The 55,386-nt window shown below is 62.4% G+C and carries 54 protein-coding genes, 2 tRNA genes and 1 pseudogene; 31 read left to right on the plus strand and 26 right to left on the minus strand.

What is annotated here, in order from left to right:
• From BMW49_RS18920 to argF, 3 genes and pseudogenes are all read right to left on the minus strand, one after another.
• A pseudogene (locus tag BMW49_RS18920) lies at positions 1–206 on the minus strand (IS110 family transposase); the annotation flags it as partial.
• A gap of 182 nt (positions 207–388) precedes the next feature.
• Positions 389–1,498, minus strand: a complete 1,110-nt coding sequence (locus BMW49_RS18925) for an ABC transporter ATP-binding protein (RefSeq protein ID WP_069518649.1) — start codon at positions 1,496–1,498, stop codon at positions 389–391.
• On the minus strand, positions 1,495–2,415 hold the full coding sequence (gene argF, locus BMW49_RS18930) for an ornithine carbamoyltransferase (protein ID WP_069518647.1): 921 nt from the start codon (positions 2,413–2,415) through the stop codon (positions 1,495–1,497). The genes BMW49_RS18925 and argF overlap by 4 nt, the downstream gene beginning before the upstream one ends.
• Before the next feature lie 231 nt (positions 2,416–2,646).
• Between argF and BMW49_RS18935 the strand changes: the two genes are divergently transcribed.
• The 3 genes from BMW49_RS18935 to BMW49_RS18945 all read left to right on the plus strand — a co-directional run bounded on the left by BMW49_RS18935 (position 2,647) and on the right by BMW49_RS18945 (position 5,673).
• Positions 2,647–3,357, plus strand: a complete 711-nt coding sequence (locus BMW49_RS18935; RefSeq protein WP_069518645.1) for an AzlC family ABC transporter permease — start codon at positions 2,647–2,649, stop codon at positions 3,355–3,357.
• A complete protein-coding gene (locus BMW49_RS18940; RefSeq protein ID WP_069518642.1) occupies positions 3,357–3,686 on the plus strand; it encodes an AzlD domain-containing protein in 330 nt (109 codons plus the stop codon). The genes BMW49_RS18935 and BMW49_RS18940 overlap by 1 nt, the downstream gene beginning before the upstream one ends.
• A 112-nt stretch (positions 3,687–3,798) precedes the next feature.
• The gene (locus BMW49_RS18945; RefSeq protein WP_069518640.1) at positions 3,799–5,673 is read left to right on the plus strand and encodes an MFS transporter; all 1,875 of its coding nucleotides are present in this window, start codon (positions 3,799–3,801) and stop codon (positions 5,671–5,673) included.
• Between the two features lie 47 nt (positions 5,674–5,720).
• On the opposite strand, the gene BMW49_RS18950 is transcribed toward BMW49_RS18945, so the two are convergent.
• Positions 5,721–6,677, minus strand: a complete 957-nt coding sequence (locus BMW49_RS18950) for a bile acid:sodium symporter family protein (protein ID WP_069518639.1) — start codon at positions 6,675–6,677, stop codon at positions 5,721–5,723.
• Positions 6,678–6,734: 57 nt separating this feature from the next.
• Entirely contained in the window at positions 6,735–7,655 is a 921-nt protein-coding gene (gene rdgC, locus BMW49_RS18955) for a recombination-associated protein RdgC (RefSeq protein ID WP_069518637.1), read from the minus strand.
• A 285-nt stretch (positions 7,656–7,940) separates the two neighbouring features.
• On the opposite strand from rdgC, the gene BMW49_RS18960 reads away from it, so the two are divergent.
• The 7 genes from BMW49_RS18960 to BMW49_RS18990 all read left to right on the plus strand — a co-directional run bounded on the left by BMW49_RS18960 (position 7,941) and on the right by BMW49_RS18990 (position 11,093).
• Positions 7,941–8,016, plus strand: a tRNA-Val gene (locus tag BMW49_RS18960).
• Positions 8,017–8,037: 21 nt separating this feature from the next.
• Positions 8,038–8,114 (plus strand) — tRNA-Asp (locus BMW49_RS18965).
• Between the two features lie 197 nt (positions 8,115–8,311).
• Entirely contained in the window at positions 8,312–9,028 is a 717-nt protein-coding gene (gene bamJ, locus BMW49_RS18970) for a BamJ family beta-barrel-assembly machinery protein (RefSeq protein WP_069518635.1), read from the plus strand.
• Positions 9,029–9,397: 369 nt separating this feature from the next.
• Entirely contained in the window at positions 9,398–9,841 is a 444-nt protein-coding gene (locus BMW49_RS18975) for a YkvA family protein (protein WP_069518633.1), read from the plus strand.
• Between the two features lie 101 nt (positions 9,842–9,942).
• Entirely contained in the window at positions 9,943–10,266 is a 324-nt protein-coding gene (locus tag BMW49_RS18980) for a helix-turn-helix domain-containing protein (RefSeq protein ID WP_069518631.1), read from the plus strand.
• Positions 10,263–10,628, plus strand: coding sequence for a hypothetical protein (locus tag BMW49_RS18985; protein WP_069518629.1), 366 nt, complete (start codon positions 10,263–10,265; stop codon positions 10,626–10,628). The genes BMW49_RS18980 and BMW49_RS18985 overlap by 4 nt, the downstream gene beginning before the upstream one ends.
• Positions 10,629–11,093 carry an SEL1-like repeat protein gene (locus BMW49_RS18990; protein ID WP_069518627.1) on the plus strand — a complete coding sequence of 155 codons (465 nt, stop codon included), beginning with the start codon at positions 10,629–10,631 and terminating at the stop codon, positions 11,091–11,093.
• A gap of 22 nt (positions 11,094–11,115) precedes the next feature.
• Here BMW49_RS18990 and BMW49_RS18995 read toward each other — a convergent pair whose 3' ends face one another.
• Positions 11,116–12,876 carry a bifunctional diguanylate cyclase/phosphodiesterase gene (locus BMW49_RS18995; protein ID WP_069518625.1) on the minus strand — a complete coding sequence of 587 codons (1,761 nt, stop codon included), beginning with the start codon at positions 12,874–12,876 and terminating at the stop codon, positions 11,116–11,118.
• A 96-nt stretch (positions 12,877–12,972) separates the two neighbouring features.
• Positions 12,973–15,057 (minus strand): carboxy terminal-processing peptidase, encoded by a 2,085-nt coding sequence (locus tag BMW49_RS19000; RefSeq protein ID WP_069518623.1) that lies wholly within the window; start codon positions 15,055–15,057, stop codon positions 12,973–12,975.
• Between the two features lie 126 nt (positions 15,058–15,183).
• On the opposite strand from BMW49_RS19000, the gene BMW49_RS19005 reads away from it, so the two are divergent.
• From BMW49_RS19005 to ahpF, 3 genes are all read left to right on the plus strand, one after another.
• Complete coding sequence (locus tag BMW49_RS19005; RefSeq protein WP_069518621.1) at positions 15,184–16,146, plus strand: NAD(P)H-quinone oxidoreductase; 963 nt, start codon at positions 15,184–15,186, stop codon at positions 16,144–16,146.
• 136 nt (positions 16,147–16,282) lie between these two features.
• Positions 16,283–16,846, plus strand: coding sequence for an alkyl hydroperoxide reductase subunit C (gene ahpC / locus BMW49_RS19010; RefSeq protein WP_069518618.1), 564 nt, complete (start codon positions 16,283–16,285; stop codon positions 16,844–16,846).
• 126 nt (positions 16,847–16,972) lie between these two features.
• Positions 16,973–18,529, plus strand: coding sequence for an alkyl hydroperoxide reductase subunit F (gene ahpF, locus BMW49_RS19015; protein WP_069518617.1), 1,557 nt, complete (start codon positions 16,973–16,975; stop codon positions 18,527–18,529).
• Positions 18,530–18,805: 276 nt separating this feature from the next.
• On the opposite strand, the gene BMW49_RS19020 is transcribed toward ahpF, so the two are convergent.
• Both BMW49_RS19020 and BMW49_RS19025 read right to left on the minus strand, forming a co-directional pair.
• Positions 18,806–19,387, minus strand: coding sequence for a TetR/AcrR family transcriptional regulator (locus BMW49_RS19020; RefSeq protein ID WP_069518615.1), 582 nt, complete (start codon positions 19,385–19,387; stop codon positions 18,806–18,808).
• 39 nt (positions 19,388–19,426) lie between these two features.
• Positions 19,427–19,999, minus strand: a complete 573-nt coding sequence (locus BMW49_RS19025) for a PaaI family thioesterase (protein ID WP_069518613.1) — start codon at positions 19,997–19,999, stop codon at positions 19,427–19,429.
• A gap of 117 nt (positions 20,000–20,116) precedes the next feature.
• Here BMW49_RS19025 and BMW49_RS19030 point away from each other — a divergent pair, with 117 nt between their 5' ends.
• The 5 genes from BMW49_RS19030 (at position 20,117) to BMW49_RS19050 (ending at position 25,818) form a co-directional block, all read left to right on the plus strand.
• Positions 20,117–21,349, plus strand: coding sequence for an MFS transporter (locus BMW49_RS19030; RefSeq protein ID WP_069518611.1), 1,233 nt, complete (start codon positions 20,117–20,119; stop codon positions 21,347–21,349).
• The gene (gene lpdA / locus BMW49_RS19035; RefSeq protein WP_069518609.1) at positions 21,336–22,736 is read left to right on the plus strand and encodes a dihydrolipoyl dehydrogenase; all 1,401 of its coding nucleotides are present in this window, start codon (positions 21,336–21,338) and stop codon (positions 22,734–22,736) included. Before BMW49_RS19030 ends, lpdA begins: the two co-directional genes overlap by 14 nt.
• Before the next feature lie 257 nt (positions 22,737–22,993).
• A complete protein-coding gene (betT, locus tag BMW49_RS19040; RefSeq protein ID WP_069518607.1) occupies positions 22,994–25,063 on the plus strand; it encodes a choline BCCT transporter BetT in 2,070 nt (689 codons plus the stop codon).
• A 138-nt stretch (positions 25,064–25,201) separates the two neighbouring features.
• Complete coding sequence (locus BMW49_RS19045) at positions 25,202–25,423, plus strand: zinc-ribbon domain-containing protein (RefSeq protein WP_069518604.1); 222 nt, start codon at positions 25,202–25,204, stop codon at positions 25,421–25,423.
• A 206-nt stretch (positions 25,424–25,629) separates the two neighbouring features.
• Positions 25,630–25,818, plus strand: a complete 189-nt coding sequence (locus BMW49_RS19050; RefSeq protein ID WP_069518602.1) for a YgaP family membrane protein — start codon at positions 25,630–25,632, stop codon at positions 25,816–25,818.
• A gap of 98 nt (positions 25,819–25,916) precedes the next feature.
• On the opposite strand, the gene BMW49_RS19055 is transcribed toward BMW49_RS19050, so the two are convergent.
• The 9 genes from BMW49_RS19055 to BMW49_RS19095 all read right to left on the minus strand — a co-directional run bounded on the left by BMW49_RS19055 (position 25,917) and on the right by BMW49_RS19095 (position 32,993).
• Entirely contained in the window at positions 25,917–26,192 is a 276-nt protein-coding gene (locus tag BMW49_RS19055; protein WP_069518600.1) for a metal-sensing transcriptional repressor, read from the minus strand.
• 94 nt (positions 26,193–26,286) lie between these two features.
• Positions 26,287–26,580 (minus strand): cyd operon YbgE family protein, encoded by a 294-nt coding sequence (locus tag BMW49_RS19060; protein ID WP_371850867.1) that lies wholly within the window; start codon positions 26,578–26,580, stop codon positions 26,287–26,289.
• The gene (gene cydX, locus BMW49_RS19065; protein ID WP_069518660.1) at positions 26,573–26,689 is read right to left on the minus strand and encodes a cytochrome bd-I oxidase subunit CydX; all 117 of its coding nucleotides are present in this window, start codon (positions 26,687–26,689) and stop codon (positions 26,573–26,575) included. The genes BMW49_RS19060 and cydX overlap by 8 nt, the downstream gene beginning before the upstream one ends.
• A gap of 63 nt (positions 26,690–26,752) precedes the next feature.
• Positions 26,753–27,892, minus strand: a complete 1,140-nt coding sequence (gene cydB / locus BMW49_RS19070; protein WP_069518595.1) for a cytochrome d ubiquinol oxidase subunit II — start codon at positions 27,890–27,892, stop codon at positions 26,753–26,755.
• The gene (locus BMW49_RS19075) at positions 27,885–29,474 is read right to left on the minus strand and encodes a cytochrome ubiquinol oxidase subunit I (RefSeq protein ID WP_069518594.1); all 1,590 of its coding nucleotides are present in this window, start codon (positions 29,472–29,474) and stop codon (positions 27,885–27,887) included. Before BMW49_RS19075 ends, cydB begins: the two co-directional genes overlap by 8 nt.
• Entirely contained in the window at positions 29,471–29,686 is a 216-nt protein-coding gene (cydP, locus tag BMW49_RS19080) for a cytochrome oxidase putative small subunit CydP (protein ID WP_069518592.1), read from the minus strand. The genes BMW49_RS19075 and cydP overlap by 4 nt, the downstream gene beginning before the upstream one ends.
• Positions 29,687–29,984: 298 nt before the next feature.
• On the minus strand, positions 29,985–30,365 hold the full coding sequence (locus tag BMW49_RS19085) for a rhodanese-like domain-containing protein (RefSeq protein ID WP_069518590.1): 381 nt from the start codon (positions 30,363–30,365) through the stop codon (positions 29,985–29,987).
• On the minus strand, positions 30,365–32,119 hold the full coding sequence (locus tag BMW49_RS19090; protein WP_069518587.1) for a SulP family inorganic anion transporter: 1,755 nt from the start codon (positions 32,117–32,119) through the stop codon (positions 30,365–30,367). The genes BMW49_RS19085 and BMW49_RS19090 overlap by 1 nt, the downstream gene beginning before the upstream one ends.
• Positions 32,120–32,129: 10 nt before the next feature.
• Positions 32,130–32,993 (minus strand): MBL fold metallo-hydrolase, encoded by an 864-nt coding sequence (locus BMW49_RS19095; protein ID WP_069518585.1) that lies wholly within the window; start codon positions 32,991–32,993, stop codon positions 32,130–32,132.
• Between the two features lie 338 nt (positions 32,994–33,331).
• On the opposite strand from BMW49_RS19095, the gene dinB reads away from it, so the two are divergent.
• Positions 33,332–34,393 carry a DNA polymerase IV gene (gene dinB / locus BMW49_RS19100; protein ID WP_069518583.1) on the plus strand — a complete coding sequence of 354 codons (1,062 nt, stop codon included), beginning with the start codon at positions 33,332–33,334 and terminating at the stop codon, positions 34,391–34,393.
• Positions 34,394–34,511: 118 nt separating this feature from the next.
• Here dinB and BMW49_RS19105 read toward each other — a convergent pair whose 3' ends face one another.
• From BMW49_RS19105 to BMW49_RS19115, 3 genes are read right to left on the minus strand one after another with little or no spacing between them, the layout of a single operon-like run.
• Entirely contained in the window at positions 34,512–34,910 is a 399-nt protein-coding gene (locus BMW49_RS19105) for an META domain-containing protein (RefSeq protein ID WP_069518581.1), read from the minus strand.
• A 3-nt stretch (positions 34,911–34,913) separates the two neighbouring features.
• Entirely contained in the window at positions 34,914–35,348 is a 435-nt protein-coding gene (locus BMW49_RS19110; protein ID WP_069518579.1) for a hypothetical protein, read from the minus strand.
• A gap of 57 nt (positions 35,349–35,405) precedes the next feature.
• Positions 35,406–38,123 carry a response regulator gene (locus tag BMW49_RS19115; protein WP_371850868.1) on the minus strand — a complete coding sequence of 906 codons (2,718 nt, stop codon included), beginning with the start codon at positions 38,121–38,123 and terminating at the stop codon, positions 35,406–35,408.
• A gap of 157 nt (positions 38,124–38,280) precedes the next feature.
• Between BMW49_RS19115 and BMW49_RS19120 the strand changes: the two genes are divergently transcribed.
• The 7 genes from BMW49_RS19120 (at position 38,281) to BMW49_RS19150 (ending at position 46,555) form a co-directional block, all read left to right on the plus strand.
• Positions 38,281–38,985, plus strand: a complete 705-nt coding sequence (locus BMW49_RS19120; protein ID WP_069518575.1) for a response regulator transcription factor — start codon at positions 38,281–38,283, stop codon at positions 38,983–38,985.
• Positions 38,986–38,987: 2 nt separating this feature from the next.
• On the plus strand, positions 38,988–40,379 hold the full coding sequence (locus BMW49_RS19125) for a HAMP domain-containing sensor histidine kinase (protein ID WP_083251725.1): 1,392 nt from the start codon (positions 38,988–38,990) through the stop codon (positions 40,377–40,379).
• A 35-nt stretch (positions 40,380–40,414) separates the two neighbouring features.
• On the plus strand, positions 40,415–41,320 hold the full coding sequence (gene cysM / locus BMW49_RS19130) for a cysteine synthase CysM (protein WP_069518573.1): 906 nt from the start codon (positions 40,415–40,417) through the stop codon (positions 41,318–41,320).
• Positions 41,320–42,672 (plus strand): 23S rRNA (uracil(1939)-C(5))-methyltransferase RlmD, encoded by a 1,353-nt coding sequence (rlmD, locus tag BMW49_RS19135; RefSeq protein ID WP_069518571.1) that lies wholly within the window; start codon positions 41,320–41,322, stop codon positions 42,670–42,672. The genes cysM and rlmD overlap by 1 nt, the downstream gene beginning before the upstream one ends.
• A 139-nt stretch (positions 42,673–42,811) precedes the next feature.
• Positions 42,812–45,055, plus strand: a complete 2,244-nt coding sequence (relA, locus tag BMW49_RS19140; protein ID WP_069518569.1) for a GTP diphosphokinase — start codon at positions 42,812–42,814, stop codon at positions 45,053–45,055.
• 51 nt (positions 45,056–45,106) lie between these two features.
• Entirely contained in the window at positions 45,107–45,934 is an 828-nt protein-coding gene (gene mazG / locus BMW49_RS19145) for a nucleoside triphosphate pyrophosphohydrolase (RefSeq protein ID WP_069518567.1), read from the plus strand.
• Positions 45,935–46,015: 81 nt separating this feature from the next.
• Entirely contained in the window at positions 46,016–46,555 is a 540-nt protein-coding gene (locus BMW49_RS19150; RefSeq protein ID WP_069518565.1) for a DUF2058 domain-containing protein, read from the plus strand.
• 345 nt (positions 46,556–46,900) lie between these two features.
• Here the strand turns inward: BMW49_RS19150 and BMW49_RS19155 are convergent, their stop codons facing one another.
• The 4 genes from BMW49_RS19155 to purM form a co-directional block, all read right to left on the minus strand.
• Positions 46,901–47,170 carry a Rho-binding antiterminator gene (locus tag BMW49_RS19155; RefSeq protein WP_069518563.1) on the minus strand — a complete coding sequence of 90 codons (270 nt, stop codon included), beginning with the start codon at positions 47,168–47,170 and terminating at the stop codon, positions 46,901–46,903.
• 70 nt (positions 47,171–47,240) lie between these two features.
• On the minus strand, positions 47,241–47,957 hold the full coding sequence (locus tag BMW49_RS19160; protein ID WP_069518561.1) for a DUF3108 domain-containing protein: 717 nt from the start codon (positions 47,955–47,957) through the stop codon (positions 47,241–47,243).
• 8 nt (positions 47,958–47,965) lie between these two features.
• A complete protein-coding gene (purN, locus tag BMW49_RS19165) occupies positions 47,966–48,613 on the minus strand; it encodes a phosphoribosylglycinamide formyltransferase (protein WP_069518559.1) in 648 nt (215 codons plus the stop codon).
• Positions 48,613–49,671 carry a phosphoribosylformylglycinamidine cyclo-ligase gene (purM, locus tag BMW49_RS19170; RefSeq protein ID WP_069518557.1) on the minus strand — a complete coding sequence of 353 codons (1,059 nt, stop codon included), beginning with the start codon at positions 49,669–49,671 and terminating at the stop codon, positions 48,613–48,615. The genes purN and purM overlap by 1 nt, the downstream gene beginning before the upstream one ends.
• A 180-nt stretch (positions 49,672–49,851) precedes the next feature.
• Here purM and BMW49_RS19175 point away from each other — a divergent pair, with 180 nt between their 5' ends.
• The 3 genes from BMW49_RS19175 (at position 49,852) to hda (ending at position 52,777) form a co-directional block, all read left to right on the plus strand.
• Complete coding sequence (locus BMW49_RS19175; RefSeq protein WP_069518555.1) at positions 49,852–50,913, plus strand: DUF2066 domain-containing protein; 1,062 nt, start codon at positions 49,852–49,854, stop codon at positions 50,911–50,913.
• A 74-nt stretch (positions 50,914–50,987) separates the two neighbouring features.
• Positions 50,988–52,079: an AI-2E family transporter gene (locus BMW49_RS19180; protein WP_069518553.1), complete on the plus strand. Its 1,092-nt coding sequence runs from the start codon at positions 50,988–50,990 to the stop codon at positions 52,077–52,079.
• Positions 52,076–52,777 (plus strand): DnaA regulatory inactivator Hda, encoded by a 702-nt coding sequence (hda, locus tag BMW49_RS19185; RefSeq protein WP_069518551.1) that lies wholly within the window; start codon positions 52,076–52,078, stop codon positions 52,775–52,777. The genes BMW49_RS19180 and hda overlap by 4 nt, the downstream gene beginning before the upstream one ends.
• A gap of 6 nt (positions 52,778–52,783) precedes the next feature.
• On the opposite strand, the gene BMW49_RS19190 is transcribed toward hda, so the two are convergent.
• The gene (locus BMW49_RS19190; RefSeq protein WP_069518549.1) at positions 52,784–53,698 is read right to left on the minus strand and encodes a LysR family transcriptional regulator; all 915 of its coding nucleotides are present in this window, start codon (positions 53,696–53,698) and stop codon (positions 52,784–52,786) included.
• A gap of 123 nt (positions 53,699–53,821) precedes the next feature.
• On the opposite strand from BMW49_RS19190, the gene BMW49_RS19195 reads away from it, so the two are divergent.
• Positions 53,822–54,520, plus strand: coding sequence for a CoA transferase subunit A (locus BMW49_RS19195; RefSeq protein ID WP_069518547.1), 699 nt, complete (start codon positions 53,822–53,824; stop codon positions 54,518–54,520).
• A 29-nt stretch (positions 54,521–54,549) separates the two neighbouring features.
• Positions 54,550–55,206: a CoA transferase subunit B gene (locus tag BMW49_RS19200; RefSeq protein WP_069518545.1), complete on the plus strand. Its 657-nt coding sequence runs from the start codon at positions 54,550–54,552 to the stop codon at positions 55,204–55,206.
• Positions 55,207–55,386 lie beyond the last annotated feature (180 nt).

Here is a 55,386-nt window from a genome sequence, read left to right on the forward strand (position 1 = left end):
CCGTAGCCGCAGGGGCCGGCCTCGTAGCAGAAACTCAACGCCTCGCCCGACTGGCTCAACTGCTTGAGCAGCTTACGCAGCGCGGCGGCACTGTTCTCAATAGTACCGTGATAGTACGGATCACCACGCCCCGTCCGGGCCACTGCCACGGCAATTGTCGCTTTGTGTACGTCCAAACCCACATAGACTTGGTTAAACTCATTCATGACCTGTCCCCCTCGATGCGGCTCTGTGTTGAAGGTGTTTCCCACCCCGAAAACATAACCCGCGTTCTCGAGGTGGGGCAGGTCAATCCATGATGTCTACGAAAAGCAATCGGTGCTGTGCAATACAGCACTGGGACATCGCCTTGCGTCCCGGCCGCTTCGGAGCGTCAACAGATCCTAAGCTAGCTGGCGCTGCTGTAGCGGCGTACGCCGGACTCACCCAGGTTGACCTGGGCGGCGATGCTGCCCGGCGCAGCGAACACCACCAGATGGTCGGCGGCGACGCGGATGCCGACATTCTGACCGGGCTGGTGGTCGGCGTGGCTGGGGAAAATCGCCTCTAGCTGGCTGCCGGTGGCGAGCTGCAAACGGTACAGGGTCGCTGCACCGAGGAAGGTCTTGCCAACGATCAGAGCCTGCAAATCACTGTCGGGGGCGTAGACGATATCATCGGGGCGCAGCAGCACATCCACGGCGCTGCCGGTGGGCCAGGTGTAGGCACGGTTACCGCGGATCAGACCGAGTTCGGTCTGCACAGCATCCGGGCTGAGCAACTGGCCGCGGATAAAGTAGCCCTGGCCGATAAAGCTTGCGACAAAGGGCGTCAGCGGCTCGTGGTAGAGGTTGAATGGGGTGTCCCATTGTTCCAGGCGACCGCGGTTGAACACCCCGACATGGTCGCTGACGGCAAAGGCTTCTTCCTGATCATGGGTGACCAGAATCGCGCTGGTACCGCGCGCTTTAAGAATGTCGCGCACCTCATGGCTCAGGCGTCGGCGCAGCTCGCCGTCGAGGTTGGAAAACGGCTCGTCGAGTAGTAACAACTGTGGTGCCGGGGCCAGCGCCCTGGCCAGGGCCACGCGCTGTTGCTGACCGCCTGACAGTTCATGGGGGTAACGTTTACCCAGGGCATCGAGTTTGACCAAGGCCAGCAGCTCGGCGGTGACCTGGCTGCAGTCGGCCTGCTTGCGAATGCCGAACGCGACGTTCTCGGCCACCGTCAGGTGCGGGAACAGGGCGTAATCCTGGAACACCATACCGATGCGCCGCTTCTCCGGGGCCAGGGTGTAGCCGGCGCGGGAAATCACCGTATCGGCCAACTGAATCTCGCCTTCGAGCACCGGCTCGAAGCCGGCAATGGCGCGCAAAGTAGTGGTCTTGCCGCAACCGGAGGGGCCGAGCAGGCAGCCGATATCGCCGGCATTGAGGTGCAGATTGAGATTCTGCACCACCGTATGGGCGTGATACCCGCAGCTCAGGTCACGCAGGTTCAGCAGCAGGGGTTGGCTCATGCGTGGTGGTACGCCGGCTCAACGAGAAATTCGAGCAATGCCTTTTGTGCGTGCAAGCGGTTTTCAGCCTGATCCCAGGCGGCCGAGCGTGGGTCGTCGAGCAGGTCCATGCTGATTTCCTCGCCGCGATGCGCCGGCAAACAGTGCAGGAACAACACCTCGGGCGCAGCGCTGTCGAGCAGTGCACGGGTCACCTGGTAGGGCGCGAAGAGGCTCTTGCGCTCGGCAATCTCGTCTTCCTGGCCCATGGAGGCCCAGACATCGGTGCTGACCAGGTGGGCGCCCTCGACCGCTTCGCGCGGGTCGCGCAGCACCCGTACCCGGTCACCGGCTTCGGCCAGCAGGGCCGCGTTGGGCTCATAACCCTCGGGGCAGGCGACGCGCAGCTGGAAGTCGAACTGCAGCGCCGCCTCTATATAGGAGTTGCACATGTTATTGCCGTCGCCGATCCACACTACGGTCTTGCCTTTGATGCTGCCGCGATGTTCCTGGAAGGTCTGCATGTCGGCCAGCAACTGGCAGGGGTGCAGGTCATCGGACAGGCCGTTGATCACCGGTACCCGCGAATTGGCGGCGAACTCGGTGAGCGTGCTGTGGGCAAAGGTGCGGATCATCACGGCATCGAGCATGCGTGACATGACGATGGCGGCATCGCCGATCGGTTCGCCACGGCCGAGCTGGGTGTCGCGCGGCGAAAGAAAGATGGCCTGGCCGCCGAGCTGGATCATGCCGGCTTCAAACGACAGGCGCGTGCGGGTCGAGGCTTTCTCGAAGATCATGCCCAGCACGCGATTTTTCAGCGGCTCGAAGAGTACGCCGCGGTCGCGCAAGTCCTTCAGCTCCATACCGCGGCGGATCAGGCTCACCAGTTCGGCCGGTGTGCAGTCCTTCAGCGAGAGAAAGTGTCTTGCGCTCATCCTTAACTACCTTTTGACAACAGAGCGCAGGTTCAAGGGCCAGGTGTAACGGACAAAAACGGCAGAACCTGCGGCTGGAAGCCGCACAGGGCGACGAAACGGGGAAGCCGCGATCTTATAAGCAAATGACGCACGCTTACAACTCGCCACCATGGGCAGTTGTGTCGCGCAAGATCGTACAAGACGTGCCGGCGCGCGCCGGGTAGGGTGGCGCGCTCTGGAGAGTGCATCATGACCCGTCAACACGAGTTCACCCAAGGCGCCCGCGACATGCTGCCCATGCTGCTCGGCGCCATCCCCTTCGGCATCATCTATGGCAGCCTGGCCGGCGCTGCCGGACTCAGCACCTGGCAGGCGCTGGGTATGTCGCTGCTGGTATTCGCCGGCTCCGCGCAGTTTATCGCCCTGAGCCTGCTGGGCGCGGGCGTTGGTCTGGCAGTGCTGCTGCTCACCACTTTTGTGGTCAACCTGCGCCATGCGTTGTACAGCGCCAGCCTGCAACCCCATGTACGGCAGCTGCCCAAGCGCTGGCGCATGCCCCTGGCCTTCTGGCTCACCGATGAGGCTTACGCGGTGGTGGTGCATCGTTATGCAGCGTCCGATGCCTCGCCGAACAAGCACTGGTACTTTCTTGGCGCAGCCCTGGCGATGTACCTGAACTGGCAGCTGTGTACCCTGGTGGGCGTTTTGTTCGGCCAGCAGGTGCCCAACCTGGAAGCCTGGGGGCTGGACTTCGCCATGCTCGCGACCTTTATCGGGATTGTCGTGCCGATGCTGCGCAACCGTCCACAGGTGGCTGCCGCCCTGGTTGCCGCTGGCGTGGCCCTGGTCTGCCATGGGCTGCCCTACAAACTCGGTCTGCTAGCGGCGGCGTTTAGCGGGATTGTGCTGGGGGTGCTGCTCGAGCGCCGCGCCCAGAGCCGTGTTTTGGAGGTGTGCTGATGGAAAACTGGCTACTTATCGCCGGCATGCTGGCGATCACCTTTGCCACCCGTTACAGCCTGTTCGCGTTTCCTGATCTGCGTTTCCCGACGCTGGTGCGTCAGGGCCTGCACTACGTACCGACGGCGGTGCTCACGGCCATCGTGGTACCGGGGATGCTGTTGCCCGATGGCCAGCACTGGCAGTTGGGCCTGGATAATGCGTACCTCTGGGCCGGGCTGGCGGCGATTGCGATTGCCGCGTTCACCCGGCATCTGCTGGCTACTATCGGTGGTGGTTTTCTGCTGTTCTTTCTGCTGCGCTGGGCGATGGGACAGCTGCCGCTGTAACGGCTGCGGTTTGTTGGTAGGCTGATGCAAAAATGGCCCGGCTCGTGGGTTTTCACGCAGCCGGCCATTGCTTGCCAGCCCACACCAGTCGGCCATTACAGGGATACGGACGATGACCCCCCATTCGCAATTCGCTCTGCTGCGCAGTCGGCGTTTTCTGCCGTTCTTCGTGACCCAACTGCTTGGCGCGTTCAATGACAATATTTTCAAGCAGTCGCTGATTCTCGTCATCCTGTTCAAGCTGACGGTCAATGCCGACCGTGATTTCTTGATCAACCTCTGCGCCTTGCTGTTCATCCTGCCGTTTTTTCTGTTTTCTGCGCTCGGTGGCCAGTTTGGCGAAAAGTTCGCCAAGGATCGGCTGATCCGCGCCATCAAGTTCGCCGAGATTGTGATCATGCTGGCGGGTGCGGCGGGCGTGCTGTTCAACAACCTGCCGCTGATGTTGGCGGTGCTGTTCGCCATGGGTACGCAGTCGGCGCTGTTCGGCCCGGTGAAGTATTCGATCCTGCCGCAGCACCTTGAAGAGCATGAGTTGGTTGGCGGTAATGCGTTGGTGGAGATGGGCACCTTTCTGGCTATTCTCGCCGGGACCATCTGCGCCGGCATCATGATGGCCGGCAGTGCCTACGCCAATTGGGTCGCCAGCGCCGTGGTAGTGGTGGCTGTGCTGGGCTTTATCGCCAGTTGCAAGATCCCCCGTGCTGCTGCGGCGCTGCCCGAGCTGCCGCTCGACTGGAACATCTTTCGCCAGTCCTGGCGCACCCTGAAGATGGGCCTGGGGCAACGCCCTGCGGTATCACGCTCGATGGTCGGCAACTCCTGGTTCTGGTTTCTCGGCGCGGTGTACCTGACGCAGATACCGGCCTATTCCAAGGAGTGGCTGCACGGCGATGAAAGCGTGGTCACCCTGATTCTCACGGTGTTCTCGATTGGCATTGCCCTGGGCTCGATGCTCTGTGAGCGCATGAGTGGGCACAAGGTCGAGATCGGTCTGGTGCCCTTTGGCTCCATCGGCCTGACCCTGTTCGGTCTGTTGCTGTGGTGGCACTCCGGCGGCTTCCCTCAGGATGTGCAGCCGCACGATTGGCTGGGCGTGCTGAGTTACGGGCAGGCCTGGTGGATTCTCGGTTCGGTGATGGGCATTGGCCTGTTCGGCGGGTTCTATATCGTGCCGCTGTACGCGCTGATTCAGTCGCGCACCGCGGCCCACGAGCGCTCGCGGGTGATCGCCGCCAACAATATTCTCAACGCGCTGTTCATGGTGGTCTCGGCCATCGTCTCGATCCTCTTTCTGAGCGTGGCCGAGCTGTCGATTCCGCAGTTGTTCCTGGTGATCTCGCTGATGAACATCGCGGTCAGCAGCTACATCTTCAAGGTCGTGCCCGAGTTCAGCATGCGCTTTTTGATCTGGCTGCTCGGCCATTCGCTGTACCGGGTCGAACACAAGGGGCTGGATGCCATTCCGGAGGAGGGTGCTGCGGTGCTGGTGTGTAACCACGTTTCCTTCGTCGATGCCCTGCTGATTGGTGGCGCTGTGCGCCGGCCGATTCGCTTTGTCATGTACTACAAGATCTACCGGCTGCCGGTGCTCAATTTCATCTTCCGCACGGCCGGTACGGTGCCGATTGCTGGGCGCAACGAAGACCCGCTGGTGTATGACGCTGCGTTCAAGAAGATCGCCGAGTACCTGCGCGATGGTGAGCTGGTGTGCATCTTCCCTGAAGGCAAGCTGACGGCCGATGGCGAGATCGACACCTTCCGCGCCGGAGTCGAGCGCATCCTTGCGGAGAATCCGGTGCCGGTGGTGCCGATGGCGCTGCAGGGGCTGTGGGGCAGTTTCTTCAGCCGGGCACCGGGCAAGCGGTTGTTCCGCCGAATCTGGTCACGGGTCGGGCTGGTTGCAGGTGCGCCTGTGGCACCAGAGATGGCGCGTTGCGAACTGTTGCAAGTGCAGGTCACCGCGCTGCGCGGCGAGCGTCGCTAAGCCTATAGCGCCCCGCTCGAATAGCAGGCGGGGCGCCGGCAGGTGCCTTAGGCTTTCTGTTCGGGCGCCTGTTTGGAGGCATCGTCGAGGCGCCGGTAGAGCGTCGCAACCAGCGGGCCGGAGAGGTTGTGCCAGACGCTGAACAGCGCGCTGGGCACCGCCGCCAGCGGCGAGAAGTGGGCACTGGCCAAGGCGGCGCCGAGACCGGAGTTCTGCATGCCGACCTCAATCGACAGGGTCTTGCTCTGCGCCAGCGGCAGGCCGAATACACGCCCCGCAAGAAAGCCCAGGCCCAGGCCGATGCCGTTGTGTAGCACCACCACCGCCATGATCAGCAGACCGGATTCGGCGATCCGCGCCTGGCTGGCGGCCACCACCGCAGCGACGATGGCCACAATGCTCAGCACCGAGATAAGCGGTAGCACTTCCACGGCCAGCTGTACCCGGTTGCCCAGCAAACGCCGCACGATGAGCCCCAATACGATGGGCAGCAGGACCATTTTCAGAATCGAGATAAACATCGCCGAGAACGACACAGGCAACCACTCGGATGCCAGTGCCCAGATCAGCGAGGGCGTCACCAGGGGCGCGAGCAGGGTGGTCACGGCGGTGATCGATACCGACAGGGCAACATCGCCGCGGGCGAACCAGGTCATGACGTTGGAGGCCGTGCCGCCAGGGCAGCAGCCGACCAGAATTACCCCCACTGCGATTTCTGCTGGCAGCGCCAGCGCCTTGCACAGCAACCAGGCAAGGCCCGGCATGATGATGAATTGTGCGAGTACGCCGAGGGCGACCCACAGTGGGCGGCGGGCGACCTCGCGGAAATCCTCGGCCTTGAGCGTCAGGCCCATGCCGAACATGATCAAACCGAGCAGCGGCACGATCCAGGCAGTCAGCGGCAAGAATGCTGCGGGTAGCAGGAACGCCAGCACGGCGAACAGCAGCACCCAGAGGGCAAAGGTATTGCCGACAAAGCGGCTGAGAGCGATCAGGGCGCGCATGGGCGGTTTCCTTCAAGGCATAGAAAAAGGGCCGCCAAGTGGCAGCCCTGAGTGGGATCAGAGACCCTGGGGCGTATCTTCGCCGCCGAGGGCTTCGAACAGTGCTGGGAGGAAGTCAACGAAGGTCAGCATCATCAGAGTGAAGCTGGCATCGAGCTGGCCCAGGTTGTCGTCACCGCCATCCTGTTCGGCCTGATCTTGCAGCAGGTCTTCGAAACGCAGGCGCTTGACCACCATTTTGTCGTCGAGCATGAACGACAGCTTGTCCTGCCAGCCCAGGGCCAGTTGCGTGACCTGCTTGCCGGAGCTCATGTGCAGCTGGATTTCATCGCCGGTCAGGTCCTGGCGCTTGCAGCGCACCACGCCGCCGTCTTCATGGGTGTCGCGCAGTTCGCACTCGTCCAGTACATGGAAGTCGGGCGCGGCCTGCTGGTTCTTGACCCAGTCGGTCAGGGTGGCGCTGGGGGCGATCTTCACGGTGAGCGGACGCACCGGCAGCGAGCCCATGGCTTCACGCAGGGTCGAGAGCAGGTCTTCGGCGCGTTTGGCACTGGCCGAGTCGACCAGAATCAGGCCCTGCTTGGGCGCGATGGCGGCGAAGGTCGCGGATTTGCGGATAAAGGCGCGCGGCAGGAAGGCCTGGACGATTTCGTCCTTGAGCTGTTCACGCTCTTTTTTGTAGACCTTGCGCATTTGCTCGGCTTCGATCTCGTCGACCTTTTCCTTGAGCGCGTCACGCACCACGCTACCCGGCAGGATGCGCTCTTCCTTGCGTGCCGCGACCAGCAGGAAGTCGCCGCTGACATGCACCAGCGGGGCGTCGCCGCCTTTGCCGAATGGCGCGATAAAGCCGTAGGTGGTTAGCTCCTGGCTGGCGCAGGGGCGTGCCGGCTTGGCCGCCAGGGCCGCTTCCAGAGCGTCGGCGTCGAAGGGCACGTCTTGGGTGAGGCGGTAGACCAGCAGGTTGCGAAACCACATAAGAGGAACATCTCCTTTAGAACGTATTGAAAGCCGCATGGCGAGGCCATTCGACGAGGTCTCCGGTTAGGAGAGCGGCTTACTATGACCGGTGGGCGCGATTATTGTGCCCGACTACTTCTTACAGGCAGGGCAGGGCATCCGCGTGAGTCGCGCATTATTGTCCCCGCAGGTGCTCCAGGCCAAGCCTGAGCTAACTCCTTGCGGCATCAATAAAAAATTTTTAAAACAGGGCTTGCCAAGGTGCGGAACGCTCTCTAGAATGCGCCCCACTTCGAGAGTGAAGGGTGATTAGCTCAGCTGGGAGAGCATCTGCCTTACAAGCAGAGGGTCGGCGGTTCGATCCCGTCATCACCCACCAAACTCGCTTTAGAGGTTACGCGCAGCGGTAGTTCAGTCGGTTAGAATACCGGCCTGTCACGCCGGGGGTCGCGGGTTCGAGTCCCGTCCGCTGCGCCATTTTTTACTCTGCTTCATCCCGCCCCAGCTTCTCGTGACATCTCTCGCCGCATTCGCCGGCATCTGCAAAAAATCCTTTGAAGACTTGAACTTATCGGGCTTTCTCGGCTCCGATCCGGGTAGCCAGTGATCGTGGCGGCCTGCTAAGCTCGCGCTTTCACTCGATTGCCTACGGGCGCACCGAACAAGGAATAAGCATGAAACAGCATCGTTTAGCAGCGGCAGTCGCTCTGGTGGGCCTGGTCCTGGCCGGTTGCGACTCGCAAACCAGTGATATCAAGCTGGAAAGCCCTGCACAAAAAGCCTCCTACGGCATCGGCCTGAACATGGGCAAGAGCCTGGCTCAGGAAGGCATGGACGATCTGGACTCCAAAGCCGTCGCACTCGGTATCGAAGATGCCATCGGCAAGAAAGAGCAGCGTCTGAAAGATGAAGAGCTGGTCGAAGCATTCGGCTTCCTGCAGAAGCGTGCCGAAGAGCGCATGACCGCGATGAACGAAGAAGCGGCCAAGGCCGGCAAGAAGTTCCTCGAAGAAAACGGCAAGCGCGAAGGCGTGGTGACCACCGAGTCCGGCCTGCAGTACGAAGTGCTGAAGAAAGCCGACGGCGCCCAGCCCAAGCCGACCGATGTGGTCACTGTCCATTACGAAGGCAAGCTGACTGATGGCAGCGTTTTCGACAGCTCGGTTGAGCGCGGCAGCCCCATCGATCTGCCGGTCAGCGGTGTGATCCCAGGTTGGGTCGAAGGCCTGCAACTGATGCACGTTGGCGAGAAGTACAAATTCTACATCCCGAGCGAGCTGGCCTATGGCGAGCAGAGCCCGAGCCCGGCCATTCCGGCCAACTCGGTGCTGGTGTTCGATCTTGAGCTGATCAGCATCAAAGGTGAAGAGCAAGCCGCTCCCGCCCAGTAATTGCTGCTGCTTTGCCATGACGCCCCGTTTCGACGGGGCGTTGTCGTTTATGGGAGCTTAAAGTCGAACCTGGTACCCGTTAAAACTGTCTAAAAAACCACTGGACGACTCGTGGGTGTTACGGTTATGCACATGTTGTCAGACGTTCTCATTAGCCGTTGATGGGGTGCTGGTAAAAACCTTTTGCATTTTTTAACTTGTTGATTTTAAAGGTTTTTTAGTGCTGGGCAAAAAACACGCGATCTGTGCCAAAGCCGCATGAGACGGGCGTTTGCCGCAGTCATCCAGAATCTGTTCACAAGGTTATCCACAGCTTCTGTGGGTAACCACAGGCAGCCCAGTAAGTACGGGGGCTGGCAAGGAGTGATGATGAGTGCACCGTGGAATTTCGTTCGTTACCTGGCGTTGGCGCGCCCATTGTTGCGCGGTGGACGACTGCCGGCACTGCTGCTGGCCGTCTCGCGCAAAGCGGGTCCGCCGGGGGGGCGTTTCAAGGGCGTAATGGCCGACTTGAAGTTATTGCAGGGCTTATGCACAGCGTGGTGGCGGGGTGAATATCGTGCTGTGAGTCGTCAGGCGTTACTCGCGGTAGTAGCGGCGTTACTGTATTTCGTTACCCCACTCGATGCGATCCCCGACTGGCTGCCGGGCATTGGTATGCTCGATGACTTGGCGGTGCTCGCCTGGGTCATGCGTACCTGGCAGGGCGAGCTGGCGGCCTTTCGTGCCTGGCGAGACGCTCAGCCAGTGCAGGCGCAAACCGCACTGGAGCGCTTGCCTGTGGCCGAGCGAGTCGACCCTCCCGCTTTCTGACGTTCGCCTTGGTCGTCCGCACCCATGCAGGCTGCTGTTAAGATGGCAGCCTGTCTGCAGGTGCGAGGGTGTCGGCCTGGATGGCCATGGGGAGACGATAAATGAAAGTGCAAGTGATCAGGCGTGATGGCGAACCGGAATATGCCGTCCTGCCGTGGGGCGAATATCAGGCGCTGCTCGCCGCCGTAGCAGCGCAAGCGCAGCCGGAGAGTGTGACAACGGACACCGCGTCAGCCCCTTCATTGCAGCAATTGACGCAACTGCGTGAGGCCAAGGGCCTGACGGTCGAAGCGCTGGCGCGTGCTGTGGGTATCAGCCCGCATTATCTCGGCATGATCGAATCCGGAGAGCGCCAGCCGGATGCGGCCATCCAGCGCGCGTTGGCCTGGAACCTGGGTATCGAGGCCTGGGAGGCCCTCTCTTGAGCGTGCGCATCAGCCGGCAGCATTGGGATGCTTTGCTCGGTGAGTTGGGCGATGCGCAGCGCCAGCGTCATCTGGTGACCTACCGTGCCCTTATCGAGCGTCTGGCCCTGCCCAGTCCGGCCATGCAAACCCTGGCGGCTGCCCTGGAGCATTTGGCAGCATTGGACGCCCGTGGTGATCGCCCGCTGCGCAGTGCCTTGGTCATCAGCCAGGGGGCGAGCCGTTTGCCGCGTACGGGCTTCTTCGACTGCGCGACACGCCTGGGGCGCTTTCCCGGACCTTCAGATGGCATTGCGGCTGCCTCCTGGCATGCGGCTGAAGTCGCCCGGGTGTTCGAATTCGACTATCCAGAGGCGCTATAGATGCTGCATGCCCTGCGCGCACGATTGAGCTACTGGTTGGCCCGGCGGCTGTTTCACTGGTCCTGGTGGGTAAAACAGCCGCGCGGCTGGCGTTGGCTCGAGGGCCAGTTCGCACGGATGGCGGCGCTGGGTGATCGCGATGCCCAAAGCTTCTACGGGCATATTCTACTGTTTCGCGGACAGGGCTTGGGCGCCCGTCAGGAGGGCCTGCGCTTGTTGCGTCTGGCTGGGGAAGCCGGTGATGGCAAAGCGGCCTACCAGCTTGGCGTGCAATGTTTGCAAGGCGATGTACTGGGCGCCGCCGATGGTCAGCAGGCTGCGCATTGGTGGCAGCTGGCGCTGCGTGCCGGGCATCCCCTGGCGGCGCAGCGCCTGGCGAGCCTTTATCAGGACGGTGCGCCCGGTGTTGAGCCTGATGCGGGAAAAAGCGCCGCGTTTGCCGCCCAGGCCGCCACCTCTAGCTGAGCACGCGCAGTGCTGACATGCCTCATTCGCTAAGGCTGTGGCTATCGATCACATGCAGGCTATAGCCGGGCACGGCCTTGGCCTGACGCTTGGCCTGGGAGGCCAGGTCTGCCAACTGACCGGCATCGAGCTGTGCACAGTGGGCCGGGTGCACATGCACCACGCCGAGTGACAGCGACAGCAGGGCGAACTCCTGGCGCTGGCCCTGGCGGCTGTGGCTGATAAAGCAGCCGGCCTGCAGGTGTTCCTCACGGTAAAAGCGTCGGCACTCGCTTTGAAAGGCATCGAACAACTGGTGCAGGCGGCTGCGCCAGTCTGGCGAGCCAAGAACCAGCAAAAAGTCATCGCCGCCGATATGGCCGACGAAGTCCCGCGCCGGATCGACCCGTTGACCCAGGCAGTGAGCCAGGCACAGCAGCACTTCGTCGCCCTTGGCGTAGCCGTAGAGGTCATTGAATGGTTTGAAGTTGTCGATGTCGACGTAGCAGACCGCAGCCTCACGGCCCTGCTGCAGCAGGCGCGTCAGGCACTGCTGGATAGGCACATTGCCTGGCAGCAGGGTTAGCGGGTTGGCATAGCGTGCTTGCTGGATCTTCATTTCGGTAATCAGTTTGAGCACGTCGATCACTCGGCCCAATCCCCGGTATTGGCCTTCCGAGGTGATGATGAAGTCTTCTTCGATACGTTGTCGGGCACGGCTGGTGAGCAGGCGGCTGACCTTCTGCAGCGACTGGCCAATGTCCACGGCGAGAAAATCCCGGCTCATCAGGCGGCTGATCGGTTTGCGGGCGAACAGGTCGGCCGCGAAGGGCTTGAGTAGGGCCTCGGACAGCGAGTGGCGATGGACGATGCCCACGGGGCAGTGTTCGGCATCGAGCACCGCCATTGAGTTGAGGTTGGCCTGGGCGCTGAATGCAGCCAGGACGTTGGCAATCACCGTGTTCTGCTCGACAGCGCCCTGTTCCAGCAACAGGCGCGACAGGTCACTGGTTTCTTCGCTGATACTCGGTGGCGTGGGCTCTATGCGGCGCAGCAGGGCGCGGGCATCGGTCGGCGGAACATCCTGAGGACGGCACAGCAGATAGCCCTGCAGCAGGTCGACGCCCATGTCGGCCAGCACTGCCAGCTCTTCGTCCAGTTCGATGCCTTCGGCAATCACCAGGGCGCGGGAGGCCTTGGCCATTTGCAGAATGGAGCCGACGAATTCGCGCTTAACCGCATCCTGGTGGATACCATCGATAAAGTGCCGGTCGATTTTTACGTAGTCAGGACGCAGCTCCGACCACAGGCGCAGGCTTGAGTAACCGGCGCCCAGGTCGTCCAGGGCGATGGAGAAACCCATGGCGCGGTAGTGGTGCAGGGCGGTATCGAGCAGGCTGAAGTCGTGGGTCGGCGACTGCTCGGTGAGTTCGATAACCACGTCAGCGGGCGCGATGCCGTAGGTTTGCAGCAGTTGCAGAGTGCGTCCTGGCTGGTGGTTGGCTTCCAGCAGAGACTCCGGGGAGACGTTCAGAAACAGCTTGCCAGGGAGTTTGAGCTCACTGAAGCGTTTGCAGGCGCTCTTGCGGCAGGCCAGTTCCAGCTCGCTTAGTCGGCCAGCCTGGCGAGCCACGGCGAACAGGTTGATCGGTGAGTGCAGAGGACTATTGGACGGCCCACGGGTGAGCGCTTCATAGCCAAGGATGCGTTGCTCCGAGAGTGAAACGATGGGCTGGAACAGGCTGGATAACTCGGCGTGGGCGAGAATGTGCCCCAGCGCGCTCAACTGCTCGGTAACGGTCATGAGGCCTCTGTCCACAAATGCGAAGGGGCTGATCGTCTACACGATCAGCCCCTGCATTTCACGACACTTTCGTGACGGTTTGATGACGCCTGAGCGTTACTGCTTGGCCAGGTGCGTGTTGAGGTTGAGGTAGTCGAGCAGGATGTGCCCGCTTTCAGCCAGGAAGGCATCGTCCTGAGGCTTGGTCTTGTCTTCAAGCTCAGCAGCGGCGACGTCTTCGTCCTCTTCCTTGAGTTCGGTCAGGATGGTTTCACCCTTGGCTTCGCGGCGGTTGTTTTCGATCGCCAGTTGCTGGGCTTCGATGTCGGCCTGCTGCTTGCGCCGGGTCTGCTCGTTGAGGCTGACGGTTTTCTCATCCATCAGGCGCGTCGCCAGGGCCAGGCGTTCGCGGGCGAAGGCAAAGTCCGGATTGCTCGCAGTGCGGGTTTCGAAACGGCTCTGCAGTTCGGCCAGGAAAGGCTTGATCGGGTCCAGTTCGGGCTTGATCGCCGGGCGGATACTGTCCCATGGCATGGCCTCGGGCAGGGCGCTCTCGCCGATTTCCTTGGTGTTCATCACGTCCGGGTACTGGATGTCAGGGATCACCCCCTGGTGTTGAGTGCTCTGCCCGGAAACCCGGTAGAACTTCGCCAGGGTCAGCTTCAGCTCGCCGTGGTTGAGCGGCTGAATGGTCTGCACCGTGCCTTTACCGAAGGTCTGGCCACCGAGAATCAGGGCGCGGTGGTAGTCCTGCATGGCGCCGGCGAAAATCTCCGAGGCCGAGGCCGACAGGCGATTGACCAGGACCGCGAGCGGGCCTTTGTAGAAGGTGCCGGGGTTCTCGTCAGCCAGCACATCGACGCGGCCGTCACTGTTGCGTACCAGCACGGTTGGGCCTTGTTCGATAAACAGGCCAGTCAGCTCGGTGGCTTCCTGCAGCGAGCCGCCACCGTTGTTGCGCAGATCGATGACCACACCGTCGACCTTCTCGGCCTGCAATTCGGTCAGCAGGCGTTTGACGTCACGCGTGGTGCTCTTGTACTCGGGGTCGCCAGCACGGAATGCCTTGAAATCCAGGTAGAACGCCGGAATTTCGATCACGCCCAGCTTGTAGTCGCGGCCTTCATGTTGCAGTTCGATCACCGACTTCTTCGCGGCCTGCTCTTCCAGCTTGACCGCCTCACGGGTGATGCTGACAACCTTGCTGGTCTGGTCATTCGGCGCGTTGCTGGCCGGGATTACTTCCAGGCGAACGTTGGAACCCTTGGGGCCGCGGATCAGCTTGACCACTTCATCCAGGCGCCAGCCGATCACGTCGACCATTTCCTTGTCGCCCTGGGCCACGCCGATGATCTTGTCGGCCGGGGCAATCTGCTTGCTCTTTTCCGCGGGGCCTGCCGGCACCAGGCGCACGATCTTGACGTGCTCGTTGTCACTTTGCAGCACCGCACCGATGCCTTCGAGCGACAGACTCATATTGATGTCGAAGTTTTCTGCGTTGTCCGGCGACAGGTAAGTGGTGTGCGGGTCGTAAGACATCGCGAAGGCGTTGATGTAGGTCTGGAAAATGTCTTCGCCACGGGTCTGCTGCAGGCGTGCCTGCTGCGCCTTGTAGCGTTTGACCAGCAGCTCCTGGATATCCTTGGGTTCCTTGCCGGCGATCTTCAGGCGCAGCACTTCGTCTTTCACGCGCTTGCGCCAGAGGTCGTCGAGGGCGGCGATATCCTTGGCCCAGGGCGCATTCTCGCGGTCGATAAGCAGGGTTTCGTCAACGCTGAAATCGATGTTGTCCACGCCTTTTTTCAGCATGTTCAGCGCGAAATTCAGGCGGCCTTGCAGACGCTCGAGGTGACGTTTGTAGATGGCGAAGCCGGGTTCCAGATTGCCGTTTTTCAGCAGATCGTCGAACTGGGTGCTCCAGCGATCGAATTCGGCGATATCGCCCGCGGTGAAATAGCTGCGCGAGGGGTCGAGCATCTTCAGGTAGCCCTGATAGATTTTTACCGAGCGCTCGTCGTCCAGCGGCGGCTTGTTGTAATGATGGCGGTTGAGCAGCTCCACCACATTGAGGCTGGCGATGACCTGTTCGCGGTCCGGCTGCAGATACTCCCATGGGTCTGCTGCGCTGGTCTTTGCCGCCACGGGCAGGGCGCTCCACCCAAGGAGGAGGGCGAGGGTTACGCTGAACACTGAACGCTTCATGCTGATTCGACTTTGGGGCAATTGATAACGCATATTAGGCCATCTATCCGGGCGCCAGGTTCCATCGGCGCAATGCAAAAGCCCGGCGCTAGCGCCGGGCCCGTTTAAATGCACTATGGAGGCAGCGTGAAGGCATTGCAAGGCGTGGAAGGACGGCTGGAGTGGCTGCAGCAGCCTACTCTGGCGTGTGACGTGGGCGAGATTCGTATCAAGGTAGCCGCCGCAGGCTTGAATCGCGCGGACTTACTGCAGCGCGCAGGCTTGTATCCACCGCCACCCGGCGCCAGTGAGACGCTGGGCCTGGAGTGTGCGGGTGTGGTCAGCGAAGTGGGTGCCGGTTGCGACTGGCAGGTAGGCGACCGGGTCTGCGCCCTGCTGGCGGGCGGTGGTATGGCTGACGAAGTGGTGGTTGATGGCCGCCATGCGCTGCCGGTGCCCGACGGCATGTCGTTGCAGGAGGCTGCTGCGCTGCCGGAGGTGTATGCCACGGCCTGGTTGAACCTGTTCCAGCTGGCAGCGCTCAAACCCGGTGAGAAAGTCTTGCTGCATGCCGGCGCCAGCGGTGTGGGCTCGGCTGCCATTCAGTTGTGCAAGGCGTTCGGTAACCCCTGCTGGGTGAGTGTGGGCTCGGCTGAGCGTTTGGCGCATTGCGAGGCCCTTGGTGCTCAGGGCGGGGTTTTGCGTAGCGAGGATTTGCAGGCGCTGCGTGATTTCGGCCCGTTCGATGTCATTCTCGATCCGGTGGGCGGGCAGTACGTCGGGTTGAACCTGGAGCTGCTGGCACGCGATGGACGCTGGGTGAATATCGGCCTGATGGGCGGTCGCACGGCGGAGCTTGATCTGGCGTTGGTGCTGGGCAAGCGTATACAACTCATAGGCTCGACCCTGCGCAACCGCGACGAGCTGTTCAAGGCTGAGCTGCTGCAGGCGCTGCGCCAGCATGTCTGGCCGCTGTTTACTGAAGGGCGGCTGAGCGCGCAGTTGCAAGGCAGCTTCGCCGCCAAGGATGCCGAGCAGGCTTTTGAAGTGCTGGCGAGCAACCAGGTCAATGGCAAGCTGGTGCTGGTGATTGACCCAAGCCTGGTGTGAATTGGTTGGCAGCAACCGCTCTAGGTCGGCTATCGATTGGCTGAGTCAATCGATACCATGGCGCTAATCAATAAGCTTTTTTCCGCTGAGCGGCTAGAATGGCCACTCAAATTTTCCACCCTCGAAGGAGTTAGAGATGTCTCTCATCAATACCGAAGTTCAGCCGTTCAAGGTCAACGCATTCCACAACGGCAAGTTCATCGAGGTTACCGAGCAGTCCCTGAAGGGCAAATGGTCGGTTCTGATTTTCATGCCAGCTGCCTTCACCTTCAACTGCCCGACTGAAATCGAAGACGCGGCGAACAACTACGCCGAGTTCCAGAAAGCCGGTACCGAAGTCTACATCGTCACCACCGACACTCATTTCTCGCACAAGGTATGGCACGAAACTTCGCCTGCCGTTGGCAAGGCTCAGTTCCCGCTGATCGGTGACCCGACTCACCAGCTGACTAACGCTTTCGGTGTGCACATTGCCGAAGAAGGCCTGGCGCTGCGCGGCACTTTCCTGATCAACCCGGAAGGCGTGATCAAGACCGTCGAGATCCACTCCAACGAGATCGCCCGTGACGTCACCGAAACCCTGCGCAAGCTGAAAGCTGCTCAGTACACCGCTGCCCACCCAGGCGAAGTGTGCCCGGCCAAGTGGAAAGAAGGTGAGAAGACCCTGGCTCCGTCCCTGGACCTGGTTGGCAAGATCTAAATACGGCCGGGAAGTTCGCTTCCCAAAGGTCAACCCTGCGGATGTAATCCATCTGCAGGGCTCAGCGCCCGGGCGTAACCCGTCCGGGCGTTTTATTGCCCGAATTTCGTCATTGAGGACACGTATATGTTGGACGACACTCTTAAAACCCAGTTGAAGGCCTACCTCGAGAAGGTTACCCAGCCGTTCGAGATCGTCGCGTCCCTCGATGACAGCGACAAATCTCAGGAGCTCAAAGGCCTGCTCGACGATATCGTCAGCCTGACCGACAAGATCACTCTGAGCACCGATGGCAACGATGCCCGCACGCCATCCTTCGCCCTCAATCGCCCTGGCGCGAATATCAGCCTGCGTTTTGCCGGCCTGCCCATGGGCCACGAGTTCACCTCGCTGGTGCTGGCGCTGCTGCAGGTTGGCGGCCATCCGTCGAAAACTGCCGTTGAGGTGATCGAGCAGGTCAAGGGTATCGAAGGTGAGTTCAACTTTGAGACTTACTTCTCCCTGAGCTGCCAGAACTGCCCGGACGTGGTCCAGGCGCTGAACCTGATGGCTGTGCTCAACCCGAACATCCGCCACGTCGCCATCGACGGTGCGCTGTTCCAGGATGAAGTCGAGTCGCGCCAGATCATGTCGGTGCCGAGCATTTACCTGAACGGCGAACTGTTCGGTCAGGGCCGTATGGATGTCGAGCAGATCCTCGCCAAGATCGACACCGGCGCGTCGGCGCGTGATGCCGAGAAACTCAGTGCCAAAGCCGCGTTTGATGTACTGGTCATCGGTGGTGGCCCGGCGGGCGCTTCGGCGGCCATTTACGCTGCACGTAAAGGCATTCGCACCGGCGTTGCCGCCGAGCGTTTTGGCGGCCAGGTGCTCGACACCATGGCCATCGAGAACTTCATTTCCATTCAGGAAACCGAAGGGCCGAAGCTGGCACGCGAACTGGAAGAGCACGTGCGTCAGTACGATGTCGACATCATGAACCTGCAGCGTGCCAGCGCCCTGGTGCCTGCCAAGGAAGCCGGCGGCCTGCATGAAGTGAAGTTCGAGAATGGCGCCTCGCTCAAGGCCAAGACGCTGATCCTCTCCACCGGTGCCCGCTGGCGCGAAATGAACGTGCCGGGTGAGCAGCAATACCGCGGCAAAGGCGTGGCCTACTGCCCGCACTGCGATGGCCCGCTGTTCAAGGGCAAGCGTGTGGCGGTGATCGGCGGTGGCAACTCCGGCGTGGAAGCGGCTATCGACCTGGCGGGTGTGGTCGCCCATGTCACCCTGCTGGAATACGACAGCCAACTGCGCGCCGATGCCGTGCTGCAGAAGAAGCTCTACAGCTTGCCCAATGTCGATGTGATCACCAGTGCCCTGACCAGCGAAGTGACCGGGGACGGTCAGAAGGTTAACGGCCTGGTCTACAAAGACCGCAACTCGAGCGAGTTCAACACCATCGCGCTGGAAGGCATCTTCGTACAGATTGGCCTGCTGCCCAACAGCGACTGGCTCAAGGGTACGGTGGAGCTGAGCTCGCGCGGCGAGATCATCGTCGATGCCCGTGGCGAAACCTCGCTGCCGGGGATCTTCGCCGCTGGTGACGTGACCACGGTGCCGTACAAGCAGATCGTGATTGCGGTCGGCGAGGGCGCCAAGGCCTCGCTCAGCGCCTTCGATCACCTGATCCGCCACAACTGACGGGCAGGCCCGTCTGGGCCTTGCTGCTACTGAATAAGGCGGTCTCTGCAAAGAGACCGCCTTTTTTATTGGCTATGTCCTGGTTTTGTGTTGCGTTCAGGTTCTGGGACCTAAAGGTAGAACCGTAGGGTGCGCCGTGTGCGCAGCGGCGCAGGCTGCAGTCTCCTGGTGCGCGCGGCCTGGGCGGTCCCGCGCACCCTACTCTGCGACTCGTGCCGCTCGTCCCCATGCAGTATTCAACCGAGACATAGCCTTTATTCCTCTGGGCCGAGGTCGCTAGCCCAGGTGCGTTGGCAACTCTTCAGCGTGCTGCTTTATCAGCAGGCGCCGGGTCGTTTTCAGCAGACGGTCGGACAGTTCTGGGTCGCTGACACTGCGCGAGAGCAGCAGGGCGCCAACCATGGCGCTGAGCACCAGCACGCTCTGTTCGTCTGCGTGGTCACCGTTCAGGCCTGCCTCTATGGCGGCCAGACGGTTGCGTACCATCTCATCGGTGATCGGGCTGGGCTCGCCACGCTGGCCAAGTTCGGCGGACATGGTCGGCAGTGGGCAGCCTTCACCGGGGTTGGCCCTGTGGGCCGAAGACAGGTAACGGCTAATCAGGGTGGCGAGGGGCTTTTCTCCTTCGGCCGCTTCCTGGGGCGGCGCACTGAGTTGTTCGACGCTATGGCGTAAGGCGGTTTCCACCAGTTCATCTTTCGACTTGAAATGGGCGTAGAAGCCGCCATGGGTCAGCCCCAGGGTCTTCATCAGCGGCTGCAGACCGGTGGCGCCGACGCCATCGCGACGGAACAGCCGTGCGGCTTCTTCGATGATGCGTTGGTGAGTCTGGGCTTTGTGGTCTTCTGAATAGCGCATGGAGTACCTGGCCACTGGTTTTAAATGTTGGCTGTCATCTTACTCGCTTCGCCCTGCTGTTTCAGTGCCGGATAGCCCTGGCATGGCGAGGATCAGGCAGGTGGTGGAGCCCACGGCATACAAGCGGTCATCCACGTCATAGATGCGTCCCTCAGCCAGGGCAGTGGAGCGCCCGATATGGACGATGCGGCCCTCGGCACGAACCGGTCCGACCTTGCTGGTCAAGGCGCGTACATAGCTGATGCGCAGGTCAGACGTGGTGTAGCCCTGGCCCCGCTGCAACTGGGTGTGAATAGCGCAGCCCATGCAGGAGTCGAGCAGAGTAGCCGCATAGCCGCCGTGCACACTACCCAACGGGTTGTAGTGGCGTGCATCGGGCGTGCCCTGGAAGATGAAGCGGCCGGATGACCATTCCAGAGGAATGAAATCCAGCAGATGGCCAAAGGGAGGCGAGGGCAGTTCACCGCGGCCGATGCCGTCAAAGAACTCCTGCGGCAACAGTTCGCTGACCTGCGCCAGGCTCATGCTGCCGGGCTGACCAAGGCTGGCGCGCATGCTGTGTTCGGCGGCGAGCCAGGTGGCAATTTTTTCTTCGCGTGATGGGTTGCTCATGGATCAGGCCTCGTTGGTGGTTTCTTTAAATTATAGGCATAATTTAATTTTTATATTATGGTTGAAATATTATCGCTTGGCGAGCCATGCCAACCCGTGATCACAGGACTCACGCCCATGCATCCCTATCCCTTGCCGTCGCGCAGTCTGCTGCTGATTCTGGTGGCCCTGACCGCCCTTGGAGAGATTTCCACGCAACTGATCATCCCCAGCCTGGGGGCTATCGAGCTGATCATGACGGCCCGCCCTGGCAGCAGCCTGTTGGCGCTATCAGCCTTTGTTGCTGCTTTTGGTCTGGGGCAGTTGTTGCTCGGCCCGCTGTCGGATCGCATCGGTCGTCGCCCTGTATTGATCGCCGGGTTGCTGGTCTATCTGCTCGCTACCTTGTGGATGCTACTGGCCAGCAGCATGGGCGAGTTTATTGCCGCCCGCGTACTGCAGGGGGTTGGGGCGTGCGCCGCGCTGGTGCTGGCCCGGGCGATCGTGCGCGATGTGTGGCAGGCGCAGGCCGGGCCAGCCTTGGCACTGACGGTGATCGGCATGCTCTGCGCCATCGCGCTGTCACCGATTCTGGGCGGTGTGCTGACCCTGTATGGCGGCTGGCGTGCACCGATTGCCCTGGCATTGGTGATCGGTATTGCCTGTGTGTGTGCGGTGCTGGGGCTGTACCGGGAAAGCAATCGGCAGCTCGACCCGCAAGCCGGACAGCTCAGCCACTTGGCCAGTAATTATGCCGATCTGCTGCGCGCGGCCTCATTCCGTGCTTTGGCCCTCGCGCTGGCGTGCACTTACGGCGCGATGTTTGCGGTGATTGCCGGCTCGTCAGCTGTGTATATCGGCTTGCTCGGGCTGAGCCCGGCGCAATACGGCATCACCTTCGCGGCGATTGTTTCGGCGTTGATCGCCGGTGCGCTGTTTACCCAGCGGCGCATTCTGCAGCTGGGCCCCGAGAAAATCGTCGGGATCGGTGCTGTATTGGTGGCCACTGGCGCCCTGGCCACGCTGGTGATCTACCTGCTGTTCGGCTTGTCACTGCTCGGCTTGTCAGTGCCACAAGTGCTGGTGACCTTGGGCGGCGGCATGCTGCTGCCGGCAGCGGTCGCTGGCGCGGTGATGCCCAACGCCCACCGCGCGGGCCTGGCAGCAGGTTTTATGGGCTTCGCACAAATGGCCGGCGCCACCTGCAGCGGCGTCCTGTTGAGCCTGCTGGCGGATGGTTCGGCCTGGCCTATGGTGGTGTTGAACAGCTTGTTTGCCGTCGCCGCGTACGGCGCCTTCCAACTGCTACGCCCACGGTCTCGCTTGGTTAAACCGCTGCAGCAGGGGAGTCACTCACATGAGCAACTATGACGTACTGATCATCGGCGGCGGGCCCGGCGGCTACAACGCGGCCATCCGTGCCGGGCAACTGGGCCTGAAAGTCGCCTGCATCGAAGGCAGCGATACCCTGGGCGGTACCTGCCTGAATGTCGGCTGCATGCCGTCCAAGGCGTTGCTGCATGCCTCGGAACTCTACGAGGCGGCCACGGGCGGTGAGTTCGTCACCTTGGGCATCGAGGTCAAGCCGACGCTCAACCTGGCGCAGATGATGAAGCAGAAGGATGAGAGCGTAACGGCCCTGACCAAGGGCATCGAGTTTCTGTTTCGCAAGAACAAGGTCGAGTGGATCAAGGGCTGGGGCCGTTTGAATGGGCCGGGCAAGGTGTCGGTGAGCCTCGCTGATGGCAGTGTGCGTGAGTTGCAGGCCAAGGACATCGTGATCGCCACGGGTTCGCAGCCGACGCCCTTGCCAGGGGTCACGATCGATAATCAACGCATCCTTGACTCCACCGGCGCGCTTTCACTACCCGAGGTGCCCAAGCATCTGGTGGTGATTGGTGCCGGGGTAATAGGCCTGGAGCTGGGCTCGGTGTGGCGGCGCCTGGGCAGCAACGTCACGGTGGTGGAATACCTCGACCGTATCTGCCCAGGGCTGGATGACGAAACCGCAAAAACCCTGCAGCGCACCCTGAGCAAGCAGGGCATGGGCTTCAAGTTGGCGACCAAGGTCAGCGCTGCCAACGTGGCGGACGCGGGGGTAACGCTCGACGTGCAGCCCGCTGCTGGCGGCGCTGTCGAGCAGTTGGAGGCGGACTATGTGCTGGTCGCCATTGGTCGCAGGCCCTATACCGCCGGCTTGGGGCTGGAAAGCGTCGGCCTGGTCACCGACAAGCGCGGCATGCTGGACAATCAGCAACTGCGCAGCAGTGTGCCGGGCATCTGGATTATCGGCGACGTCACCTCCGGGCCGATGCTCGCGCACAAGGCCGAAGAAGAAGCCATCGTGTGTATCGAGCGGATTGCCGGGCATGCGGCCGAGGTCAACTACGGCACTATTCCGGGCGTCATCTACACCAAGCCGGAAGTCGCCACCGTCGGCAAGACCGAAGAACAACTGAAAGCCGAAGGGCGCGCCTACAAGGTTGGCAAGTTTCCCTTTAGTGCCAATAGCCGAGCGAAGATCAACCACGAGGGCGAAGGCTTCGTCAAAGTGCTGGCTGACGAGCGCACCGATCAGATTCTCGGCGTACACATCATTGGCCCCAGCGCTGGCGAGCTGATTGGCGAGTACTGCGTCGCCATGGAGTTCAGCGCATCGTCTGAGGACATCGCGCTGATCTGCCATCCCCATCCGACCCGCTCGGAAGCGCTGCGTCAGGCGGCGATGAGCGTTCAGGGGCGGGCGATGCAGGCGTGATTGCAGCGGTGCCCACCTATTTATTGAGCGGTAATTTTCTATCAGGAGAAGGCTTTCGATAGTTTATTTGTGACCTGAGCAGAGGGCGCTGCGTCGCTGATGTCTTACAGGGTGTTCAATAAAATGAACCTTTGTGGCCTTTGGCCACTCAGACCCTGCTGGCAGTTCCCGGGAGGGGCGCTGCCGGATTTCAGGGGCTCGCCCGGCCTGTAGCGGGTGCGAGCCTGCCGTGAAGATACGCTCAGGAGAACTTGCTTATGAATGAGGCCGCGCACTTGAACAGTGATGCAGAGCCTTCCACGGATCGGATCAATCCGGTCGTTTTCTACAGCTCCGCGATTGGTATTGTCGCGTTTGCTGTGTGGACCATGTTCTTTACCGCGTCAGCGCAGAACGTCATTAATGTGGCCCTGGGCTGGATTTCCGATACGTTCGGCTGGTTCTACTTTCTCGCTGTACTGCTGTACCTGGTCTTTGTAGTGGTCATTGCCACCAGCCGCTACGGCAAGATCCGCCTAGGGCCTGATCACTCCAAACCCGAATTCCATGTGCTGACCTGGGCGGCGATGCTGTTTTCTGCCGGCATCGGTATCGACTTGCTGTTCTTCTGCATTGCCGAGCCCTTGACCCAGTATCTGGCGCCCCCGGTGGGCGAGGGCAGCACGCCGCAGGCCGCGCGCCATGCGATGGAGCTGACGTTCCTGCACTGGGGCCTGTCCGGCTGGGGTGTGTATACCCTGGTGGGCATGTCGCTGGCGTACTTCAGCTTTCGCCAGGGCTTGCCGCTGACGATCCGCTCCTCGCTCTATCCGATCTTCGGCAAGCGCATCAACGGACCGATTGGCCACACCGTCGACACCGCCGCAGTGCTGGGCACGGTGTTCGGTATCGCCACCAGCCTGGGCATCGGCATCATCCAGCTGAACTACGGGCTCAACCATATTTTTGGCGTGCCCGAGGGTGTGCTGACGCAGTCCATTCTGGTGGTGGCGATTGTCGCGTTCTCGGCCATTTCCGCGGCCACGGGCGTGGAGCGCGGCATTCGCCGGCTGTCCGAGTTCAACATGCTGTTGGCCGTCGTGCTGCTGCTGTTCGTGCTATTCGCCGGCAAGACCACTTTCCTGCTTAATGCGTTGGTGATGAACATTGGCGACTACCTGGCGAACTTCATCAGCCTGTCGCTGAACACCTACGCCCACGAGCAACCGACCGAGTGGCTGAACGCCTGGACCCTGTTCTTCTGGGCATGGTGGATTGCCTGGGGGCCGTTCGTGGGGCTGTTCCTGGCGCGGATTTCCCGTGGCCGGACCATCCGTGAATTTGTTCTGGGTACGCTGCTGCTGCCGCTGGCGTTCATGATGGCTTGGATGTCGATCATGGGTAACAGCGCGCTGGACATGGTCATGCAGGGCGCGACCGAGTTCGGCCAGCAGGCCGTGGATAATCCAGGCTCGTCGATCTACCTGTTCCTCGAGGCTTTCCCGCTGTCCTGGCTGACCACCGCTGTCGTCACGGTCTTGGCGATTGTGTTCTTTGTTACCTCGGGCGACTCCGGTTCGCTGGTGCTGTCCAACTTCACCTCCAAGCTGCGTGATGTGAACAGCGATGCGCCGATCTGGATGCGCATTCTGTGGGCGGCGATCATCGGTGTATTGACCCTGGCCCTGCTGATTGCCGGTGGCCTGAGTGCCCTGCAAGGCACGGTGGTGATCATGGGGTTGCCGTTCTCCATCGTGCTGCTGTTTATGATGGCGGGTCTGTACAAGGCCCTCAGCCTGGAAGGCATGATGGCCGACAGTTACCAGAAGAGCCTGTCCGGTCATTTGTCCGGGCGCGCCACCCTGGAGCAGACTTCGATGAATTGGCGCCAGCGCCTGACGCGGGCCATGAGCTTCCCCAGCCATAGCCAGGCGCGTCGCTACCTGACTGATATCGGCAAGCCGGCCATGGAGGAGATCCAGCAGGCGCTCACTGCCCGAGGTGTCGTGGTGGAGATTGTCGAGGGTGAGGGCGAGCAGGAGCACCTGGCGCTGAACGTCCAGCTGGGTAGCGAGCAGGACTTCACTTACCAGATCTGGCCGGTGCGCAGCTCCATGCCGTCGTTTGCGGTGCGCACGCAGCGCAATAGCGCGCACTACTACCGGCTTGAGGTGCACCTGCGCCAGGGCAGCCTGGGCTATGACCTGATGGGGTATAGCAAGCGCCAGTTGATCGAAGACATTCTCGATCATTACGAGCACCACATGCACTTCCTGCATATCCAGCGTGAGCAGGCAGTAATTGCCGGTGACCCTGGCGAGACGGGTGGTGCGGCTAACCCTGTATAGGGTTTAGCGTCGCCACGAGCGCCGCCTGCCGTTCCCCCGGCAGGCGGCGTTTTTGTATCTGCGCATCGCGCCGGGCAGCCTGGATGCGGCGCTACAGGTAAGATAGGCGCCTGCAACAATTCCTTATCTGGAGACACCATGAAACCTCAATGCAAGGTCTGCGGCGCTGCCGTGCCCGCCGACGCCACCCAATGCCCGGCCTGCGGTGCCGAGCAGCCGAAGAAGACCAAACTCCTGCCGCTGGCGGCCTTTATGCTGATTGTCATTCTGGTGCTGCAGGCCTATATGAAAGATGACGCACAAGAGGCCAGCGAGCCTGCTCCAACTGCGCCCAGTAGCGAGCAACAGAGCGGGAGTTGAGTGAGGCCTGTGTGTTCAGGTGATTGCCTATACGGCCCTGCAGCCTCGGCTTATGGACACGGGACCGGGTTTGCACGATTGCTTGTAAGGGGCTTTTTGCCAATAAAATACATTTAAATATAATGTTTTTTATTTAGTTGATCCTGGTCAGTACACGCGTTTTCGATATGCAAGATCCTCAGTGCTCAACCCTTGAGGACATCAGCATGAAAGCGAATATCGGTACCCTTGATCGCACGCTGCGCATTGCCGTGGGCCTGTGCCTGATTGTATTGAGCCTGTTGGGCGTGATCGGCATGTGGGGCTGGGTCGGACTGGTGCCTTTGGCCACCGGTGCCTTGCGCTTTTGCCCGGTTTACCCGCTGCTGGGCATCAACACCTGTAAACGTTCTTAACGGAACCATCAGACCGGCTGGGTAATCGGGCGCAGCCTCGTGTGTCCGATACCCGACCCGCAGGATCAAGCACGCGACCTCAGTCTGGCCGGCTGCGTTCAGGTGTACTTGGTAAAGATGGCCCGCACTTGTGCCAGCTTGTTTTCGTTGCTTTGCTCAGGGTCGAGCACGGCCTCTTCGACAAGGCAGATCAGCATGGCCTGATAGGCTTTATCCAGCGCCTTGCGCGCTGCGCTGAACTGCTGGGCGATGGGCTCGCACTCATCGCCTCGCCTGATCATGGCTTGAATCCCGCGCACCTGGCCTTCTATCCGCGCCAGGCGTTTGAGCAGTGCATCGCGTTGTTGTGCCCGTGCTTGATCCGTGATTTCCATGTCTGAGCGTCCCGTATTGTCAGGTCAGTTGAGGGCCTCCGTTCGCGCAGCCTATCTTATCCAGGGGGACGCCGCGCGTTGCTAGCAGCCGGTATTACAGCGTTTGCGCGCGCCAGAGAATGGCGTAGCCCAGGCCCATCAGCAGCCACCCTGAAACAGGATGGAAGAGGATTTTCCATACCTTGCTGATGGGATCGAAGCCCACGCCGTGAATAAAGCCACTGGAGATCCCCAGCATGGTCAACATGATCAGGCGATGGTTGTAGTGGCCGTCGGCGGTCAGCATGGCCGCCGGGTGGATCAGGAAAATCAGCGTCAGCGGTGTTGCCAGCAGCAGTGAGACAGCGCGGCTGTAACCGCGCTGCAGCCATCCCCGTGATTCAGTCACCACCGTCCACCTTCTCGTCCAGGTTCTGCGTTGTTTCCAGCCAGAGCGCGTTGATGATGCCGAAACTGCAGGCCAGCAATACGCCCAGAATCCAGGTGAAGTACCACATGTCGTGCTCCTTGTTTGTCAGGGGAGGGCGGCGCGGCTTGTCGAGGGGCCGCGCCGCTGCAGTTCAATACAGCCCGTGCGGGTTGGCTTCGATGCTTTGGTCAGTCAGGCGGCCCCACATGCGGGTGTAGCACCACAGGGTGTAGGCCAGGATCAGCGGTACGAAGATGCCGACCACGACAAGCATGATGCCCAGGGTCTTGTGGCTGGAGGCCGCGTCCCACAGGGTCAGGCTGGAGGCCGGGTCGATGCTCGATGGGAAGACGAACGGGAAGAGCGCAAAGCCTGCCGTGCAAATGGTCCCGACAATCGCCAGGCTGCTGCCGATAAAGGCCAGCGCGCCACGATTGAGCTGCGCGCCGAGCAGGGCGATAAGCCCGCCCGCCAGGCCGAGCAGCGGCGCGATGCGCATCAGCGGGTAGGTGGCATAGTTGCCCATCCAGCCCGCATTGGTGGCGCTGACCTGCTTGGCCAATGGGTTGATCGCGCCGCCCAGCTCAATGCCGCCGACCAGGGTCATGCCGGTAATGCCAGTGGCCAGCCACAGGCCTGCTGCGGCGAAAGCCGCCAGATAAACCAGGCTGCACAGGCGCGTGGCGATACGTGCACGGGCATGCAGTGCGGCGTCGGTGCGCAGCATCAACCAGGCGCCACCGTGGGCCGAGAGCATGCTCAGGCTGACCACGCCGGCAAGCAGGGCGAAGGGGTGCAGCAAGCCGAAGAACGAGCCTTCATAGGTCGAGCGCAGCAGTTCATCGAGGCGAAACGGCAGGCCGAGGAACAGGTTGCCGAAGGCCACGCCAAACAGCAGGGCTGGCGCTGCACCGCCGACAAACAAGGCCCAGTCCCAGGCGCTGCGCCATTGCTGGTTTTCCAGTTTGCTGCGGTAGTCGAAGCCGACCGGGCGACAGAACAGCGCGAACAGCACCGCCAGCATCGCCCAGTACAGGCCGGAAAAGGCCACGGCATAGACCATCGGCCAGGCAGCGAAGAGGGCGCCGCCGGCGGTGATAAACCACACTTGGTTGCCATCCCAGTGCGGGGCGATGGTGTTAATCGCCACCCGGCGTTCGTTGTCGGTTTTACCCACAAAGGGCATCAGCGCCATCGCGCCCATGTCGAAGCCATCGGTCAGGGCGAAGCCAATCAGCAGCACGCCAATCAGCACCCACCAGATCAGTTTCAGGGTTTCGTAATCAAACATGCTGTGCTCCCGAGACAGTGAGGGCCTGGGCGCTGTCACGCTCAAAGTGATAGCGGCCGGTGTGCAGGCTGGAAGGGCCGAGGCGTGAGAACTTGATCATCAGGTACATCTCGATCACCAGCAGCACGCTGTAGAAGGTGATCAGCGCGGCCAGGGAGCCCCACACATCGCCTGGCGTCAGCGATGAGGCGGACAAATGCACCGGCAGCACTTCGGCAATCGACCAGGGTTGGCGGCCGTGCTCGGCGACGATCCAGCCGGTTTGGGCGGCAATCCACGGCAGCGGCAGGCTGTACAGGGCGAACCGGAGTAACCAGGGTTTGTTTTCCGCATTGCGTTTGATCGAGGCCCAGGCAGCAAGGCTGAACAGCAACAGCATCAGAAAGCCCGATGCAACCATGGCGCGGAAGGTCCAGAACATGGTCGCCACATGGGGGATAGTATCCAGCGATGCCTGGCGGATCTGCTCGTCGCTGGCATCGACCACTGCCGGGGTGTATTTCTTCAGCAGCAGGCCGTAGCCCAGGTCCTGCTTGACTACGTTGAAGGCGGCGATGGTGGCAGCGTCTTTAGTGCCGCTGCGCAATTGTTCCAGCAAGCCATAGGCAAGCATGCCGTTGCGGATGCGCACTTCGTGCTGGGCGATCAGGTCCTTGATGCCGGTGACCTCCTTGTCCAGCGAACGGGTGGCGATGATGCCCATGACATAGGGGATCTTCACCGCATAGTCGGTGCGCTGCTCCTGTTGATTGGGCAGGCCGAACAGGGTGAAGGCGGCTGGCGCCGGTTCGGTTTCCCACTCGGCTTCGATGGCCGCGAGTTTGGTTTTCTGCACGTCGCCGATTTCATAGCCGGATTCATCGCCGAGCAGGATCACCGAAATGGTCGAGGCCAGGCCGAACACCGCGGCGATGGCGAAGGAGCGGCGGGCGAAGGCCATGTCGCGCTTTTTCAGCAGGTAGTAGCTGGAGATGGCCAGGACGAAGATCGCCCCGGTGACATAACCGGCCGACACGGTATGCACGAACTTGACCTGGGCCACCGGGTTGAACAGCAGCGCGCCGAAGTCGGTCAGCTCCATGCGCATGGTCTCGAAGTTGAATTCCGCGCCCACCGGGTTCTGCATCCAGCCGTTGGCGATCAGGATCCACAGCGCCGACATGTTCGAGCCGATCGCCACCAACCAGGTCACGGCCAGGTGTTGCACCTTGCTCAGGCGGTCCCAGCCGAAGAAGAACAGGCCGATAAAGGTCGATTCGAGGAAGAACGCCATCAGCCCTTCGATGGCCAACGGTGCGCCGAAGATGTCGCCGACGTAATGGCTGTAGTAGGCCCAGTTGGTGCCGAACTGGAACTCCATGGTCAGGCCGGTGGTAACGCCCAGGGCGAAGTTGATGCCGAACAGCTTGCCCCAGAACTTGACCATATCCTTGTAGACCTGTTTGCCGGTCATCACATAGACCGACTCCATGATCGCCAGCAGAAAGGCCAAGCCCAGGGTCAGGGGCACGAAGAGGAAGTGGTACATCGCGGTGATTGCAAATTGCAGGCGCGAGAGATCGACGACAGATTCCGAGATCATCTCGGTGTCTCCTCAGTAGGGGGAATAGGCGTGGGCATAGCGGGCTGGAACAGGTGTGCATCGAGGCGTTGGGTGCCGTCAGTGGGCACCGTGGGCTCGGTGAACCAGATGGCCTTGATGCTTAGCAGGATCACCAGTTTGATCAGCAGGATGGCGGCGATCTCGCGCACCAGCGGGATCTGCCAGGGTGATTGAGGTGTTGGGGTGGTCATGCCGGCGCTCCACTGCATTAGGGCATAGCAGGGTTGTTACTGGTTGTTGCATGGTACCCATGGGGGTATGAGTGCTGAGTTGATGCAGATCAGTAGATTGGCGAGTGCCAGAGGGATGACTGCCTGAAAGATGCCGGCGATAGAGCGGGGCGATGCGTTGTGGTACATGCCCTTGGGGAGAGGAGCGCGAGAGCGCCGAGGATGGGGGCACCGGCACCGGCACCGGTGGCCTGGTGCCTTGGCGCTTGGTGCGCGCGGCGCACCCTACGATTGCGAGCGCTGTGGTTTGCTCGGACCCTTAATCGAAGGCGGGCAGCTCAGGCGTTTCGACTGCCTTGCCTGCGGCGCTCCAGGCCTCGAAGCCGCCGGCAATCGACAGCACCTTGAGGTAGCCCATCTCCTGCAGGGTGCAGGCGGCGAGGGCCGAGCGGCCGCTGTTTTTGCAATAGAGCACCAGATTGATGTCGCGCGCGCTCAGGGCGGGGTCGTTGCTGAGCTTGAACTCCAGCAGGCCGCGAGGAATGTTGATGGCGCCCGGAATATGTCCGGCATGAAACTCATCGGCTTCGCGCACATCGATCAGGACATCGGCGCTGCGGATGGCGGCGTCGGCGGCTTGCAGTTCGACTTCCTGGATACGGCTTTTCGCGGCGGCTACCAGATCATGGGCGGTTTTCATCAGGGTGTCCTGTTGGCAAGTGGAATGGCTGGAACGCTTGGCGTGATGTGCGGGGCCAGGGTTTGCAAGGCCTGGAACTGGCTGATAAACACCTGTCCACCAAACTGTTCGAGGAAGCTGGAACGGCGCAACTGGTCCATCACCGGGCCTTTGACTTCTGACAAGTGCAATTGCACGCCAGCGGCCTGCAGGTGGTCGACGATGGCTTCCAGTGAATCCAGGGCGCTGGCGTCGATCAGGTTGACCCCCGAACACATCAGCACCAGATGACGCACCTGCGGCCGGTTGGCGATCAGCTCGCCGATACGGTCTTCGAGGTAGCGTGCATTGGGGAAGTACAGGCTTTCATCGACGCGCAGCGACAGCACGCTGGGCGATTCGATCACGGCAAAGCGCTCGACATTGCGAAAGTGCTCGCTGCCCGGCACCTGGCCGACCACAGCCATATGTGGCTGGCTGGTGCGCCAGAGAAACAGCAGCAGCGACAGGCCAACGCCAAGCAGAATGCCGGTCTCCACGCCCATCAGCAGCACGCCGAGCAGGGTGGCCAGTTGTGCCGCACCGTCTGGCCGCGAGTAGCGCCAGGTGCGCCGCAGCGAGCCGAGGTCTACCAGGCTCAATACGGCAACGATAATGGTCGCGGCCAATACGGCATGGGGCAGGTTATGCAGCAGCGGAGTCAGCAGCAGCACGCTGAAGGCAATGCCGGCTGCGGTGAAGACCCCGGCCATGGGCGTTTGTGCGCCGGCATCGTAATTGACCACCGAGCGGGCAAAGCCGCCGGTTACCGGGAAGCCGCCGCTAAACGCCGAGGCCAGGTTGGCCGTGCCGAGGCCCAGCAGTTCGTTATCCGGCTGGATGCGCTGGCGCCGTTTGGCCGCCAGGGTCTGGCCGACCGACACCGACTCGACGAAGCCCACCAGGCTGATCAGCAACGCCGCAGGCAGCAGTTGCAGGGCCAGATCGAGGTCCATTGTGGGCAGGGTCAAGCCCGGTAAACCCTGGGGGATGGCCCCGACCACCTTTACCCCAGCCTGCTCCAGTTGCTGCCAGGTGACCGCGAGGATCGCGACAATAATCGCCAGCACGGGTCCTGCCTTGGCCAGGTTGCCAGCCGTTGCTGGCGTCAGCCCCAGGTGTTGCAGCAAGGGTTTCAGGCGTACGCGCGCCCACCACAGCCAGGCCAGGCTCAGCACGCCAATCAGCAGGGTAGGCCCGTGCAGAGCCGGCAGCCCGAGCCAGAGTTGCGGAATAATCTGCACCAGGCTATCGCCCGAGACCGAGATGCCAAACAAGTGCTTGAGCTGGCCGATGGCAATCAGAATGCCTGAAGCACTGATAAAGCCGGACACCACCGGATGGCTGAGAAAATTGGCGAGAAAGCCCAGACGCAGCACTGCCATGGCGCTCAGCAGCACACCGGATAGCAAGGCCAGGAGCATGGCTGCGCCGATATAGGCTGCGCTGCCGGACGGGAACAGCGGTTCCAGCGCGGCGGCGGTCATCAGCGACACCACCGCCACCGGCCCGACCGCCAGGGTGCGGCTGGAGCCAAACAGCGCATAGGCCAGCAGCGGCAGAATGCTGGCGTACAGACCCATGATGGGCGGCAGGCCGGCGAGCATGGCATAGGCCAGGCTCTGCGGGATCAGCATCAGGGTAACGATCAGCGCCGCCAGGCCATCCTGGCTGGCCGCGCTACGGCTGTAGTGTTGCGCCCAGTCGAGGCAGGGTAGCCATTGGCGTCGCTTCATTCGCAGCGCCTCAGAGCACGTCGAGGGGGATTTTCAGGTAGCGGGTGCCGTTGTCTTCGGCGGGCGGCAGTTGCCCGGCACGCATGTTGACCTGGACCGACGGCAGGATCAGGGTCGGCATGCCCAGGGTGGCATCGCGGGCGTTGCGCATGGCGACAAAGTCCGCTTCGTCGATACCGTCGTGAACGTGCACGTTGTGTGCGCGCTGTTCGGCAATGCTGGTCTGGTTGCGAAACTCATCGCGGCCCGGTGCCTTGTAGTCGTGGCACATAAACAGGCGCGTTTCATCCGGCAGGCTGAACAGCGTGCGGATCGACTGGAACAGCGTGCGCGCATCCCCACCGGGGAAGTCGCAGCGTGCGGTGCCGTAGTCAGGCATAAACAAGGTATCGCCAGCAAAGCCGGCATCGCCGATCAGGTAAGTCATGCACGCCGGCGTATGCCCAGGTGTGTGAATGGCGCGGGCCTCAATCGTGCCGACCTGAAAGGAATCGCCATCCTTGAACAGGTGATCGAACTGACGGCCATCGGTGGCGAACGCGCTGCCGGCATTGAACAGCTTGCCGAAGGTGCGCTGCACGGTGGTGATGTGCTCGCCAATGGCCAGCTGGCCACCCAGTTCGCGTTTCAAGTAGGGCGCCGCCGACAGGTGGTCGGCATGGACGTGGGTTTCCAGCAGCCAGTCCACCTGCAACTGGTGGTCTTTTACATACTGGATCAGGCGATCCGCGCTGGTCGTCGTGGTGCGTCCGGCGGCGGGGTCGTAGTCCAGTACCGAATCGATGATCGCGCAGCGCTGGGTACTGGGGTCGCTGACCACATAGCTGTAGGTATAGGTGGCCGGATCAAAAAATGCTTCGACGCTGGCTTGCATGGCACGCTCCTTCTCTTCATACCCCGCCGGGTATTCAATTAAGAAGAATCGTAACTGTTTTTAGGTTCTATGCTTAGACTAAAAAAGAATATAAAGGTGCAGGCGTAGCGAGCAGGTTCCATCCATCGCCGAGTTGTCACGGTTACTTAGAGGCTGTTGCTTACAGCCATGATCTGGCTATTCTGGCGGCCCCGGCCAGGCCGGCTGCTGCGCTGTCTGTGGCCGCTAACGGCTGCCGTACGTTTCAGCGCAGCCCATTGCAGCGAGAAAATCGTGGCTATCGAAATACCCATAACTCGTCATGTTCACTTGATTTAAATGATAGAAATCAAGGAATTATGAGTCAGAGAAAGATCATCCACGTCGATTGTGACTGCTTCTATGCCGCCATCGAAATGCGTGACGATCCCAGCCTGGCCGGCAAACCGCTGGCGGTGGGCGGCTCGGCAGATCGGCGCGGGGTGATCGCCACCTGCAACTACGAAGCGCGCGCCTATGGGGTGCGCTCGGCCATGGCCTCGGCCCATGCGCTTAAGCTCTGCCCGGACCTGACTATCCTCAAGCCGCGCTTCGAGGTTTACCGCAGCGTTTCGCGGGAAATTCAGGCGATCTTTCGCGATTACACCGAGCTGATCGAGCCGTTGTCGCTCGATGAAGCCTACCTGGATGTCAGTGAGTGTTCGCGTTTCGAGGGCAGTGCCACGCGCATCGCTCAGGATATTCGCCGGCGGGTTTCCCAGGATCTGCATATCACCGTGTCGGCCGGAGTGGCGCCAAACAAGTTCCTGGCCAAGATCGCCAGCGACTGGCGTAAACCCAATGGACTGTTTGTTATCACGCCGGCGCAGGTCGACGACTTTGTCGCGGCGTTGCCGGTCAGCAAGCTGCATGGTGTGGGCAAGGTCACCGCCGACAAGCTGGCCCGCCTGGGCATCCGTGACTGTGGTGATCTGCGCAGCTGGCGCAAGCTGGATCTGGTGAAAACCTTCGGCAGTTTTGGCGAGCGCCTCTGGGGCCTGGCCCATGGCATCGATAATCGACCGGTGAACAATGACAGTCGCCGGCAGAGCGTCAGCGTGGAGAACACTTACGACCAGGACCTGCCAGACCTGGACGCCTGCCTGGCGCAATTACCGGCCTTGCTGGAAACCCTTGAGGAGCGTATCGCGCGCCTGGACCGCAGCTATCGACCGGACAAGCCCTTCGTCAAAGTGAAGTTCCACGACTTCACCCAGACCACTTTGGAACAGGCCGGTGCTGGTCGCGATCTGGACAGTTATCGTTTGCTGCTCAGCGCCGCCCACGCCCGTGGCAACAAGGCGGTGCGCCTGCTCGGCGTCGGCGTGCGTTTGCATGATCTGCGCGGGCGTCAGGAGCAACTGGAACTGTTTGCGCCCTAGGCACCCCCTTCGCTCTCTGTAGGAGCGAGGGGGCGCCTAGCCTTTATTCGCGATAGACCTTGAAAGCGCTGAAAGCGTCGCGGCTAAAGCCCCTCCCACTTCATCGTAGATCCTAGGGTTACTCAGGCCAGAGGCGCAGCGGCTTGCCGCTGGCCGGCCAGAGGCGCAACTGGTCGATGGGTGAGATGTCCCAGCGCTGCAGCGTTTCCAGGCTGGCGAGAAAGCGCGCTTCCTGCTCCATGATCGCTGGTGCACAGAGTTTGCGGGTGCTGCCGGCGGGGCCGAAGGTCAGGCGCTCACCTTCCAGGCTGTAGCTGGCAAACCAGTGATTGCAACCAGCGTTGCCGTAGGCGCGGCCATCGCTGCCCAGGGTCATGGTCAGGTGGCTACGGTCGATCAGCGGGCGCTCGCCGATCCACTCGACCTGGTAAGTGCTATCGGTTTGCAGGGTAACTGCCTGACTGGCACAGCCGGCCAGGCTGATACCGAGCAAGGACGCGAGCAACGGGCGGTACATGTTTCAGGCCTCTTTCTGGCAACGTGGGCAGGTATGCTGGCCGCTGGTTCCGCGCCAGCCGAGTTCGGCGATCCGGGCTTCGGCCGCAGGTGCCTGGGCTTTTTTGCCCAGGGCGGCGTCGACGGCAAATTCGACATCGATCTGCTTGGCGCAGCGGTCACAGATGACTTGCCAGGTGTGGATCGCCAGCTCGGTAAATGCCGGGCCGTGGGCCACTGCAACCCACTGGCCGCGTGGGTTGATCAGGTGGCGGACTTTCTCCACCTGCAGGCGCATGCTCAGGTCGCGGCTGCCCTTGAGCGTCACCTGCAGGCTGTCACCATTGTGGATCGAGCCCCCATTGCCGGTGACCTGATAACGGCCGGGCGCCAACGCGCGGCATTCGATAAGGGTGTGCTCGGGATTGAGCAAGCTGTAGCGGAAATCGTGATCGGCCATGGTTCCTCCTGGCAAGGCGGCCATTCTAGCAGGGCGTCGCGCGCCGCTGGGCGGCCATCAGTCGCTACTCACAGCCACTTCCGCCAGGCGCGTAATGGCGCTGTCCAGTTCATCAAGGGCCTGCTCGGCGGCTGGGTCATCCTGCTTGAGCAGGGTTTCGCTGCGTTGGCAGGCCGCGCGCAGCTGGGGGACGCCGCAATAGCGGGTGGCGCCGTGCAGCCGATGCACGCGCTCGATCAACGCGTTGCGCTCCCCGGCATCGCGGGCTTGGCGGATGGCCTGGCGGTCACCAGGCAGGCCGGCGATCAGCATGTTCAGCATGTCGCTCGCCAGGTCGGCCTTGCCGGCTGCCAGGCGCAAGCCTTCTTCGGCATCCAGCACACGGCTGGCGGGGGCGTCAGGCTGTTCTGACGGTTGCGCCTCTGGCCCCTGCTTGCGTAACGCCAGCCCCGTCCACTTGAGCACCACCTGGGCCAACTGCCGCTCGTTGATGGGTTTGGTCAGGTAGTCATCCAGGCCGCTCTGCAGCAGGGCGCGCTTTTCATTGGCCAGGGCGTGGGCGGTCAGCGCGACTATGGGTACCGTCGGGCGCGCCTGCTCATTTTCCCACTGGCGAATCGCTTCGGTGGTTTGTCGACCATCCATACCGGGCATCTGCACGTCCATAAAGATCAGGTCGAAGGTTTGCTGCTGGGCGTAGGCCAGTGCCCCATAGCCGCTGTCTGCGACCGTGACCACGGCGCCCATCTCGGCCAGCAGGGTCTGCACCAGCAGCAGGTTGGCCGGGTTGTCGTCGACGCAGAGAATGGCTGGCGCGCGGCTCGGCGCCACACTTGTGGGCTCGCTGAGGGGCAGGCGCGGGCTGATCAGCCCGGCCAATGCACGCTGCAACTTGCGCGTGCAGGCAGGCTTGGCTTGCAGTTGGCTGTGCGCATCCGGCAGGGCCTCGTGGTACAGGGCCTGCTCGGTGGTCGGGCAGAGCACCACGCTTTTGCAGTCGAGGTGATCGAGGGCCCAGAGGTGTTTGCCGAGTCGCTCCGGCGGCAACTGCTCCAGGGTTACGCCGAGCACGGCGAGGTCATAAGGTCGCTGGCTGGTCCGCGCTTTAGCCACGGCTTCGATCAGCGTATCGAGTTGCTCGAAGGCGGTGACCTGCAGGCCGCAGTCTTCCAACTGATGCTGCAGTGCCTGGCTGGCCAGTGGGTGGTTTTCCAGAATGGCCACCGCGCGGCCGAGCAGCGGCGGGCGGGGCAGGTCTTCGGCGTCATCGCGGGCTTTGGGCATGCTCAGGCTGATCCAGAATTCCGAGCCTTCACCAGGCGTGCTGTCGACGCCGATTTCGCCGCCCATCTGCTCGACCAGACGTTTCGAGATAACCAGGCCCAAGCCGGTGCCGCCGGCCTGGCGCGACAGTGAGTTGTCCGCCTGGCTGAAGGCCTGGAACAGGGCGCGCAGGTCATCCTCGGAGAGGCCGATGCCGGTATCCTGCACGCTGATACGCAGTTGCGCGCGGTCGGCGCTTTCGTCCTCGAGCATGGCGCGCAGCACAATGCTGCCTTCGCGGGTGAATTTGATCGCATTGCTCACCAGGTTGGTCAGTACCTGACGCAGCCGCAGAGGGTCACCGATCAGTGCCCGCGGGGTGTCGCGGTAGACCAGCGAGAGCAGTTCGAGCTGCTTCTGGTGGGCGGCCGGGGCGAGAATGGTCAGGGTGTCCTGAAGCAGGTCGCGCAGGTTGAACGGAATGCTTTCCAGAACCAGCTTGCCGGCCTCGATCTTGGAGAAGTCGAGCACCTCATTGATGATTCCCAGCAGGCTGTCGGCGGATTTCTCGATAGTGCTCAGGTAGTCCTGCTGGCGCGGGGTCAGCTCGCTCTTCTGCAGCAGATTGGTGAAGCCAAGAATGCCGTTGAGTGGGGTGCGGATTTCGTGGCTCATGTTGGCGAGGAACTCGGACTTGATGCGGCTGGCCTCCAGGGCCTCCTTGCGCGCGAAGTCCAGCTCGATGTTCTGGATCTCGATGGTTTCCAGGTTCTGGCGTACATCTTCGGTGGCCTGGTCGACGCTGTGCTGCAGTTCTTCCTGAGCATTCTGCAGGGACTCGGCCATGCGGTTGATGCCGGCTGCCAGCTCATCCATCTCCTGGCTGCCCAGTGGCGGCAGGCGGGTTTCCAGACGCCCATCCTTGAGTTGCGCCACGCCATGCTTGATCTGTAGTAGCGGGCTGTTGATGCTGCGGCTCATGCGCATGGCCAGCAGCCCGGTCACCACCAGGCCGGTGGCAATCAGCAGCAGGCTGGTGAGCAGGCTGCGATAGCCGACAAGCAGGGTGCTGTGGTGCGACAGCTCCAGTTCGACCCAGCCGAGCAGGCGTTCGGTTGCCTCGCCGACGGGCTGGCCGGTCAGGCTCAGGTGCTGTTCGATCACCGGTAGCAGAAAGCGTGTGGCGTCCTGGCTGCTGTTCCAGCTCAGTACCTGCAGGTTGCCTGTCGGCACCGGGTTGAGCATGCTCGGCCCGGCATGGGCCAGGCGTGTGCGTTCGCCAGCCAGGAAACTCACGGCGCGCACATCCGGTTGCTCCAGGGCTTCGGTGGCGATGCGCTGCAGCAGCAGGGCGTCGCTGTCGCGCAGCGCCGGTGCGGCCAGCGGCGCGAGTTGTTCGGTGATCATCTGCCCGCGCTGCAGCAGTTGGGCATTGAGGTCAGACAGCTGCGCCCAGGTGAAGTAGCCACCCAGAACCAGCGCCAGCAGGCTGGTTGGCAGCAGGGTGAGCATAAGCACCCGGCCTTTGATGCTGATGTCCTTGATCACGCGTGTGGCTCCTGCAGTAGTAGGCCGCCAGTGTAGCGATTCGGCGGCACAGAATCTTCTGAGTGAGTGGCGATTGATTAAGAGGTAGAATTGTTCTCATTCAAGCTCTGGTGACTGCTTCATGCTCGCGCACTGTCCGCCCCAACGGCGCATCCTCGCCGTCGAAGATGATCCGCTTCTTGCCAGCCATCTGTGCAGCCACCTGCAGCGCAGCGGCTTTGCCGTGACCCTCAGCCATGATGGCGAGGCGGGGCTGCGCCTGGCTCAGCAGGCCCCCTTCGATCTGGTGCTGATGGACATCATGTTGCCCGGCCTCGATGGACTCAGTGCCTTGCAGCAGTTGCGCCAGCGCAAGCGCGTGCCGGTGATCCTGATGTCGGCCCTGGGCGCTGAGCAGGATCGGATCGCCGGTTTCAGCCAGGGCGCCGACGACTATTTGCCCAAGCCGTTCAGCCTCGGTGAGCTGAGTGTGCGTATCGAGGCGATCTTGCGCCGTGTGGCCTATGAGCGTCAGGTGCCGAACCCGCCGGCTGGTGGGCTGAGCTTCGATGACGGGCGCGCTGACGTCTGCTTCAACGGCCGCTGGGCGGGCCTTACCCCGAGCGAGTACCGCGTGCTCGAGTTGCTCGCCGGCAGCCCGGACGAGGCGTTGAGCAAAGCCTTCCTCTATCAGCAGGCGCTGCATCGCGCCTACTCGGCCCATGACCGCGCGCTGGACATGCATGTCAGCCACCTGAGGCGCAAGCTGCAGGCCCTGGGCGATACCGGGCTACGCCTGGAAACCGTGTGGGGCAAAGGGTATCTGCTGGCCGCGCAGGAGCACTGAGGGTGCCGGGACGTCATTCACTGTTCTGGAAGCTTGCGGCGCTGTTGGTGACCTTTGTGCTGTTGCTCATCTCACTGAGCTGGTTTTTCAGTCAGCGCATCGAGTTGCTCACGGCGCGGCTGTCCCCAGAGGCGCGTACGCAGTTGCAGGCTTATGCCGCTGAGGCGGAGCAGGCATGGCGTGAGGATGGGGTGGCCGGCGCACAGCGTTACCTGCGTCAGCTGGCGCAGGTCGAAGGGCGCGACGCGATGCTGCTTGATCGCGACTTGCAGTCGCTGAGCGGTGTGCCTTTGACCGATATCCAGCGCCAGCGGGTGACCTTTATGCGCCAGTTGGATTGGCCCATGAGCCGCCGCGCCAGCGAATTGCCCCACATCGATATTCCCTTTCCCGGCCAGGCCGGGCATCTGGTGATTCAACTGCCCGAGCGATTTCGTCCCTGGGCCTACCGTGAGCCTTTGCTGCTGATCGCTCGCGCGTTGCTGCCAGCGTGCCTGGCCTTGCTGTTTTGCATCGGCCTGTATCGGGTGCTGATTGCCCCGCTGGTGCGCCTGCGTGACCAGGCCAATGCCCTGCGCGCCGACGACCTCACGCCCAGGGCGGGGCCTTTGGCGCAGCGCCGCGATGAGCTGGGGGAGCTGGCCCGCGCCTTCGATCACATGGCTGAGCGCCTGCACGGTACGGTGGCGCTGCAGCGCCAGTTACTGCGCAATTTGTCTCATGAGTTGCGTACGCCGTTGAGCCGCTTGGGTATTGCCAGCGAGAGTGAACTGAGCCCCGCGGCCTTGGCGCAGCGTGTGCAGCATGAGGTGCAGATCATGCAGCGTCTGGTCGGCGATACTCTGCAACTGGCCTGGCTCGATACCGAACGGCCCAAGTTGCGGCCCCAGGCCCTGCAGCTTGCGGTGCTCTGGGATGTCTTGCGCGAGGACGCCTGTTTTGAAAGTGGCTGGTCGGCCGAGCGTCTGCACTACCAGGTGCCGGAGGCGTGCTGGGTCAGCTGCGAGCTCAACGCCTTGGCCCAGGCCCTGGAAAATGTCCTGCGCAATGCCATTCGCCACTCACCGCCTGGCGGTCAGGTATGGCTCAGCGGTGTTCGTGAGGGCGATATCTGGCACCTGTGTCTGGAGGATCAAGGCCCGGGCGTGGCCTCGAATGAGCTGGAGAATATCTTCCAGCCGTTCACACGGCTCAGCGGTGGTCCCGGGGAAGAAGGCTTCGGGCTTGGTCTGAGCATTGCGCGCAGTGCCATCATCGGCCAGGGCGGACGCATCGAGGCCCGCGCAGGTCGTGAGGGTCTTGCCGTGCATTTCTATCTGCCGGCGGCGCCTCGCCCGCGTGACAGTCTGAAACCTATGGCGCTTATGGAGCCTGCGCGTTTGCCGTTATCATAGGCGACCTTTCCTGCCGTCCGGACTCGAACGACGCCATGACCCTGCAATACCCCACCATTGCCGATTGCGTCGGCAACACCCCGCTGGTGCGTCTGCAGCGCCTGCCGGGCAACACCTCCAATACCCTGCTGCTCAAGCTCGAAGGCAATAACCCGGCGGGCTCGGTAAAGGATCGTCCGGCGCTGTCGATGATCACCCGCGCCGAGCTGCGCGGCGATATCGCGCCCGGCGACACCCTGATTGAAGCGACCTCCGGCAACACCGGCATCGCCCTGGCCATGGCCGCGGCGATCAAGGGCTATCGGATGCTGCTGATCATGCCCAACAACTCCACGGCCGAGCGCAAGGCAGCGATGACCGCCTATGGCGCCGAGTTGATCCTGGTGACCCAGGAGGAGGGCATGGAAGGCGCTCGCGACCTGGCCGACCGTCTGCAGCGCGAAGGGCGCGGCAAAGTGCTCGACCAGTTCGCCAATGGTGACAACCCCGAGGCCCACTACACCGGCACCGGCCCGGAAATCTGGCGCCAGACCCAGGGTCAGGTTACCCATTTCATCAGCTCCATGGGCACGACCGGCACCATCATGGGCGTGTCGCGCTACCTCAAGGAGCAAAACCCGGCCGTGCAGATCATCGGCCTGCAGCCGATGGAGGGCGCCGCGATTCCTGGCATCCGCCGCTGGCCGCAGGAATACCTGCCGAAGATCTACCAGAACGAGCGGGTCGACCAGATCATCGACATGTCGCAACTGGAGGCCGAAACGGTCATGCGCCGTCTGGCCCGCGAAGAAGGCATCTTCTGCGGCGTGTCGTCCGGTGGCTCGGTAGCGGCCATGCTGCGCCTATCGGCCGAGCTGGAGAACGCGGTGCTGGTGGCGATTATCTGCGACCGTGGCGACCGTTATCTGTCGACGGGCGTTTACGACGTCCCGGCCGCCTGATGGCCAAGAAAACCGGTGGTTTGCGCTTCCAGCCGGCGGGCGGCACGCGCGCCGTGCAGGTGCCAGTCGGCAAGAAGCAGACGCTAAGTATCGAGCGCCTGGCCGGTGACGGCCGCGGCATTGCCTTTGTCGAGGGGCGCACCTGGTTTGTCAGCGGCGCGCTACCGGGCGAACGCATCCAGGCCCGTGTGCTGGCCGCACGTAGTCAGGTGGTCGAAGCGCGCACCGAACAGGTGCTTGAGGCCAGTGCCGAGCGCCGCCCTGAGCCCTGCGCCTATGCCCGCGTGTGCGGGGGATGTTCGTTGCAGCACATGCAGCCTGCCGAGCAGCAGCAGCTCAAACAGCGCCAACTGCGTGAGCAACTCGGTCGTCAGGCCGGGCTTGAACCGCGGGTCTGGGCTGATGCGCTGAGCGGGCCGGAGCTGGGCTATAGGCGGCGCGCGCGTATCGCCGTGCGCTGGGATGCCAAGACACGGCAGCTGGAAGTGGGTTTTCGCGCAGCAGCCAGCCAGGCGATAGTCGCGATCGACAGCTGCGTGGTACTGGTACAACCCTTGCAACCGCTGCTGGCGGCGTTGCCGGCGCTGTTGCGCGGGTTGGAAAAACCCCAGGCCATTGGTCATGTCGAGCTTTTCCATGGCAGCGCCAGTGCGGTGCTGGTACGCCATACGGCGGTGCTCGGCGAGACCGATCTGGCGGCGCTGCAGGCGTTCTGTCAGCAGCACGCCGCGCAGCTCTGGCTGCAGGGCGCCGATGCGCCGCAGCCTTATGTTGCGGGTGAGCGGCTAGGCTATCGGTTACAGCCGGGTGATCTGCAGCTGGCTTACCGCCCCGGCGATTTTGTTCAGGTGAATGCCGCGGTTAACCAGGCCATGGTCGATCAGGCCCTGGAGTGGCTGGCGCCGCAGGCCCATGAGCGGGTGCTGGATCTGTTTTGTGGGCTGGGTAATTTCGCCCTGCCGCTGGCGGGTCTGGCCCGTGAAGTGGTGGCGGTCGAAGGTGTACAGGCGATGGTCGAGCGCGGTGCGCAAAACGCCCAGGACAATGGTCTGGCTAACCTGCACTTTTTCCAGGCCGACCTGTCGAAGCCGCTGCTCGATGCACCTTGGGCGCAGGGCGGTTTTGCCGCGGTGCTGCTCGATCCGCCGCGTGACGGCGCCTTCGAGGTGGTTCGCCACCTGGCGGGGCTTGGTGCCGAGCGGTTGTTGTACGTTTCCTGCAACCCGGCGACATTGGCGCGTGACAGCGCCGAGTTGCTGGCGCAAGGTTACCGGCTTGAGCGAGCCGGTATGCTCGATATGTTTCCGCAAACCGCTCACGTCGAGGCCATGGCGTTGTTCGTCAAAGCCTGAATAGACGTGAGCAAGGCCCGCCTGGCGGGTCGACAGAGGCGCACATGGAGTGCGTCCGTTTGGGTTTAACCGACCAGCTCGCAGAAGGCTGGCGACAGTTCGGTGGGCATGCCGCTCGCCGTAGGGAAGGGTAAGCAAGATGGTTCAGGTCAGAGCGCATCAGCCGATCAACGATGACGGCAGCATCAACCTTGAAGCCTGGCTCGAACACGTGCTGAGTGTCGACCCGGCGCTGGATCGAGACGCTTTGCGCGATGCCTGCGAGTTCGCTCGGGCCGCCGAGCAGCAAGCCAATGCAGCGCAGAATCTGTGGACCGAAGGGGCTTCGAGCTTTACCGCCGGCCTGGAGATCGCCGAGATTCTTGCTGATCTGCGTCTGGATCAGGACTCGCTGGTTGCTGCGGTGATCTACCGCGGTGTGCGCGAGGGCAAGATCACCCTGGCAGCGGTGCACCAGCGTTTCGGTCCGGTGGTCGCCAAGCTGATAGAAGGCGTGCTGCGCATGGCGGCGATCAGCGCCAGCCTGAACCCGCGCGATTCCCTGGTGCTTGGCTCCCAGGCCCAGGTCGACAACCTGCGCAAAATGCTCGTGGCCATGGTCGATGACGTGCGCGTAGCGCTGATCAAACTGGCCGAGCGCACCTGCGCCATCCGCGCGGTCAAGGAGGCCGACGAGGAAAAGCGTCAGCGTGTAGCCCGCGAAGTCTTCGACATCTATGCCCCCCTGGCTCACCGCCTGGGTATCGGCCATATCAAATGGGAACTGGAAGATCTGTCCTTCCGTTACCTGGAGCCCGAGCAGTACAAGCAGATCGCCAAGTTGCTGCATGAGCGGCGCCTGGACCGCGAGCACTACATCAATGAGGTGATGGGCCAGCTGCGCGCCGAACTCGAGGCGACGGGCATCAAGCCGGACCTCAGCGGTCGGGCAAAACATATCTACTCGATCTGGCGCAAGATGCAGCGCAAGGGCCTGCAGTTCAGCCAGATCTACGACGTGCGCGCAGTGCGCGTGCTGGTGCCGGAAGTGCGCGACTGCTACACCGCGCTGGGCATCGTGCACACCCTGTGGCGGCACATCCCCAAGGAGTTCGACGACTACATCGCCAACCCCAAGGAGAACGGCTACCGCTCGCTGCACACTGCCGTGCTGGGCCCGGAAGGCAAGGTGCTGGAGGTGCAGATTCGCACCCAGGCCATGCACGAGGAAGCCGAGCTGGGCGTGTGTGCGCACTGGCGCTACAAGGGCACCGACGTCAAGGCCGGCTCCAATCACTACGAAGAGAAGATTTCCTGGTTGCGTCAGGTCCTCGAGTGGCACGAGGAGCTGGGTGATATCGGCGGCCTGGCCGAACAGCTGCGCGTGGATATCGAGCCGGACCGGGTTTACGTATTCACCCCTGACGGCCACGCCATCGATCTGCCCAAAGGCGCCACGCCGCTGGACTTCGCCTACCGCGTGCACACCGAAATCGGCCACAACTGCCGGGGCGCGAAGATCAACGGGCGCATCGTGCCGCTCAACTACAGCCTGCAGACCGGCGAGCAGGTGGAGATCATCACCAGCAAGCACGGCACGCCGAGCCGCGACTGGCTGAACTCCAACCTGGGTTATGTCACCACCTCGCGGGCGCGGGCGAAGATTGTCCATTGGTTCAAGCTGCAGGACCGCGATCAAAACGTCGCCGCCGGCAAGACCCAGCTTGAGCGTGAACTGTCACGCCTGGCGCTACCGCCGGTGGATTTCGAGAAGCTGGCGGAAAAAGCCAACCTCAAGACCAGCGAAGACCTGTTCGCCTCCCTCGGCGCCGGCGATCTGCGCCTGGCGCACCTGGTCAACCTGGCCCAGCAACTGGTCGAGCCGGACCGCGCCAACGAGCAGCTCGAACTCATCCCGCGCAAGGCCTTGGGCTTCAAACCGGGCAAACGTGGCGATATCCAGATTCAGGGGGTCGGCAACCTGCTGACGCAGATGGCTGGCTGCTGCCAGCCGTTACCGGGCGATCCGATCGTCGGCTACATCACCCTGGGCCGCGGCGTCAGCATCCACCGCCAGGATTGCGCCGCCGTGCTGCAACTGAGCGGCCGTGAGCCGGAGCGGATCATTCAGGTCAGTTGGGGGCCGGTACCGGTGCAGACCTACCCGGTGGATATCATCATCCGCGCCTACGACCGCTCCGGTCTGCTGCGTGACGTGACCCAGATGCTGCTCAACGAAAGGCTCAACGTGCTGGCAGTCAATACCCGCTCGAACAAGGAGGACAACACCGCCTCCATGTCGCTGACGGTCGAGATTCCGGGCCTGGATGCCCTGGGTCGTTTGCTCGGGCGGATCAGCCAGCTGCCGAATATCATCGAGGCGCGCCGCCACCGCGCATCCTGATGCTCAGGCTGCGCGCGTTTGGCCAATCCTCTCGATCAGATGGATGTTGTTATGTATCAACTCGATGACCTGCTGCACCTGATGGCCCGTTTGCGTGACCCGCAGCATGGCTGCCCCTGGGACCTGCAGCAGGATTACGCGAGCATCGTGCCGCACACCATTGAGGAAGCCTACGAGGTGGCCGATGCCATCGAGCGCGGCGACTTTGCGCACCTGCCCGGTGAACTGGGGGACCTGCTGTTTCAGGTGGTGTACTACAGCCAACTGGCGCGCGAAGACGGGCGCTTCAGCTTCGCCGAGGTAATCGACTCGATCACTCGCAAACTGATCAGGCGTCACCCCCATGTGTTCCCCGACGGTGACCTTTACGGCGCCGTCGACCTGCCACGCCTCGACGAGGCGGCGGTGAAGCAGCGCTGGGAGGCGATCAAGACCGAAGAGCGTGCCGAGGCCGCCGCGGTGCCTGAACAGTTGTCGCTGCTCGACGACGTGCCGCTGGGGCTGCCGGCGCTGAGTCGTGCGGTCAAGCTGCAGAAGCGCGCCGCCCAGGTCGGTTTCGACTGGCCGACAGCCTTGCCGGTGGTCGACAAGGTGCGTGAAGAGCTGGATGAAGTGCTCGAGGCCATGAGCGAGAATGATCCGGCGGCAATCGCCGAGGAGTTGGGTGACCTGCTGTTCGTGGTGACCAACCTGGCGCGCCACCTGAAAGTTGACCCTGAGGCTGCACTGCGTGCCGGTAACCGCAAGTTCGAGCAGCGCTTTCGCTATATCGAGCGCACGCTCGCAACATCCGGGCGCAGTATCGCTGACTGTGATCTGGCGCAGCTTGAAGCGCTCTGGTGCGAAGCCAAGGTATTGGAAAAGGCTATGTCTAAGTAAGCTGTTATATCCATGTAGGAGCGAATGGGGCGCCTACGCAAACCAACTGTTAGTAGACCCAGGTTTTGAATTAGGAAGGTTATGGCGATCTCACTACGCGACCAGTTGCTCAAAGCCGGGCTGGTCAACGAAAAGCAGGCCAAACAGGCCGGCAAGCAGCAGCAGAAGCAGCAGCGCCTGGTCAAGAAAGGCCAGGCAGAAATCGATGACAGTGCCCGCCAGGCGGCCGCGCAAGCCAAGGCTGAAAAGGCGGCACGCGATCAGGAACTGAACCGGCAGCAGCAGGAAAAGGCCGAGCAGAAGGCGCGTGCCGCTCAGGTGCGACAGCTGATCGAAGCCTCGCGTCTGCCCAAGCTGACCAGCGATGACTACTACAACTTCGTCGACGACAAGAAGGTCAAGCGCCTGCCGGTCAACGCCATGTTACGTGACAAGCTCAGCCGCGGCTCGCTGGCCATCGTTCGCCATGGCGGCGGTTACGAGGTGATTCCGCGGGAGGCGGCGTTGAAGATTCAGGAGCGCGATCCGCAGCAGGTGGTCCTGCTCAATACACCAACTGAAGCGCCGGATGCCGATGATCCGTACGCGGCTTACCAGATCCCGGATGACCTGATGTGGTGAATGGGCTGACCCGCCGCATGGGGACTGAGCGGAGTAGGGTGCGCCGCGCGCACCGCCTTTTGCATCCCGCAATTTGCGGGTGCACACGGCCTAGGCTGCCCCGCGCACCCTGCTATGCCAGGCTCCACCGCTAAGCTTCAGCGTCACTGCTTTTTGTAGGAGCCGTGCCTCGCGGCGAATAGCGGCCATTCACGTCCAAAACTTCGCGCCGGGGCGACGCTCCCACGGGGCGTTGCGCCTGCAACAGCTAATTGGGACAGACCCTAGATGGTCACGCACGACTGTATGGGCGCAGGAGGTAGGGCGACGCCGGAAGTCAAAGCGAGGTGGTTTTTCAACAGCCTGTCAGTCGAAGACCATGCGCCCGGCAAACACCTGTGGGTCTTGTGCGGTAATGGCCTGCAGCTGATCGAGGCGAATGCGCTGTTCGCCGTTGTCGGTGTGCAGTCGCAGGTACTCGGCCTTGTCGACTTCGGTCTGCAACCCCGCGGCCTGGCCCTCGAGTACCTGGCCGTCGCGCAGCTCGACGTGCAGGCGGTCGCCACGCAGGCACGCCAGCTCCAGCGCATCGTAATGACGGCAATCGAGAGGTCGATAGGGTTGTTCCACGCTCATCGTTGACCTCCCGGATTGTCAGTACGCATGCGTGAAAAAGCCGGGATTACCCGGCTTTATAGATCCGCTTTCAGTCGCGGCGGCCTTCGACAGGCTTGCCATCTACTGTGCCGCTTTCGAGCATGATCTGGTACTCCTTGCCGTCCGTTTCGACCTGATGCAGGCGGACCAGCAGGTTGCCCCAATCCTTGGCAAACCAGAGGATGGTTTTACGGCTGCTCTGGGTCGGGTCGCGAACCCGCTCGACTTTATAGGCGTCGATCAGGCCGGCCTTGGTGCGTACCACTTCTTCGCCCAGGACACGGAAGTCATAGGTTTCGATTTCATCACCATCGATCACCTGATAGCTCATGCTTTTCTTGCCGGTCGCGACGTCCTGCTGCAGGGCCAACTGATAGGTCGACTTGTCGAGCAGGCCGCGGTTGAGCGACAGGCGTACCGGTTTGCCGCGGTCGCTGCCGATGACCTGTTTGGCGGTCCAATCGAAGTCGTGTTCGATTTCTTTGCCTTTGCCCAGTCCGCTGCGTTCAAAGCGATAGGTCAGCGGTACCAATGCGCCATTTTCCAGGCGGAAGGTGCTGGTTTCGGACAGGCTGGCGACCAGCATCGAGGCTTCAAAGTCGAGCTGCCAGCGGCCATTATCCAGCGCGGTCAGGCTGCGTTCGGCGGAGCCGCTGATGGGCACCTGCTTCCAGTCCGCGGTGTAGCTGGCGGAGAAGGGTTTCGGCTCGGCTGCCAGCAAGGGCAGGCTGACGAGGCTCAGGGCGAACAATAAGGCGCGACGCATGGTGTCTCCTACGTTCGGATCAAGTGGCCGGTAGCCGGCAAGGGTTGGCCGTCGAGCATTACGCCTTGGGGTGTCAGGCGCAAGCGGCCTTCGGCGAACCAGCGCACGGCCAGCGGGTAAATACGGTGTTCCTGTTCGTGCACGCGTTGTGCCAGGTCTGTGGCTGTTTCGTCGACTTGTACGGGGATCACTGCCTGTACGACCAACGGCCCACCGTCGAGTTCCTCGGTGACGAAGTGCACGCTGCAGCCGTGCTCCGTATCGCCGGCCTCCAGGGCACGCTGATGGGTATGCAGACCTTTGTGGCGTGGCAGCAGCGAGGGATGAATATTCAGCAGGCGGCCGCGGTAATGACGGACGAATGCCGGGGTGAGAATACGCATGAAACCTGCCAGCACCACCAGGTCGGGGGTGAAGGCATCGATCTGCTCGATCAGCGCCGCATCAAATGCCTCGCGGCCGTCGAAGTCGGTGTGGGCGAGCACCCGTGTGGCAATCCCGGCCGCCTGGGCGCGTTGCAGGCCGTAGGCATCGGCGCGATTGCTGATGACCGCCTGAATACGCGCGGGGTGGGTCGTGTCGAGACTGTCGAGCAGGGCCTGCAGGTTACCGCCGGCCCCGGAAATCAGCACCACGACATGGCAGGGTTGCGGCATCAGTGGCTGTTCAGGTTGTTCAGCACGACGCGTTCGGCGCCTTCGGCCGCAGCGGCGATCTGACCGATCACCCAGGGTTGCTCGCCGGCTGCGCGCAGGCTGGCCAGGGCGGTGTCAACCTGTTCCTGAGCCACGCAGATGACCATGCCGACACCGCAGTTGAGTACGCGGTGCATCTCATGCTCATCGACGTTGCCTTTTTCTTGCAGCCAGTCGAAGACCGCCGGGCGTGTCCAGCTGGCTACGTCGATCACGGCCTGGGCGCCTTCTGGCAGCACCCGCGGGATGTTGTCGAGCAGGCCGCCGCCAGTGATGTGGGCCATGGCCTTGACCGCGCCGGTGTCCTTGATCAGGGCGAGCAGCGGTTTGACGTAGATACGCGTTGGCGCCATCAGCAGGTCGGCCAGCGGCGTGCCGTCGACTTGAGTGGTTTCGATTTCAGTGCCGGACACTTCGATGATCTTGCGGATCAGCGAGTAGCCGTTGGAGTGCGGACCGGAAGAGGGCAGGGCGATCAGCGCGTCACCGGTGGTGACTGTCGAGCCGTCGATGATCTCGGCCTTTTCCACTACGCCGACGCAGAAACCGGCCAGGTCGTAGTCTTCGCCTTCATACATGCCGGGCATTTCGGCGGTTTCGCCGCCGACCAGGGAGCAGCCAGCCAGCTCGCAACCGGCGCCAATGCCGGTGACCACGGTAGCGGCGACGTCGACGTTGAGCTTGCCGGTGGCGTAGTAGTCGAGGAAGAACAGCGGCTCGGCGCCACACACCACCAGGTCGTTGACGCACATGGCGACCAGGTCCTGGCCGATGCTGTCGTGTTTGTTCAGGTTCAGCGCCAGGCGCAGCTTGGTGCCCACGCCATCAGTGCCGGAGACCAGTACGGGCTGCTTGTAGCCGGCCGGGATCTCGCAAAGGGCGCCGAAGCCACCCAGGCCACCCATGACTTCCGGACGGGCGGTGCGCTTGGCCACGCTTTTGATGCGCTCGACCAGGGCTTCGCCGGCGTCGATGTCCACGCCTGCGTCCTTGTAGCTGATGGAGGGTTGCTTGCTCATAGATCCAGGCCCTTAAGGGAAAACGAATGGCACCGGCGCATGCGCACGGTCTGCGAAGGCGCGCGATTTTATCAGGCTTACCCGACAGCGGCCAGCCGCGCTGCTGCAAGGTTGCCGGGGCGCTGGCGGCTGTTTAAGGTATACGCCCGTATTCGCTTCCTCTGCCGAGAACTATCGTCCATGCGCCCGATCCTCCGCCTGTTGGTCTCCTGCCTGCCATTGCTCAGCCTACCGAGCCTGGCCGCTACGGTGCCCGATCTCTACGAGGTGCATGAACCGGTCACCAGTCAGCAGCCCGAGGACCGTGGTGCGGCGCTGACCCAGGCGCTGGATACCCTGGTGTTGCGCCTGACCGGCGATCCCAAGGCCGCTGCCTCGCCGGCCTTGAGCGAGGTGCGCAAGGACCCGCAGCAACTGGTCAGCCAGTACCGTTATGAAGATGACAAGCTGGTGGTTGACTTCGACCCGATGAGCACCGAAAGCAGTCTGCGCCAGGCCGGCCTGGCCCTGTGGGGCAGCAACCGTCCGGCGCTGGTGACCTGGTGGCTCAACGAGAGCGTGGCCGGTAGCAGCCTGGTCGGTGATGGGCAGAGCAGTGCGGCGCCCTTGCGTCAGGCCGCTCAACATCGCGGTTTGCCGCTGCGCCTGCCGCTGGCGGACCTCAGCGAGCAACTGTTGGCCACACCCGAGGCGCTGGCCGCGACCGATCCGCAAGCCCTGCGCGATGCATCAGAGCGCTATGCCGGCGATGCGTTGCTGGCGGTGCTGGCGCGTGAAGACAATGGTCAATGGCAGGCGCAGTGGCGCGTCTGGCTGGGTGACGCGCGTGAGCAGGGGCGTGCCGAGGGGGCCGATCAGGCGGCCCTGGCCGATGCCGTGCTGCGCGCGGTCAGCGAACGCCTGGCGCCGCGCTTCGTGGTGGCCCCGGGTGCAGCACGGCGCCTGAGCGTGGAAATAGAAGGCACGACCCTGGCCCGTTATGCCGAACTGCAGCGTCTGCTGGAGCCGTTTGCCGGACATTTACGCCAGGTACAAGGCGATCGTCTGGTATTTGACGTGAGTGCCAGTGCCGAGCAGGTCCGCGCCCAGCTGGCGTTGGCCCAGTTGCATGAAGCGCCGGTCGAGCCCGAGGTTGCACCGCCCGCGACACCAGCCCCTGCGGCTGAGCAAACGCCGGGCGCGCCTGCCGCGCCGTCACCTGCCGCGAGCAGCGCTAACGATGTCTTGCGCTTTCGCTGGTAGACTCTCGCTCAGTTGAGCCGCGCGCTCTGTTTTTTGACTCCCCGCGCCCGCTGCCGGGCTCCAGAGGATCTTGCATGATCGATTCGCAACGCTGGCTATGGATGGCTGGGCTGCTGGTGCTCGGCGGGCTGCTGTATCTGTTGCATCCCATCCTCTCGCCTTTTCTGGTCGGCATTCTTCTGGCCTATATGGGTGACCCGCTGGTCGACCGCCTGGAGCGCTGGAAGCTGTCGCGCACCTGGGGCGTGATCGCGGTATTCGCCCTGTTCAGCCTGGTTCTGGCCATACTGCTGCTGGTGTTGGTGCCGATGCTTGGCAAGCAACTGATGCGCCTGTATGAGCTGGTGCCGCAGATGCTCGACTGGATTCAGCACCAGGCCCTGCCATGGGTGCAGCTGAAGTTCGGCCTGGCGGAGGGCTTCTGGCGCTTCGACCAGCTCAAGGCCGCATTCAGCGAACACCTGGGCAAGACCACCGATATCGTCGGCATCATCCTCGCGCAAGTCACCGCCTCGGGCCTGGCTTTGCTGGGCTGGTTGGCCAATCTGTTGCTGATCCCGGTGGTCAGCTTCTACCTGATGCGCGACTGGGACCTGTTGATGGCGCGCCTGCGCGAGTTGCTGCCGCGCCGCCGTGAGGCGGTGGTGGTGAAGCTGGTCAGCGAATGCCATGAGGTGCTCGGTGCCTTCCTGCGGGGGCAACTGCTGGTGATGCTGGCCCTGGGTGTGATGTACGCCACCGGGCTGATGCTGATCGGCCTGGAGCTGGGGCTGCTGATCGGCCTGCTGGCCGGCCTGGCGAGTATCGTGCCGTATCTGGGAGTGGTGGTCGGGCTGGGCGCCGCGATGGCCGCAGGGCTGTTCCAGTTCGGCGTCGATTTCTATCCGCTGCTGGGCATTGCCATCGTCTTTACCGTCGGCCAGATGCTCGAAGGCATGCTGTTGACCCCTTTGCTGGTGGGCGACCGCATTGGTCTGCACCCGGTCGCGGTGATCTTCGCGATCATGGCCGGTGGGCAACTGTTTGGCTTCACCGGGGTGCTCCTGGCCTTGCCGGTGGCGGCGGTGATCATGGTTCTAGTGCGTCATGTCAATGATTTGTATAAACTTTCTGCTCTTTACAGGGAATCCAGCGACGCCTCCGACGAGCCGTCCAGCCGCGCATGACTCCAACTCAACTGTCACTCGGTGTGCGCCTGCGCGATGACGCCACCTTCGCCAACTTCTACCCAGGCGCCAATGCGGCGGCACTGGGCTATGTCGAGTGCCTGTGCGAGGCCGAAGCGGGCTGGACCGAGAGCCTGATCTACGTCTGGGGCCGTCCGGGCGTCGGCCGCAGTCACCTGCTGCAGGCCGCCTGTATCCGCATGGAGCAGCGCAGCGAGCCAGCGGTGTACCTGCCGTTGAGCAGCCCTGGGTTACGCCCTGAGCTATTCGATAACCTGGAGCAGTTCGAGCTGGTCTGCCTGGATGACCTGGATGCGATAGCCGGCAAGCGCGAGTGGGAAGAGGCGTTGTTTCACCTGTTCAACCGCCTGCGTGACAGCGGCCGCCGCTTGCTGCTGGCCGCCGACAAGTCGCCGCGAGAAATCGCCATCAAGCTGCCGGACCTCAAGTCGCGCTTGACCCTGGCGCTGGTCTTCCAGCTCCAGGGCTTGTCCGATGAAGACAAGCTGCGCGCCCTGCAGCTACGCGCTTCGCGGCGCGGTCTGCACCTCAGCGACGAGGTCGGGCGCTTTATCCTGACCCGGGGCGAGCGCAGCATGTCCTCGCTATTCGATCTGCTTGAGGAGCTCGACCAAGCCTCCTTGCGCGCCCAGCGCAAGCTGACCATTCCCTTTCTCAAAGAAACCCTCGGCTGGTAACACGGCTTACAGCGCAGCGGCGGCCAGCGAGGCATTGAACAGATCGGTGCTGCGCTCCAGGGCGTCGCACAGCGCCTGGGCAGCGCTCGACAGTGGGTGGTCGATGCGCCGCACCATGCCGACCCGGCGCTCCACTTGGGGGCCGACCAGGGGCACGCAACGTGCGCCCAGTTCTTCCATTTGCCGCAGGCACAGGTTGGGCACCGCGCTCACGCCCAGGCCGTTGGCGACCATGCGTCCCACCGTCACCAGTTGATGGCTTTCGAACGCCACCGGCAGGCTGCCGTGTTGCGCGCTGACCCGCGCTTCGAGCAACAGGCGCACCGCCGAAGGGCGCTGCAGGGTGATGAAACTCTCCTGCAACAGCGCTTGCCAGCTGACTTCCGCTAGCCCGGCCAGGGGAGAGTCGGCTGGTACCACGGCGACGAAGCGGTCGACATAAAACGGCGTGAAGCTCAGGCCTTCCAGTAGCTCGGGCTCGAACAGCACGCCCAGCTCGACCCGCCGGTTGCGCACCATCTCCAGCACCTGTTCGTTGATCACGTCATGCACGGTGACGTTGACCCGTGGGTGACGATCGCGAAAAGCTTTGAGGGCGACCGGCAGCAGGTTGCCGGCGAAGGAGGGCATGGCGGCAATCGAGACCCGGCCCAGTTGCAGGGTGAAGTGCTGGCGCAGCAGGTCCTCGGCGTGGTCCCAGTCCGCCAACAAGCGCCCGGCCAGGGGCAGGAAGATTTCCCCTTCGGCGGTCAGGCTGACACTTCGCGTGGTGCGCACCAACAAGGCGCCGCCAAGGCTGTCTTCAAGGTTCTTGATCGCCAGGCTCAGCGCCGGCTGTGACAAGTGCAGGCGTTCACCGGCATGGGCGAAGCTCAGGGTCTGGGCCACGGTGTAGAAGGCGCGCAGCTGTTTGAGGGTCATATATTTGTATTTCTTATTAATAAATTGAAAAAACAAACTTAACAAATTAGTCAGGCAGGCAGAAGCTGTTCAGCACGCTTCGGCAGCGCAGTTGCCGTCCAATAACGATAAGAGGTACAGCGTATGGCAGGACTCGATAAGCGGGTGTACAGCTACGAAGACGCCCTGGCTGGTTTGACCGATGGCATGACGGTCCTGGCGGGTGGTTTCGGCCTGTGTGGCATCCCGGAAAACCTGATTGGCGAAATTCGCCGGCGCGGCGTGCGCGACCTGACCGTGGTCTCCAACAACTGCGGCGTCGATGGCTTTGGCCTGGGCGTGCTGCTCGAAGACCGGCAGATTCGCAAGATGATCGCGTCCTACGTCGGCGAAAACGCGCTGTTCGAGCAGCAACTGCTCAACGGCGAGCTGGAAGTCGAGCTGACGCCCCAGGGCACCCTGGCCGAGAAGCTGCGTGCCGGCGGTGCCGGAATCCCCGCGTTCTTCACCGCCACTGGCTACGGTACGCCGGTGGCCGAGGGTAAGGAGGTGCGCGAGTTCGACGGCCGCCAGTACATCCTCGAGCGCGCCATCACCGGCGATTTCGCCATCGTCAAAGGCTGGAAGGCCGACCACTTCGGCAACGTCATCTACCGCCACACTGCGCAGAACTTCAACCCGCTAGCAGCCACTGCCGGGCGCATTACCGTGGTCGAAGTGGAGGAGATCGTCGCGCCGGGCGAGTTGGACCCGGCGCAGATCCACACCCCAGGCATCTACGTGAACCGGGTTATCCAGGGCAGCTTCGAGAAGCGCATCGAGAAGCGCACTGTGCGCGCCTGATCAGACAAGAATAATTCGAGGAAACCGACATGGCTCTGACCCGCGAACAGATGGCCCAGCGTGTGGCCCGTGAATTGAAAGATGGCTACTACGTCAACCTGGGGATCGGCATTCCGACCCTGGTGGCCAACTATGTACCTGAGGGCATCGACGTGATGCTGCAATCGGAAAACGGCCTGCTCGGTATGGGCGCCTTTCCGACCGACGCCGAGGTCGATGCCGACATGATCAACGCCGGCAAGCAAACCGTCACTGCCCGCGCTGGCGCCTCGATCTTCGATTCTGCCGAGTCCTTCGCGATGATCCGTGGCGGGCACGTCGACCTGACGGTCCTCGGTGCATTCGAGGTCGATGTGCAGGGCAACATCGCCTCCTGGATGATCCCCGGCAAGTTGGTCAAGGGCATGGGCGGGGCGATGGACCTGGTGGCTGGCGCCGATAACATCATCGTCACCATGACCCACGCCTCGAAAGACGGCGAATCCAAGTTGCTCGACAGCTGCACGCTGCCACTGACCGGTGCCGGATGTATTCGCAAGGTGCTGACTGACCTGGCCTATCTGGAAATCGAAGGCGGCGCCTTCATCCTGCGCGAGCGTGCGCCGGGTGTCAGTGTCGAGGAGATCGTCACGAAAACCGCCGGTCGGCTTATCGTGCCGGAGCATGTGCCGGAAATGAGCTTCTAACTGTTCGGCTGCTCCGGCGCTGCCCCCACGACGGGCGACGCCAGGGCGGCGTTTTATTGGCTATATCCCAATTGAGTGTTGCATGGGGACGAGCGGCACGAGTCGCCGAGTAGGGTGCGCCGCGCGCACCGCGGCGCAGGCTGCAGGCTCTTGGTGCGCACGGCGCACCCTACGGTTCTA

Origin of the sequence: Pseudomonas cuatrocienegasensis (assembly GCF_900110925.1) — a bacterium.
GTDB classification, from domain to species: Bacteria; Pseudomonadota; Gammaproteobacteria; order Pseudomonadales; family Pseudomonadaceae; genus Aquipseudomonas; species Aquipseudomonas cuatrocienegasensis.

Coding starts and splice junctions, on each gene's coding strand:
- bamJ (WP_069518635.1), top strand. CDS start 8,312: ATGAAACAGCATCGTTTAGCAGCGGCAGTCGCTCTGGTGGGCCTGGTC.
- BMW49_RS19045 (WP_069518604.1), top strand. CDS start 25,202: ATGAAACCTCAATGCAAGGTCTGCGGCGCTGCCGTGCCCGCCGACGCC.
- dinB (WP_069518583.1), top strand. CDS start 33,332: ATGAGTCAGAGAAAGATCATCCACGTCGATTGTGACTGCTTCTATGCC.
- betT (WP_069518607.1), top strand. CDS start 22,994: ATGAATGAGGCCGCGCACTTGAACAGTGATGCAGAGCCTTCCACGGAT.
- purN (WP_069518559.1), bottom strand. CDS start 48,613: ATGCCGCAACCCTGCCATGTCGTGGTGCTGATTTCCGGGGCCGGCGGT.
- relA (WP_069518569.1), top strand. CDS start 42,812: ATGGTTCAGGTCAGAGCGCATCAGCCGATCAACGATGACGGCAGCATC.
- cydP (WP_069518592.1), bottom strand. CDS start 29,686: ATGACCACCCCAACACCTCAATCACCCTGGCAGATCCCGCTGGTGCGC.
- BMW49_RS18975 (WP_069518633.1), top strand. CDS start 9,398: ATGAGTGCACCGTGGAATTTCGTTCGTTACCTGGCGTTGGCGCGCCCA.
- BMW49_RS19190 (WP_069518549.1), bottom strand. CDS start 53,698: ATGACCCTCAAACAGCTGCGCGCCTTCTACACCGTGGCCCAGACCCTG.
- BMW49_RS19155 (WP_069518563.1), bottom strand. CDS start 47,170: ATGAGCGTGGAACAACCCTATCGACCTCTCGATTGCCGTCATTACGAT.
- BMW49_RS18945 (WP_069518640.1), top strand. CDS start 3,799: ATGACCCCCCATTCGCAATTCGCTCTGCTGCGCAGTCGGCGTTTTCTG.
- BMW49_RS19055 (WP_069518600.1), bottom strand. CDS start 26,192: ATGGAAATCACGGATCAAGCACGGGCACAACAACGCGATGCACTGCTC.
- mazG (WP_069518567.1), top strand. CDS start 45,107: ATGTATCAACTCGATGACCTGCTGCACCTGATGGCCCGTTTGCGTGAC.
- BMW49_RS18935 (WP_069518645.1), top strand. CDS start 2,647: ATGACCCGTCAACACGAGTTCACCCAAGGCGCCCGCGACATGCTGCCC.
- BMW49_RS19160 (WP_069518561.1), bottom strand. CDS start 47,957: ATGCGTCGCGCCTTATTGTTCGCCCTGAGCCTCGTCAGCCTGCCCTTG.
- BMW49_RS18940 (WP_069518642.1), top strand. CDS start 3,357: ATGGAAAACTGGCTACTTATCGCCGGCATGCTGGCGATCACCTTTGCC.
- lpdA (WP_069518609.1), top strand. CDS start 21,336: ATGAGCAACTATGACGTACTGATCATCGGCGGCGGGCCCGGCGGCTAC.
- BMW49_RS18950 (WP_069518639.1), bottom strand. CDS start 6,677: ATGCGCGCCCTGATCGCTCTCAGCCGCTTTGTCGGCAATACCTTTGCC.
- BMW49_RS19000 (WP_069518623.1), bottom strand. CDS start 15,057: ATGAAGCGTTCAGTGTTCAGCGTAACCCTCGCCCTCCTCCTTGGGTGG.
- BMW49_RS18995 (WP_069518625.1), bottom strand. CDS start 12,876: ATGACCGTTACCGAGCAGTTGAGCGCGCTGGGGCACATTCTCGCCCAC.
- BMW49_RS19050 (WP_069518602.1), top strand. CDS start 25,630: ATGAAAGCGAATATCGGTACCCTTGATCGCACGCTGCGCATTGCCGTG.
- BMW49_RS19120 (WP_069518575.1), top strand. CDS start 38,281: ATGCTCGCGCACTGTCCGCCCCAACGGCGCATCCTCGCCGTCGAAGAT.
- BMW49_RS19030 (WP_069518611.1), top strand. CDS start 20,117: ATGCATCCCTATCCCTTGCCGTCGCGCAGTCTGCTGCTGATTCTGGTG.
- BMW49_RS19175 (WP_069518555.1), top strand. CDS start 49,852: ATGCGCCCGATCCTCCGCCTGTTGGTCTCCTGCCTGCCATTGCTCAGC.
- BMW49_RS18925 (WP_069518649.1), bottom strand. CDS start 1,498: ATGAGCCAACCCCTGCTGCTGAACCTGCGTGACCTGAGCTGCGGGTAT.
- BMW49_RS19025 (WP_069518613.1), bottom strand. CDS start 19,999: ATGAGCAACCCATCACGCGAAGAAAAAATTGCCACCTGGCTCGCCGCC.
- BMW49_RS18980 (WP_069518631.1), top strand. CDS start 9,943: ATGAAAGTGCAAGTGATCAGGCGTGATGGCGAACCGGAATATGCCGTC.
- BMW49_RS19075 (WP_069518594.1), bottom strand. CDS start 29,474: ATGATCTCGGAATCTGTCGTCGATCTCTCGCGCCTGCAATTTGCAATC.
- BMW49_RS19020 (WP_069518615.1), bottom strand. CDS start 19,387: ATGCGCTATTCAGAAGACCACAAAGCCCAGACTCACCAACGCATCATC.
- ahpF (WP_069518617.1), top strand. CDS start 16,973: ATGTTGGACGACACTCTTAAAACCCAGTTGAAGGCCTACCTCGAGAAG.
- rdgC (WP_069518637.1), bottom strand. CDS start 7,655: ATGTGGTTTCGCAACCTGCTGGTCTACCGCCTCACCCAAGACGTGCCC.
- BMW49_RS19110 (WP_069518579.1), bottom strand. CDS start 35,348: ATGGCCGATCACGATTTCCGCTACAGCTTGCTCAATCCCGAGCACACC.
- argF (WP_069518647.1), bottom strand. CDS start 2,415: ATGAGCGCAAGACACTTTCTCTCGCTGAAGGACTGCACACCGGCCGAA.
- cydX (WP_069518660.1), bottom strand. CDS start 26,689: ATGTGGTACTTCACCTGGATTCTGGGCGTATTGCTGGCCTGCAGTTTC.
- BMW49_RS19090 (WP_069518587.1), bottom strand. CDS start 32,119: ATGAAGCGACGCCAATGGCTACCCTGCCTCGACTGGGCGCAACACTAC.
- BMW49_RS19150 (WP_069518565.1), top strand. CDS start 46,016: ATGGCGATCTCACTACGCGACCAGTTGCTCAAAGCCGGGCTGGTCAAC.
- cysM (WP_069518573.1), top strand. CDS start 40,415: ATGACCCTGCAATACCCCACCATTGCCGATTGCGTCGGCAACACCCCG.
- cydB (WP_069518595.1), bottom strand. CDS start 27,892: ATGTTTGATTACGAAACCCTGAAACTGATCTGGTGGGTGCTGATTGGC.
- rlmD (WP_069518571.1), top strand. CDS start 41,320: ATGGCCAAGAAAACCGGTGGTTTGCGCTTCCAGCCGGCGGGCGGCACG.
- BMW49_RS19085 (WP_069518590.1), bottom strand. CDS start 30,365: ATGAAAACCGCCCATGATCTGGTAGCCGCCGCGAAAAGCCGTATCCAG.
- BMW49_RS18990 (WP_069518627.1), top strand. CDS start 10,629: ATGCTGCATGCCCTGCGCGCACGATTGAGCTACTGGTTGGCCCGGCGG.
- BMW49_RS19095 (WP_069518585.1), bottom strand. CDS start 32,993: ATGCAAGCCAGCGTCGAAGCATTTTTTGATCCGGCCACCTATACCTAC.
- BMW49_RS19180 (WP_069518553.1), top strand. CDS start 50,988: ATGATCGATTCGCAACGCTGGCTATGGATGGCTGGGCTGCTGGTGCTC.
- BMW49_RS19200 (WP_069518545.1), top strand. CDS start 54,550: ATGGCTCTGACCCGCGAACAGATGGCCCAGCGTGTGGCCCGTGAATTG.
- purM (WP_069518557.1), bottom strand. CDS start 49,671: ATGAGCAAGCAACCCTCCATCAGCTACAAGGACGCAGGCGTGGACATC.
- ahpC (WP_069518618.1), top strand. CDS start 16,283: ATGTCTCTCATCAATACCGAAGTTCAGCCGTTCAAGGTCAACGCATTC.
- BMW49_RS19195 (WP_069518547.1), top strand. CDS start 53,822: ATGGCAGGACTCGATAAGCGGGTGTACAGCTACGAAGACGCCCTGGCT.
- BMW49_RS19105 (WP_069518581.1), bottom strand. CDS start 34,910: ATGTACCGCCCGTTGCTCGCGTCCTTGCTCGGTATCAGCCTGGCCGGC.
- BMW49_RS19115 (WP_371850868.1), bottom strand. CDS start 38,123: ATGCTCACCCTGCTGCCAACCAGCCTGCTGGCGCTGGTTCTGGGTGGC.
- hda (WP_069518551.1), top strand. CDS start 52,076: ATGACTCCAACTCAACTGTCACTCGGTGTGCGCCTGCGCGATGACGCC.